This is a genomic window from Caballeronia temeraria, assembly GCF_001544795.2.
Classification (GTDB): Bacteria; Pseudomonadota; Gammaproteobacteria; order Burkholderiales; family Burkholderiaceae; genus Caballeronia; species Caballeronia temeraria.
The window spans coordinates 1-56,975 of record NZ_FCOI02000041.1 but is presented as its reverse complement, the minus strand read 5'-3'; the positions used below and the strand labels follow the sequence as shown (position 1 = coordinate 56,975).

Annotated in this window: 50 protein-coding genes and 1 tRNA gene; 35 read left to right on the top strand and 16 right to left on the bottom strand. The window is 63.3% G+C overall.

Annotated features, from left to right (window positions below; translation table 11 throughout):
* Positions 1-108 precede the first annotated feature (108 nt).
* On the bottom strand, positions 109-1,299 hold the full coding sequence (locus tag AWB76_RS34200) for a M20 aminoacylase family protein (protein WP_061164523.1): 1,191 nt from the start codon (positions 1,297-1,299) through the stop codon (positions 109-111).
* Positions 1,300-1,460: 161 nt separating this feature from the next.
* Between AWB76_RS34200 and AWB76_RS34195 the strand changes: the two genes are divergently transcribed.
* Together AWB76_RS34195 and AWB76_RS34190 are read left to right on the top strand one after the other, a co-directional pair.
* Positions 1,461-3,542, top strand: coding sequence for a molybdopterin-containing oxidoreductase family protein (locus AWB76_RS34195; protein WP_061164522.1), 2,082 nt, complete (start codon positions 1,461-1,463; stop codon positions 3,540-3,542).
* 128 nt (positions 3,543-3,670) lie between these two features.
* On the top strand, positions 3,671-5,344 hold the full coding sequence (locus AWB76_RS34190) for a long-chain fatty acid--CoA ligase (protein ID WP_061164521.1): 1,674 nt from the start codon (positions 3,671-3,673) through the stop codon (positions 5,342-5,344).
* A 142-nt stretch (positions 5,345-5,486) separates the two neighbouring features.
* On the opposite strand, the gene AWB76_RS34185 is transcribed toward AWB76_RS34190, so the two are convergent.
* Entirely contained in the window at positions 5,487-6,662 is a 1,176-nt protein-coding gene (locus tag AWB76_RS34185) for a porin (RefSeq protein ID WP_061164520.1), read from the bottom strand.
* Positions 6,663-7,177: 515 nt separating this feature from the next.
* Between AWB76_RS34185 and coq7 the strand changes: the two genes are divergently transcribed.
* From coq7 to lpxC, 18 genes are all read left to right on the top strand, one after another.
* Positions 7,178-7,834: a 2-polyprenyl-3-methyl-6-methoxy-1,4-benzoquinone monooxygenase gene (gene coq7, locus AWB76_RS34180; RefSeq protein ID WP_061164519.1), complete on the top strand. Its 657-nt coding sequence runs from the start codon at positions 7,178-7,180 to the stop codon at positions 7,832-7,834.
* 391 nt (positions 7,835-8,225) lie between these two features.
* A complete protein-coding gene (mraZ, locus tag AWB76_RS34175; RefSeq protein ID WP_008343002.1) occupies positions 8,226-8,654 on the top strand; it encodes a division/cell wall cluster transcriptional repressor MraZ in 429 nt (142 codons plus the stop codon).
* A gap of 28 nt (positions 8,655-8,682) precedes the next feature.
* Complete coding sequence (gene rsmH / locus AWB76_RS34170) at positions 8,683-9,624, top strand: 16S rRNA (cytosine(1402)-N(4))-methyltransferase RsmH (protein WP_096031390.1); 942 nt, start codon at positions 8,683-8,685, stop codon at positions 9,622-9,624.
* Positions 9,621-9,965 (top strand): cell division protein FtsL, encoded by a 345-nt coding sequence (ftsL, locus tag AWB76_RS34165; protein WP_061164517.1) that lies wholly within the window; start codon positions 9,621-9,623, stop codon positions 9,963-9,965. The genes rsmH and ftsL overlap by 4 nt, the downstream gene beginning before the upstream one ends.
* Entirely contained in the window at positions 9,962-11,818 is a 1,857-nt protein-coding gene (locus AWB76_RS34160) for a peptidoglycan D,D-transpeptidase FtsI family protein (RefSeq protein WP_061164516.1), read from the top strand. The genes ftsL and AWB76_RS34160 overlap by 4 nt, the downstream gene beginning before the upstream one ends.
* Complete coding sequence (locus tag AWB76_RS34155) at positions 11,815-13,359, top strand: UDP-N-acetylmuramoyl-L-alanyl-D-glutamate--2,6-diaminopimelate ligase (RefSeq protein ID WP_061164515.1); 1,545 nt, start codon at positions 11,815-11,817, stop codon at positions 13,357-13,359. Before AWB76_RS34160 ends, AWB76_RS34155 begins: the two co-directional genes overlap by 4 nt.
* Entirely contained in the window at positions 13,356-14,786 is a 1,431-nt protein-coding gene (locus AWB76_RS34150) for a UDP-N-acetylmuramoyl-tripeptide--D-alanyl-D-alanine ligase (protein WP_061164514.1), read from the top strand. Before AWB76_RS34155 ends, AWB76_RS34150 begins: the two co-directional genes overlap by 4 nt.
* Before the next feature lie 23 nt (positions 14,787-14,809).
* On the top strand, positions 14,810-15,979 hold the full coding sequence (gene mraY, locus AWB76_RS34145; RefSeq protein ID WP_061164513.1) for a phospho-N-acetylmuramoyl-pentapeptide-transferase: 1,170 nt from the start codon (positions 14,810-14,812) through the stop codon (positions 15,977-15,979).
* 30 nt (positions 15,980-16,009) lie between these two features.
* On the top strand, positions 16,010-17,521 hold the full coding sequence (gene murD, locus AWB76_RS34140) for a UDP-N-acetylmuramoyl-L-alanine--D-glutamate ligase (RefSeq protein ID WP_061164512.1): 1,512 nt from the start codon (positions 16,010-16,012) through the stop codon (positions 17,519-17,521).
* Positions 17,518-18,798 (top strand): putative lipid II flippase FtsW, encoded by a 1,281-nt coding sequence (gene ftsW, locus AWB76_RS34135; protein WP_061164511.1) that lies wholly within the window; start codon positions 17,518-17,520, stop codon positions 18,796-18,798. The genes murD and ftsW overlap by 4 nt, the downstream gene beginning before the upstream one ends.
* Positions 18,795-19,913 (top strand): undecaprenyldiphospho-muramoylpentapeptide beta-N-acetylglucosaminyltransferase, encoded by a 1,119-nt coding sequence (murG, locus tag AWB76_RS34130; RefSeq protein ID WP_061164510.1) that lies wholly within the window; start codon positions 18,795-18,797, stop codon positions 19,911-19,913. The genes ftsW and murG overlap by 4 nt, the downstream gene beginning before the upstream one ends.
* The gene (murC, locus tag AWB76_RS34125) at positions 19,914-21,308 is read left to right on the top strand and encodes a UDP-N-acetylmuramate--L-alanine ligase (protein WP_061164509.1); all 1,395 of its coding nucleotides are present in this window, start codon (positions 19,914-19,916) and stop codon (positions 21,306-21,308) included.
* A gap of 22 nt (positions 21,309-21,330) precedes the next feature.
* Positions 21,331-22,272, top strand: coding sequence for a D-alanine--D-alanine ligase (locus tag AWB76_RS34120; RefSeq protein WP_061164508.1), 942 nt, complete (start codon positions 21,331-21,333; stop codon positions 22,270-22,272).
* Between the two features lie 34 nt (positions 22,273-22,306).
* Positions 22,307-23,059 (top strand): cell division protein FtsQ/DivIB, encoded by a 753-nt coding sequence (locus tag AWB76_RS34115; protein WP_061164507.1) that lies wholly within the window; start codon positions 22,307-22,309, stop codon positions 23,057-23,059.
* A gap of 26 nt (positions 23,060-23,085) precedes the next feature.
* Positions 23,086-24,318 carry a cell division protein FtsA gene (gene ftsA / locus AWB76_RS34110; protein WP_008342980.1) on the top strand — a complete coding sequence of 411 codons (1,233 nt, stop codon included), beginning with the start codon at positions 23,086-23,088 and terminating at the stop codon, positions 24,316-24,318.
* 124 nt (positions 24,319-24,442) lie between these two features.
* Positions 24,443-25,651, top strand: coding sequence for a cell division protein FtsZ (gene ftsZ / locus AWB76_RS34105; RefSeq protein WP_061164506.1), 1,209 nt, complete (start codon positions 24,443-24,445; stop codon positions 25,649-25,651).
* 289 nt (positions 25,652-25,940) lie between these two features.
* Positions 25,941-26,444: a peroxiredoxin gene (locus AWB76_RS34100; RefSeq protein ID WP_061164505.1), complete on the top strand. Its 504-nt coding sequence runs from the start codon at positions 25,941-25,943 to the stop codon at positions 26,442-26,444.
* Positions 26,445-26,708: 264 nt separating this feature from the next.
* Complete coding sequence (lpxC, locus tag AWB76_RS34095) at positions 26,709-27,626, top strand: UDP-3-O-acyl-N-acetylglucosamine deacetylase (protein WP_061164504.1); 918 nt, start codon at positions 26,709-26,711, stop codon at positions 27,624-27,626.
* A gap of 47 nt (positions 27,627-27,673) precedes the next feature.
* On the opposite strand, the gene AWB76_RS34090 is transcribed toward lpxC, so the two are convergent.
* Positions 27,674-28,159, bottom strand: a complete 486-nt coding sequence (locus AWB76_RS34090; protein ID WP_061164503.1) for a DciA family protein — start codon at positions 28,157-28,159, stop codon at positions 27,674-27,676.
* A gap of 288 nt (positions 28,160-28,447) precedes the next feature.
* Between AWB76_RS34090 and secA the strand changes: the two genes are divergently transcribed.
* The 4 genes from secA to AWB76_RS34070 all read left to right on the top strand — a co-directional run bounded on the left by secA (position 28,448) and on the right by AWB76_RS34070 (position 33,944).
* Positions 28,448-31,261, top strand: a complete 2,814-nt coding sequence (gene secA / locus AWB76_RS34085) for a preprotein translocase subunit SecA (protein ID WP_061164502.1) — start codon at positions 28,448-28,450, stop codon at positions 31,259-31,261.
* Between the two features lie 159 nt (positions 31,262-31,420).
* On the top strand, positions 31,421-32,650 hold the full coding sequence (gene argJ / locus AWB76_RS34080) for a bifunctional glutamate N-acetyltransferase/amino-acid acetyltransferase ArgJ (protein ID WP_061164526.1): 1,230 nt from the start codon (positions 31,421-31,423) through the stop codon (positions 32,648-32,650).
* A gap of 2 nt (positions 32,651-32,652) precedes the next feature.
* Positions 32,653-33,516, top strand: coding sequence for an ATP-binding protein (locus tag AWB76_RS34075; RefSeq protein WP_061164501.1), 864 nt, complete (start codon positions 32,653-32,655; stop codon positions 33,514-33,516).
* The gene (locus AWB76_RS34070; RefSeq protein WP_061164500.1) at positions 33,513-33,944 is read left to right on the top strand and encodes an NUDIX domain-containing protein; all 432 of its coding nucleotides are present in this window, start codon (positions 33,513-33,515) and stop codon (positions 33,942-33,944) included. Before AWB76_RS34075 ends, AWB76_RS34070 begins: the two co-directional genes overlap by 4 nt.
* A gap of 13 nt (positions 33,945-33,957) precedes the next feature.
* On the opposite strand, the gene yacG is transcribed toward AWB76_RS34070, so the two are convergent.
* The 9 genes from yacG to AWB76_RS34025 form a co-directional block, all read right to left on the bottom strand.
* On the bottom strand, positions 33,958-34,149 hold the full coding sequence (gene yacG, locus AWB76_RS34065) for a DNA gyrase inhibitor YacG (protein WP_061164499.1): 192 nt from the start codon (positions 34,147-34,149) through the stop codon (positions 33,958-33,960).
* Positions 34,150-34,213: 64 nt separating this feature from the next.
* Positions 34,214-34,969, bottom strand: a complete 756-nt coding sequence (zapD, locus tag AWB76_RS34060; protein ID WP_061164498.1) for a cell division protein ZapD — start codon at positions 34,967-34,969, stop codon at positions 34,214-34,216.
* A gap of 170 nt (positions 34,970-35,139) precedes the next feature.
* Positions 35,140-35,745: a dephospho-CoA kinase gene (coaE, locus tag AWB76_RS34055; protein WP_061164497.1), complete on the bottom strand. Its 606-nt coding sequence runs from the start codon at positions 35,743-35,745 to the stop codon at positions 35,140-35,142.
* A 15-nt stretch (positions 35,746-35,760) separates the two neighbouring features.
* Positions 35,761-36,672: a prepilin peptidase gene (locus tag AWB76_RS34050; protein WP_061164496.1), complete on the bottom strand. Its 912-nt coding sequence runs from the start codon at positions 36,670-36,672 to the stop codon at positions 35,761-35,763.
* Positions 36,673-36,703: 31 nt separating this feature from the next.
* A complete protein-coding gene (locus tag AWB76_RS34045) occupies positions 36,704-37,909 on the bottom strand; it encodes a type II secretion system F family protein (protein ID WP_061164495.1) in 1,206 nt (401 codons plus the stop codon).
* Positions 37,906-39,072, bottom strand: a complete 1,167-nt coding sequence (locus AWB76_RS34040) for a GspE/PulE family protein (RefSeq protein WP_061164494.1) — start codon at positions 39,070-39,072, stop codon at positions 37,906-37,908. The genes AWB76_RS34045 and AWB76_RS34040 overlap by 4 nt, the downstream gene beginning before the upstream one ends.
* 74 nt (positions 39,073-39,146) lie before the next feature.
* A complete protein-coding gene (locus tag AWB76_RS34035) occupies positions 39,147-40,433 on the bottom strand; it encodes an HlyC/CorC family transporter (protein ID WP_061164493.1) in 1,287 nt (428 codons plus the stop codon).
* Between the two features lie 145 nt (positions 40,434-40,578).
* A tRNA-Pro gene (locus AWB76_RS34030) sits at positions 40,579-40,655 on the bottom strand.
* Between the two features lie 39 nt (positions 40,656-40,694).
* A complete protein-coding gene (locus AWB76_RS34025; protein WP_061164492.1) occupies positions 40,695-41,687 on the bottom strand; it encodes a polyprenyl synthetase family protein in 993 nt (330 codons plus the stop codon).
* Here AWB76_RS34025 and AWB76_RS41275 point away from each other — a divergent pair.
* The 5 genes from AWB76_RS41275 to proB all read left to right on the top strand — a co-directional run bounded on the left by AWB76_RS41275 (position 41,623) and on the right by proB (position 44,916).
* Positions 41,623-41,865 (top strand): hypothetical protein, encoded by a 243-nt coding sequence (locus tag AWB76_RS41275; protein ID WP_167357800.1) that lies wholly within the window; start codon positions 41,623-41,625, stop codon positions 41,863-41,865. The two genes, AWB76_RS34025 and AWB76_RS41275, sit on opposite strands and share 65 nt — an antisense overlap.
* A 78-nt stretch (positions 41,866-41,943) precedes the next feature.
* Positions 41,944-42,255 carry a 50S ribosomal protein L21 gene (gene rplU, locus AWB76_RS34020; RefSeq protein ID WP_014192315.1) on the top strand — a complete coding sequence of 104 codons (312 nt, stop codon included), beginning with the start codon at positions 41,944-41,946 and terminating at the stop codon, positions 42,253-42,255.
* A 25-nt stretch (positions 42,256-42,280) separates the two neighbouring features.
* A complete protein-coding gene (gene rpmA / locus AWB76_RS34015) occupies positions 42,281-42,541 on the top strand; it encodes a 50S ribosomal protein L27 (RefSeq protein WP_008342952.1) in 261 nt (86 codons plus the stop codon).
* 144 nt (positions 42,542-42,685) lie between these two features.
* A complete protein-coding gene (gene cgtA / locus AWB76_RS34010; protein ID WP_061164491.1) occupies positions 42,686-43,771 on the top strand; it encodes an Obg family GTPase CgtA in 1,086 nt (361 codons plus the stop codon).
* 26 nt (positions 43,772-43,797) lie between these two features.
* Positions 43,798-44,916, top strand: coding sequence for a glutamate 5-kinase (proB, locus tag AWB76_RS34005; RefSeq protein WP_061164490.1), 1,119 nt, complete (start codon positions 43,798-43,800; stop codon positions 44,914-44,916).
* 67 nt (positions 44,917-44,983) lie between these two features.
* Here proB and AWB76_RS34000 read toward each other — a convergent pair whose 3' ends face one another.
* Together AWB76_RS34000 and AWB76_RS33995 are read right to left on the bottom strand one after the other, a co-directional pair.
* Positions 44,984-45,547 carry a CNP1-like family protein gene (locus AWB76_RS34000; RefSeq protein WP_061164525.1) on the bottom strand — a complete coding sequence of 188 codons (564 nt, stop codon included), beginning with the start codon at positions 45,545-45,547 and terminating at the stop codon, positions 44,984-44,986.
* A 150-nt stretch (positions 45,548-45,697) separates the two neighbouring features.
* On the bottom strand, positions 45,698-46,342 hold the full coding sequence (locus AWB76_RS33995) for an RNA pyrophosphohydrolase (protein WP_061164489.1): 645 nt from the start codon (positions 46,340-46,342) through the stop codon (positions 45,698-45,700).
* A 246-nt stretch (positions 46,343-46,588) separates the two neighbouring features.
* On the opposite strand from AWB76_RS33995, the gene AWB76_RS33990 reads away from it, so the two are divergent.
* Together AWB76_RS33990 and AWB76_RS33985 are read left to right on the top strand one after the other, a co-directional pair.
* Positions 46,589-48,325 carry a proline--tRNA ligase gene (locus tag AWB76_RS33990; protein WP_061164488.1) on the top strand — a complete coding sequence of 579 codons (1,737 nt, stop codon included), beginning with the start codon at positions 46,589-46,591 and terminating at the stop codon, positions 48,323-48,325.
* A complete protein-coding gene (locus tag AWB76_RS33985) occupies positions 48,325-48,924 on the top strand; it encodes a MarC family protein (protein ID WP_061164487.1) in 600 nt (199 codons plus the stop codon). Before AWB76_RS33990 ends, AWB76_RS33985 begins: the two co-directional genes overlap by 1 nt.
* Before the next feature lie 46 nt (positions 48,925-48,970).
* On the opposite strand, the gene AWB76_RS33980 is transcribed toward AWB76_RS33985, so the two are convergent.
* Positions 48,971-49,522, bottom strand: coding sequence for a hypoxanthine-guanine phosphoribosyltransferase (locus AWB76_RS33980; protein ID WP_008342939.1), 552 nt, complete (start codon positions 49,520-49,522; stop codon positions 48,971-48,973).
* A gap of 123 nt (positions 49,523-49,645) precedes the next feature.
* Complete coding sequence (ffh, locus tag AWB76_RS33975; RefSeq protein ID WP_061164486.1) at positions 49,646-51,013, bottom strand: signal recognition particle protein; 1,368 nt, start codon at positions 51,011-51,013, stop codon at positions 49,646-49,648.
* Positions 51,014-51,121: 108 nt separating this feature from the next.
* Between ffh and AWB76_RS33970 the strand changes: the two genes are divergently transcribed.
* From AWB76_RS33970 to AWB76_RS33955, 4 genes are all read left to right on the top strand, one after another.
* Positions 51,122-52,030 carry a cytochrome C assembly family protein gene (locus AWB76_RS33970; protein ID WP_061164485.1) on the top strand — a complete coding sequence of 303 codons (909 nt, stop codon included), beginning with the start codon at positions 51,122-51,124 and terminating at the stop codon, positions 52,028-52,030.
* A gap of 28 nt (positions 52,031-52,058) precedes the next feature.
* Entirely contained in the window at positions 52,059-52,394 is a 336-nt protein-coding gene (locus AWB76_RS33965) for a PP0621 family protein (RefSeq protein ID WP_061164524.1), read from the top strand.
* Positions 52,391-52,993, top strand: a complete 603-nt coding sequence (ampD, locus tag AWB76_RS33960) for a 1,6-anhydro-N-acetylmuramyl-L-alanine amidase AmpD (protein ID WP_061164484.1) — start codon at positions 52,391-52,393, stop codon at positions 52,991-52,993. Before AWB76_RS33965 ends, ampD begins: the two co-directional genes overlap by 4 nt.
* A gap of 573 nt (positions 52,994-53,566) precedes the next feature.
* Positions 53,567-56,569 (top strand): ribonucleoside-diphosphate reductase subunit alpha, encoded by a 3,003-nt coding sequence (locus AWB76_RS33955; protein ID WP_061164483.1) that lies wholly within the window; start codon positions 53,567-53,569, stop codon positions 56,567-56,569.
* The last annotated feature ends 406 nt before the right edge of the window (positions 56,570-56,975 follow it).

Sequence of the window (56,975 nt, the reverse complement as noted above, 5' to 3'; positions counted from 1 at the left end):
AGTAGGTAATCGTCAGGCTCCTTATGCCGTACGACAAAAACCCCACCCCGCAAAGGTGGGGTTTTTGCGTTGGGGCGTGCGATTTATATCAACAAAATCCGTCTCACATCAACGCGCAAGAAATCTCTCCACCAAACGTACCCAATACGACGATCCAATCGACAGCAAATCGTCGTTGAAGTCATAACTGGCGTTATGCAGCATGCAGGGCCCTGCGCCATGTCCTTGCTCCCGATGTCCGCCATCGCCGTTGCCGAGAAACGCATAGCACCCCGGCTTCTCGAGCAGCATGAACGAAAAGTCCTCGGCGCCCATCGTCGGTTCGACGGCGCTATCGACCTTATCTTTACCTACGACCTCCGCCATCACTTCCGCGGCAAATCTTGCCTCTTCGGGTGAATTGATCGTCGGCGGGTAGTTTCTGTGAAAGTGCACCTCGACCTCGCAGTCATACGCGGCAGCGGTCGCTTCGACAATTTTGCGCATGCGTGTCTCGATCAAATCGAGCGTCTCGACGGTAAAGGTGCGCACGGTCCCGCCGAGCCAGGCCTGATCCGGAACAACGTTCGCAGCTTGACCCGCGTGTATCTGTGTAATGGAAAGCACCGCCGTATCAATTGGCTTCTTGCTACGCGTGATGATGCTCTGCAGTCCGTTCGCAATCTGCACAGCCGTAAAAACCGGATCGCGTCCATTATGCGGCAAGGCGGCATGCGAACCGGTTCCGCGGATCGTGATGCGAAACTCATTGCTCGAGGCCATAATCGGCCCTTCGATCACGCCGAAGTGTCCGGCGGGAATGCCCGGCCAATTGTGAATGCCGAAAACGGCATCGACTGGAAATTGCCTGAAAAGCCCATCCTCGATCATGGCCTTCGCGCCGGCGCCGCCTTCCTCGGCCGGCTGGAAGATGAAGACGATCGTTCCGTCGAACTTGCCGTACTTCGCCAAATACTTTGCGGCCCCGAGCAGCATCGCGGTATGCCCATCGTGGCCGCAGGCGTGCATCCGGCCGTCGTTGGTCGATCGATGTCCGAACGTGTTCAATTCCTGGATCGGAAGCGCGTCCATATCCGCGCGCAAGCCGATCGAACGGCCGCCACTGCCGCGCTTCAGCACGCCGACAACGCCCGTCTTGCCCAATCCCCGATGCACCTCGATTCCCCAACCTTCGAGGCTCTCGGCCACCAGTTTCGCCGTACCGACCTCCTCATAGCGCAATTCGGGATGGGCATGGATCGTTCGTCGCAGCGTTTTGATTTCGTCGTGTGATGCTTCGATTTCTGGGATCAGATTCATTTGAACTGCTCTCACGTTTGAATTCGGATAGCGCGTATTGACCGCGCCTGGTCGTTCCATTCTACGCCGCCACTATTTGCGCCATCGGACGGTCGATCGCATAGCGGCCGTAATAGAATCCCGTCATCTGCCGCTTTTTACTTCGATTTACGGACTTTTCGATGAACGCTCCAGCCGAGTTTGCCCGAGCCGTATGCCCGCACGATTGCCCCGATACATGCGCGATGCGCGTCACGGTCGAAGACGGCAAAGCGGTCAAAGTGAGCGGCGAACCCGACCATCCGCCGACGCAAGGCGTGTTATGCACGAAGGTCACGCGATACGCCGAGCGCACGCATCACAAGGATCGCTTGCAAACGCCGCTGCGCCGGGTCGGCAAAAAGGGCGAGGGCCGATTCGAGCCGATAAGCTGGGACGACGCGTTGCGACTCGCCGCCGAGCGCCTGCAGCCGATAGCGAAACGCGCGCCCGAAGCCATCGTTCCTTATAGCTACGCGGGCACGATGGGTCTCGTACAAGGCGAAAGCATCGCGGCACGCTTCTTCAACGTGCTCGGGGCGTCGCGGCTCGAACGCACGATTTGCGCCGCGGCAGGCGCGGCCGGCCTGCGCTACACGTACGGCGCGAGCCTTGGCATGCATGCGGAGTTTTACGAAGAGAGCGAGCTGATTTTGATCTGGGGCGCGAACCCAATCGCGTCGAGCCTGCACTTCTGGACGCGCGCTCAGGAAGCGAAGCGCCGTGGCGCGAAGCTGATTGCAATCGATCCCTACAAATCGCTCACGGCGGAAAAGTGCCATCAGCATATTGCGCTTCGGCCGGGCACCGATGCCGCGCTGGCGCTCGGCATGATCGGCGTGCTGATTCGCGAGAGTTTCGTCGATCATGAATACGTGCGTGCGCATACCGTGGGCTTCGACGAACTCGCGGCGCGCGCGGCGCAGTATCCGCCATCGCGTGTCGCGCAGATTTGCGGTATTGACGAGAACGTGGTCGTCGAGCTCGCGCGGGCTTTCGCATCGACGAAGAAGGCTGCGATTCGCCTCAACTATGGCATGCAGCGCGTGCGCGGCGGCGGCAATGCCGTTCGCGCGATCGCGTGCTTGCCGTCGCTGACGGGAGCGTGGCGCGAGCGCGCCGGAGGGCTGCTGCTTTCGTCGTCCGGCTGGGCGCCGACCAATGGCAGCGCGCTCGAACGCCCCGATCTGCTTCCCGGCTGGCCTTCGAATATTCCGCGCGCGGTGAACATGAACGCGATCGGCGACGCATTGCTCCATCCGGGCGACGAAACGTTCGGCCCGAAGATCGAAGCGCTCATCGTCTACAACTCGAACCCCGTCGCGGTTGCGCCTGACTCGGCGAAGGTCGAGGCGGGCTTCGCGCGTGAGGATCTGTTCACGATCGTGCTCGAACACTTCCAGACAGATACGGCGGACTACGCGGACCTCATCTTCCCCGCGACGACGCAACTCGAGCATCTCGATGTCCACAAGTCCTACGGGCACACGTACGTGATGGCGAACCTGCCGGCGATCGAACCCGTCGGCGAAGCGCGCCCGAATACCGAAATATTCCGCGGCCTCGCGCGCGCGATGGGTCTCACCGAGCCGGCGCTTTTCGAGACCGACGAGCAGATCGCATCGAAGGCGTTCCGCTGGGACGACCGCACACTCGACGGCCAGAGCTGGGAGACGTTGAAGGCTTCCGGCTGGCTGAAGCTCGACATCGCCGAGGCGCCGTTGGCCGAGGGCGCGTTCCGCACGCCTTCCGGCAAGTGCGAGTTCTACAGCGAGCGACTGAAAAGCGAGGGCCTCGACCCGTTGCCGGATTACCTTCCGCCTTACGAATCGGCGGATGGCTCGCCGGAACTCGCCGCACGCTATCCGCTCGCGATGATCTCGCCGCCCGCGCGCAATTTTCTGAACAGCAGCTTCGTGAACATCGAGAGCCTGCGCGCCGCAGAGCGCGAACCGCATCTGGACATTCATCCCGCCGACGCAGAAGCCCGCGCCATCACCGACGGTGCGCTGGTACGTATCTTCAACGATCGCGGTTCGATGCAGGCCCGCGCGCGCGTGACGGAGCGAGCGCGTGAGGGCGTCGTCGTCGGTTTGTCGATCTGGTGGAAGAAGTTGTCGCCCGATGGCCGCAACGCCAATGAGGTGACCAGTCAGGCGTTGACCGACCTCGGGGGCTCGGCGACGTTTTACGATTGCCTCGTGGAAGTGGAGCCGATGCATTGACGCGCCTGGAAAGGGCAGACTCGAATGGGACTGGTGGAAGGCGTCTAACCCGATTGCCGGACACCTTCCGAAAAGCTAGGATTTCGTTTCCGCACGATCATTCTAAAATCATATAAAGGAGACGCCGTATGGAGAAACCCTGGCTGAAGTCTTACCCGGCCGGCGTGCCAGCGGAAATCGATGCATCGGCGTATCGGTCCGTTTCCGAGTTGCTCGAGGACAGTTTCCGCGCGAATCGCGATCGCCGCGCGTTCGTGTGCATGGGCCAGTCGATCACGTACGCCGAACTCGATGCGATGTCGAGAAAGCTGGCCGCGTGGTTCCAGAAGCGCGGGATGAAACCCGGCGCGCGCGTCGCGTTGATGATGCCGAACGTCCTGCAATATCCCATCGCGATTGCGGCGGTATTGCGCGCGGGTTATATCGTCGTCAACGTCAATCCGCTCTATACGCCGCGCGAACTCGAACATCAGCTCAAGGACAGCGGCGCGGAAGCCATCGTCATTCTGGAGAACTTCGCCGTCACGCTGCAGGCTGTGGTGCGGAACACGGGGATCAAGCACGTGGTCGTCGCGGCGATGGGCGATCTCATGGGAATGAAAGGGCTCGTGGTCAACTTCGTCGTGCGCCGTGTGAAGAAGATGGTGCCCGAGTGGAACCTGCCCGGCAGCATCCGCTTCAACGATGCGCTCAGCGAAGGCGGCCGCGGCACGCTCCAGCCCGTCGCGCAAAGTCCCGACGACGTCGCGTTTCTGCAGTACACCGGCGGCACGACGGGCGTCGCGAAAGGCGCGACGCTCACGCACCGCAATGTGATCGCGAACACGCTGCAGTCGGAAGTCTGGCTTGATCCGGCCCGCAAGCGCCGCCCCGACATCGATCAATTCGTTTGCGTGGTCGCGTTGCCGCTGTATCACATCTTCGCGCTGACGGTCTGCGGCATGCTCACGATCCGCACCGGCGGCCTGGGCGTGCTGATACCGAATCCGCGCGATATCGCCGGAACGATCAAGGAACTGAAGGGCATTCCCATCAACACGTTCCCGGCGGTCAACACGCTCTATAACGCGCTGCTGAATCATCCCGATTTCGGCAAGCTCGATTTCTCGAAGCTCATCGCGGCGAACGGCGGCGGCATGGCCGTGCAGGAAGCCGTCGCGAAGCGCTGGTTCGCGGCGACGGGCGTGCCGATCGTCGAGGGCTACGGTTTGTCCGAGACTTCGCCGTGCGTCACCTGCAATCCGGTGACCGCGACCGAGTACACGGGCACGATCGGCTTGCCGCTGCCGTCGACGGAAATCTCCATCCGCGACGACGACAACAACGAAGTGCCGCTCGGCCAGCCCGGCGAGATCTGCATTCGCGGTCCGCAGGTGATGGCGGGCTACTGGAATCGTCCCGACGAAACGGCGAAGGTGATGACCCAGGACGGCTTTTTCCGTTCGGGCGATGTCGGCGTGCTGGACGAGCGCGGCTACGTGAAGATCGTCGATCGCAAGAAGGACATGATTCTCGTCTCCGGCTTCAATGTGTATCCGAATGAAATCGAGGATGTCGTCGCGATGTTGCCCGGCGTGTTCGAAGTGGCCGCGGTGGGCGTGAAGGATCAGGCTTCCGGCGAGGCGGTGAAGCTCTTCATCGTGCGCAAGGATCAGAGCCTGACGGAAGCCGATGTCGTCGCGTACTGCAAGGAGCGGCTCACCGGTTACAAGCGCCCGCGCATGATCGAATTCCGCAATGAGCTGCCGAAGAGCAACGTCGGCAAGATTTTGCGGCGCGAACTGCGCGACGGCCGCGCGTAGCGTTCGCATCGTCTGAAATACAAGAAAAGCCTTCGTGTCGTGAGACGCGAAGGCTTTTTTGTTGGCAGCACACGACACGAACGCGACGAAAAAAAGGCGCCCGAAGGCGCCTTTCAGTGTGTACTGCTTTGTTACGACCTTATTAGAACTTGTGACGGATACCGACGACAGCGGCAACCTGGTTCGACGTCGACGACGGCGACAGACCGTTGATGTTGGCAACAGCCGTGCGGTTCGTCGAGTCCGTGCCGCTTGCGTGCTGATAGATACCGTCGATGTACACGTCCGTGCGCTTCGACAGGAAGTAGTCCGCGCCGAGCATGCCTTGGTGGTACTTGGCATCGGTCAGGCCGTAACCCTTCGTGTAGTCATATGCCACGCCCAACAGCAGGGCCGGGGTCAGCTGATACTTGAAGTTGATTTCGGCGTTGTGGAACTTGCCCGATCCGCCCGTGTAGCCAGCCGGGTTCAGGCCAGCGCCCGACTCGTTGTTCACGTCCTTGAACTGCGTGTTGCTATACGTTGCGCCGACGGTCGCTGCGCCGAACGTGTAAGCACCGCCAGCCGTGATGACTTGCTGCGTCTTGGCCGATGCGAAGCCCGAGTACACGCGGCTCGACATGTTCGAAGCCGAAGGCGTCGTCGTCGCGGTGCGGCTCGTTGCGTTGTTGCCGAAGAACGAGTAGTTCGGGTCCTTGACGTTCAAGTAGCCCGCGCCCAACTGCAGGGGACCTTGCGAGTAGCCGAGGCCAACCGACCAGATCTGGTTGCGGTTGAACTGGCCAGCCTGGCCGCCGAGGCTGTACAGGCCGCCGAACGTGAAGCCGGCGTAGTTCGCGCTCGTGTACTTGACCGCGTTGTTCACGCGATTCGAGTTGTTCATGTTGTCGACGTCGCCCGGGTGCGCGCCGAAGTACGATGCCCACTGGCTACCGACTTCGAATGCGCCCGTGAAGTCAACCACGGAGTCGTACTGGCGACCCAGCGTGACCGTGCCGTATTGCGCCGTCGACAGACCGACGTAAGCCTGACGGCCGAACATGTCGCCGCCTTGGCCCAGCTGGCCGTTGAACACGTTGAAGCCGTTTTCCAACACGAAGATGGCCTTCAGACCGCCACCGAGGTCTTCCGTGCCGCGCAGGCCCCAACGGCTACCTTGCAGGTTGCCGCTGTTCATTGCGTACAGCTTTTGGCCGTTGCTGTTGTTGTTGTAGGCGAAGCCGGCGTCGATGATGCCGTACAGCGTCACACTGCTCTGCGCATGGGCGGCGCCAGCAAAAGCGCCGAGTGCGGCGAGAGCGAGAAGCGACTTTTTCATTGATTGAATCTCCAAGGAGTGTTTGCGACTTTTGGCAAGGTCACTGTTCTTAGCGCCAGTGTGTTGACGGTCCCTGCCTGCTTCTTGACGAAGGTGAGACGTAATGTAACAAAGAGACTTTGGCGGACAAAGGAAAAGGGGATGGTCCGCCGGACTCATGTGACGTTTACGCAACAGGCGCTAAAATGTTGGTTTTGCAGGATTTTTGCGACCCGTGTTTGCCCTAATTACCAAAACAGATGCTTCATAAAGGGCAATTTCGGTCCGACGAGGCGTTCGAAAGTGCATCGACGGGCCTCTCGCGTGCCCCGTTCGCGATGCGTTCCGACCGCACCGGCCGGCAAGTTCCGCGATGCGCTCCGGCCCGCCGAAGCCGCTCCTGCCAAGCCCGCGCGGCCTCGCCGCCAGTCGATGTGCGCTAGAATTCGCGTTTTCGCCGGGTGCTTGTCCGGCCATCGGTTTGCATACCAGACCTGCGTCGACGAGTTGCGGACCATGAACAGAGAGGTGACACCATGACGCTCGATGAAGTCATCAGCGAGTTCGATCGAGGCTTGCGCTCGATGGCCGGCGTGAGCCGCATGTCGCGTCCGATTCCCGAATCGACGCTATCGGGATCAGACGCCACCAGCGACGTCCTCCCGGAGGAATCGCAACTCACGGAGAAGGAGCGCGCGCATTCTGCCGGTCTGATGCGCGTAAATCATGTCGGTGAGGTCTGCGCGCAGGCGCTTTATCAGGCGCAGAAGCTCGCCACCAGCTCGCCCGAGCTCAAGGCGAATTTCGAGCAGGCGGCTCGCGAAGAGGAAGACCATCTCGCATGGACGTCGACGCGGCTCAAGGACCTGGAGTCGCGGCCGAGCCTGCTGAATCCGTTGTGGTATGCCGGCGCGCTCGCGATTGGCTTCGTCGCGGGGCGCTTCGGCGATCGCGCGAGTCTCGGGTTCATGGCGGAAACCGAGCGCCAGGTGGAACAGCATCTCGACGGCCACATGAAGACCTTGCCCGCGAACGATCACGCATCGCGCGCGATCGTCGAGCAGATGCGTCTCGATGAAAGCGCGCACGCCGCCGCCGCGATCGGTGCGGGCGGAAGCGAAGTGCCGTTTCCGGTGCGCGCGCTGATGCGTGCGGCGTCCAAAGTGATGACCCGCACGGCGTACTACATATAGTGTGCTGAACGCCTCGACCGGCCGATTACGCGTCGAGCGAGGCATTGGCCGCCGAAATCGAAAATCAGACCATGATTCGGCTGTAAGAACCGTTACATTTCCCTCATTTCGCCTGCTCATTTCACGTACTACCTTCACATCCCGCACTAGCTCTCTAATTCATAACGGTTTTCTCTTTCTCCGTCACTTCAAGCTCCTGCGCTAAGTCCTTGTTCTAGCGAATAAAAAGCACTCGAAAAAAAGGTACGCGTCTTGACCGAGGAAATGCGTTCCTCTAAAGTGGGAGACAGTGTGAGAAAGTGGTCTTTTGTGTGATTCAGAGCCCATTTTCAAGCAAAACTGGGGAGAGCCGGGTGTCGTGGTGGACGCCCGAGAACGGGGAGAAGGGCGAGTGTTCCAAGGGGCGTCGGCGCTGACGCTCGATGCGAAAGGGCGGATGTCCGTCCCGTCTCGCTATCGCGAAGCGCTGCAAGGGCAGGCAGAAGGCCGGGTGACGCTCACGAAGAGCCCGGATGGATGCCTGTTGCTCTTTCCTCGTCCGGAGTGGGAAGTCTTTCGCGCCAAGGTCGCCGCGCTTCCTATGGAAGCCATGTGGTGGCGGCGCATCTTTCTCGGTAATGCAATGGATGTCGAACTCGACGGCAACGGGCGCGTGCTGGTCTCGCCCGAGCTGCGCGCTGCCGCGTCGCTGGAAAAGGAAGTGACGCTGCTCGGCATGGGCGCGCACTTCGAGCTGTGGGATTCGCAGACCTACGCGGCGAAGGAAGCGGCGGCCATGGCGCAGGGCATGCCCGACGCGCTGAAGAACTTCACTTTCTGACGCGGCGCTCAACAACATGGCTCCTGCGATGGGAAATGAATTGCAGCATCGCACGGTGCTGCTCAACGAAGCGGTAGACGGACTGATCACGCGCGCGGACGGCATCTATATAGATGGCACGTTCGGACGCGGCGGTCACAGCCGGGCGATTTTGCAGCGACTGGGCGATGCGGGGCGATTGATCGCGTTTGACAAGGATCCTCTCGCAATCGCCACGGCGCAACAGATTCAGGACTCGCGCTTTTCGATCGTGCATGACAGCTTCGCAGCGTTGCGCGACGCGGCGAGCGAGCGCGGGGTCGGGCGGGTGTCGGGCGTGTTGCTGGACCTTGGCGTGTCGTCGCCGCAGGTGGACGACCCGGAGCGCGGCTTCAGCTTCCGCGCAGAAGGTCCGCTCGACATGAGGATGGATCCGACTCGGGGCGAGTCGGCGGCTGAGTGGCTCGCGCGCGCCACGGTGCAGGAAATTACGGAGGTCATCAGAGATTATGGGGAAGAACGGTTTGCTTTTCAGATTGCAAAGGCGCTTGTTGCTCGCCGGGCAGAGTCCGACCGTCTTGGGCCTCTCGACAGCACGCGCGAGCTTGCCGAAATCGTGGGTCACGTCGTCAAAACCCGTGAAAAGGGCAAGGACCCGGCAACTCGCACCTTTCAGGCTATACGGATTCACGTCAATCAAGAGCTTGCGGAGCTGCAGGTAGTACTCGAATCGGCACTGGCATTGTTGGAGCAAGGGGGGCGGCTGGTCGTGATCAGCTTTCATTCACTCGAAGACCGGATCGTCAAGCGGTTCATGCAGGCGCACGCAAGCGCGCCGGCGGTGGACCGTCGTTTGCCGATCCGTGCGGTCGATCTTCCCAGCCCGCCGCTGCGCGTGGTCGGCCGCGTGTTTCCGAGTGATGCCGAAGTCGCCGACAACCCGCGCGCGCGGTCCGCGGTGATGCGTATCGCGGAGCGGATCGCGCCATGAATCGCCTCAATATCTTCCTGCTCATCGTCGTGCTTGGCTGCGCGCTGTCGGTCGTCAGCTCCACCAATCAGCAGCGGGAGATTTTCATCGACTTGCAGCGGGCGCAATCGCAGGAGCGTCAGCTGCAACAGGATTACGCGCAGTTGCAGTACCAGCAGAGCGCGTTGTCCAAGACATCGCGCATCGAGCAGTTGGCCACCAACTCACTGAAAATGCAGCCCGTGACGACCGGCCGAACGCAATATCTCACCTACGACACGGCCGCCAACAAGGCCGCCGACGCACCGATGCCGCCGCCGCTGCCGGCATCGGCGCCGCCTGCACGCGGAGCCAAGCGATGAAAAAATCCGCGAAGCAGAAAGACGTCGCTCACACGCCGAACCCGCTGCTCGCCGTGCGCCTGCCGATGTGGCGCTCGAAGTTCGTCGTGTTCCTGCTTTTCATGGCGTTCGTCGCGCTCGCCGGGCGCGCCTTCTGGATTCAGGGTCCGGGCAACGCGTTCTTCAAGAAACAGGGCGAGAGCCGCTATCAGCGCACGCTCGAAATGCCCGCGACGCGCGGCCAGATTCGCGACCGCAACGGCCTCGTGCTCGCAACGAGCCTGCCGGTGAAGGCCATCTGGGCGATTCCCGAAGCCGTGCCGAACGATCTCGGCGCGGACAAGTTCGCGCAGTTGTCCAAACTGCTCGACATGCCGGAAAAAGAGCTGCGCGCGAAGCTCTCGATGGACAAGACCTTCGTCTACGTGAAGCGCCAGGTGCCGCTCGAAGTCGCGCAGAAAGTCGCCGCGCTCGACATTCCGGGCATCTATTCGCGCGGCGAATACAAGCGCTTCTATCCGGAAGGCGAAATCACGGCGCACCTGATCGGCTTTACTAATATTGAAGACAAGGGACAGGAAGGCGTCGAACTCGGCGACCAGAGCGTCCTCGCGGGCACGCCGGGCATGCGTCGCGTCATCAAGGACCGCATGGGCCATATTGTCGAGGACGTCGACGAGCAGGTCGTGCCGCACAACGGCGCCGACGTCGAGCTCTCGATCGACAGCAAGATTCAGTACATCGCGTACGCGAACCTGAAGGCCGCCGTCGAGAAGACGAAGGCGAAAGCCGGCGCGGCCATGGTCATCGACGTGAAGACGGGCGAAGTGCTCGCGCTCGTCAACTATCCCACGTACAACCCGAACGACCGTTCGCGGATGACCGGCGAGCAGCTGCGCAACCGTATCCTCACGGACACGTTCGAGCCGGGCTCGATCATGAAGCCGTTCACCGTTTCGCTCGCGCTCGATCTGCATCGCGTGACGCCGAATACGCTCGTCGAAACGGGCGGCGGCGTGTTTGTGCTCGACGGCGCGCGCATTACGGACGATTCCGGCTTCGGCACGCTCACCGTCGGCGGTGTGATTCAGAAGTCGAGCAATATCGGTGCGACCAAAATTGCGATGCAATTGCGTCCTGAAGAAATGTGGAACATGTACACGAGCATCGGTCTGGGACAGGCGCCGAAGGTTGGCTTCCCGGGCGCGGTGACCGGGCGGCTGCGGCCCTGGAAGAGCTGGCGGCGCATCGAGCAGGCGACCATGTCGTACGGCTACGGTCTGTCGGTCTCGCTGTTCCAGCTCGGACGCGCGTACACGGCGATCGCGAACGACGGCAAGATTCTGCCTGTCTCGATTTTCCGTACGGCGGGCGATCAGCCGCCGGTCGGTCAGCAAGTGTTTTCGCCGACCACGGCGCGTGAAGTGCGCGCGATGCTCGAAACCGTCGTGTCGAAGGGCGGCACGTCGCCGGATGCGGCGGTGGCGGGCTATCGCGTCGGCGGCAAGTCGGGCACGGCGTACAAGCACGGCGGCCACGGCTACGATCACTCGAAGTACCGTGCATCGTTCGTCGGCATGGCGCCGATGCCCAATCCGCGCATCGTCGTGGCGGTATCGGTCGATGAACCGACGGTCGGCAGCCACTTCGGCGGTCAGGTGTCGGGTCCGGTGTTCTCGGGCATCGTCGGCGATACCTTGCGCGCGCTCAATGTGCCGCCCGACATGCCGGTCAAGCAGATGGTCGTGACGGACGATTCGAACTCCGCCGCCCAACCCGCCGCGCAGCAGCCGGCGAACACGAACAGCGCGAACACCGCGAAAAAAGTCGCGGTGTCGAGCAATACGAAGACGCACCCGGGAGTCGTGCGATGAGCGCGCAAGCCCGACAGAGCAAGATGCAAAAGGACGTTTCACAAGCCGTTCAATGGCTGCGCGCCCACGTGCAGCCCGAGGCGCAACTACACGCCGACACGCGCTCGCTCAAAAGCGGCGACGTGTTTCTCGCCTATGCGGTCGACGGCGCGGACAACCGCCCGTATCTCGACGCCGCGCTCGCGGCGGGTGCGGGCGCGGCCCTGTACCAGCCGGAGAATTTCGCAGGCAAGCCGGATGCGTCGAAAACGCTCGCCGTGAAAGCGCTGAACGAGCTCGCGGGTCCGATCGCGTCCGCGTGGTACGGCGAGCCGACCGCGTCGATGCTCACTGTCGGCGTGACGGGCACGAACGGCAAGACCTCGTGCAGCCAGTGGATCGCGACGGCGCTGAGCGCGCTCGGCCGTCCGTGCGCGATCGTCGGCACGCTCGGCATCGGCATGCCGGGCAAGCTCGTGCACAGCGGCTTCACCACGCCCGACGCGCCGCAGTTGCAGCGCAGCCTCGCGCAACTCAAAGCGCAAGGCGCGGAAGGCGTCGCGATGGAAGTGTCGTCGCACGCGCTGCATCAGGGGCGCGTGAATGGCGTCGATTTCGACATCGCCATCTTCACGAATCTCACGCAGGATCATCTCGATTATCACGGCACGTTCGACGCCTACGAGGCGGCGAAGGCGCGTCTCTTCGCGTGGCCGTCGCTGAAGACGGCGATCGTCAATCGCGATGACGCGGCCGGTCAGCGTCTGATCGAATCGCTGCGCGGCAAGGTGCGCACGATTGCATACGGCGTCGACATGCCCGCCGATGCCGTGCCCAGCGCCGACGCGATGCTGCTCGCGAGTCAAGTGCGCGCGACGGCGACCGGCACCGCGTTTCATTTGTCGTCGGACTGGGGCGAAGCCGATGTCGAAGTCGGCACGCTCGGCACGTTCAACGTGAGCAATCTGCTTTCCGTGCTCGGCGTGCTGCTCGAAGTCGGCGTGCCGTTCGACGCCGCCATCGCGCGCATTCAGAAACTCGAATCGGTCAACGGCCGCATGGAGCGACTCGGCGGACGTCTTCAGAGCGACGAACCGCTCGTCGTGATCGATTACGCGCACACGCCCGACGCACTCGACAAGACGCTTGCCGCGCTGCGCCCGATCGCGCAGGCGCGCGGCGGCGAGCTCGTCTGCATGTTCGGCTGCGGCGGCGACCGCGATGCGACGAAGCGTCCGCTGATGGGCGAAATCGCCGAACGTCTCGCGGATCAGGTCGTCATCACGAGCGACAACCCGCGCAGCGAAGATCCCAATTCGATCATCGATCAGATCGCGACGGGCATGAAGCACGCCGCGAATGCGCGCCGCGTCGAAGACCGCGCGAGCGCAATCCTGCAGGCGATCCGCTCGGCGGCGCGCGAAGATGTCGTCGTACTCGCCGGAAAAGGACACGAAGCCACGCAGGAAATCATGGGCAAGAAACGCGCTTTCTCGGATCAGGATCACGCGCGCCTCGCGCTTGCCGCACGCGCCACGCAACAGCGCGGAGGTGGCGAATGACGATGTTCACGCTGGCTCAAGCCGCCGCGACGATTCCCGGCGCCGCCATCAAGGGCGAAGCGGATATCGGCATCGAACGCGTCGTCACGGACAGCCGTGGCGTGCAGGCCGGTGACCTGTTCGTCGCGGTGAAGGGCGATCGCTTCGATGCGCATGATTTCCTGGATCAGGTTGCGAAGAGCGGCGCGGCTGCGGCGCTCGTGTCACGCGACCCGAGCAACTCCGATGCCTGGCCCCTTCCTGTCATCAAGGTAAAGGACACGCGCGCGGCGCTCGGTGCGCTGGCGCACGGCTGGCGCAAGCGCTTCACGATGCCGCTCGTCGCGGTCACGGGCAGCAACGGAAAGACCACTGTCAAGGAAATGATCGCGTCGATCTTCGCGGCTGCGGTCGGCGAAGAAGCGCGTCTCGCGACGGCCGGCAACTTCAATAACGACATCGGTTTGCCGCTCACGCTGTTCCGTCTGAACGCGTCGCACAAGCTCGCGGTCGTCGAACTCGGCATGAATCATCCGGGCGAAACCGAAGTGCTCGGCAAGATCGCCGCGCCCGATGTTGCCGTTGTCAACAACGCGCAGCGCGAGCATCAGGAATTCATGGCGACGGTCGAAGCGGTCGCGCTCGAACACGCATCGGTCATTCATGCGCTCGGCGAGACCGGCACCGCCGTGTTTCCCGCCGACGACCAATACGCCGTCTTCTGGCGCACCGCCGCGACGGACAACGCGATCATCGACTTCGCGCTGACCGGCGATGCATCGAAGGCCGCCGTCACCGGCACGCTCGAAGGGACGACGGTACGCATGCGCACGCCGCAAGGCGCGCTCGATATCGCGCTGAACGTGCTCGGCGAACACAACGCGCGCAACGCGTTGGCGGCGACTTCGGCGGCGCTCGCCGCAGGCGTTTCGCTCGATGCGATCAAACGCGGCCTCGAAGCGTTCCAGCCTGTAAAGGGCCGCTTGCAGGTGAAGCGCGCGATCCTCGGCGCGCTCGCCGGCGCAACCGTCATCGACGACACGTACAACTCGAATCCCGATTCGATGCGCGCCGCGATCGACGTGCTCGCATCGCAGGCATCGCCGCGCGTGCTCGTGATGGGCGACATGGGCGAAGTCGGCGAGGAAGGTCCGGCGTTTCATCGCGAAGTCGGCGCGTATGCGGCCGAGCGCGGCATCGATGCGCTGTTCGCGCTCGGCGCTGCCAGTGCCGATTCCGTGAACGCATTCAACGCGGCAGCATCGAAGCAATCCGCGCAGCATTTCGCCGACGTAAGCACGATGCTCGGCGCACTCGAACACGCAGGCTACGGCAGCAAGGCTACGTATCTCGCAAAAGGCTCGCGCTTCATGAAGATGGAGCGTGTGGTGGACGCCTTGACGAGTCCACAACAACCCGCGGCGGGCAATACGCCCGCTGCTCATTGATTCACTGAAAGAGAAGGACCAGCATGCTACTCGCACTCGCGCAATGGCTTCAGAATGACGCCAGCTTTATGCGCGTGTTCACCTATATTACGTTCCGCGCCGTGGGTGCCACGGCGACGGCGCTTTTGATCGGCCTCGTCTGCGGCCCGTGGGTCATCCGCAAGCTGACCGCGCTCAAGGTCGGTCAGGCCGTGCGCAAGGACGGTCCGCAGACGCACCTCGTCAAGTCCGGCACGCCGACGATGGGCGGCGTGCTGATCCTGATCGGCATCGCCATTTCCACGTTGCTGTGGGCTGATCTCACGAACCGCTTCGTGTGGATCGTGATGCTCGTCACGTTCGGTTATGGCGTGATCGGCTGGGTGGACGACTATCGCAAGGTCGTGCACAAGGATCCGCGCGGCATGTCGTCGCGCGAAAAGTATTTCTGGCAATCGGTGATCGGCCTGTTCGCGGCGGTATATCTCGCGTTTTCCGTGTCCGAAGCGAACAACGCGCGCGTGTTCGATCTCTTCATGGCATGGGTTCGCAGCGGCCTCTCGATGGGCCTTCCCGCGCGCGCCGACCTGATGCTGCCGTTCCTCAAGTCGATCACGTATCCGCTCGGCGTGTGGGGCTTCATCGCGATGACGTACTTCGTGATCGTCGGGTCGAGCAACGCGGTGAACCTCACCGACGGCCTCGACGGTCTCGTCATCATGCCCGTCGTGCTCGTGGGCGCGTCGCTCGGCGCGTTCGCCTACGTGATGGGTTCGTCGGTCTATTCGAAGTACTTGCTGTTCCCGCACATTCCCGGCGCGGGCGAACTGCTGATTTTCTGTTCCGCCATGGGCGGCGCGGGCCTCGCGTTCCTCTGGTACAACACGCACCCCGCGCAGGTCTTCATGGGCGATGTCGGCGCGCTCGCGCTCGGCGGCGCGCTCGGCACGATCGCGGTCATCGTCCGTCAGGAAGTCGTGCTGTTCATCATGGGCGGCGTGTTCGTCGCGGAAACGCTCTCCGTGATGCTGCAGGTCTTCTGGTTCAAGTTCACCAAGCGCCGTTACGGCGAGGGTCGACGTTTCTTCAAGATGGCGCCGCTGCATCACCACTACGAGTTGTCCGGCTGGACCGAGACGCAAGTGGTGGTGCGCTTCTGGATCATCACGTTGATGTTGTGCCTGTTCGGTCTGTCGACGTTGAAATTGCGTTGATTCATTCAAGTTTCAGTAAAAGGTAAAGCGATGTTTGGCGAGAAGTTTGTCGGTCGGCAAAGTCCGATGGTGCTCGTGCTGGGACTGGGTGAATCCGGTCTCGCGATGGCGCGCTGGTGCGCCAGGCACGGTTGCCGCCTGCGGATTGCCGACACGCGGGAAACGCCGCCGAATCTCTCCGAGCTCGCGATCCACAAGATCGACGCGGATTTCGTCGGCGGCGCATTCACGCCCGCTCTGCTCGATGGCGGCATCGAACTCGTCGCGATCAGCCCGGGACTTTCGCCGCTCGCGGACGACCTTGCGCCGCTGATCGCCGCGGCGAACGAACGCGGCATTCCCGTCTGGGGCGAACTCGAACTCTTCGCGCAGGCGCTCGCCGGGCTCGGCGCGAACGGTTACGCGCCGAAGGTCATCGCGATCACCGGCACGAACGGCAAGACCACGACGACCGCGCTCACCGGCCTCCTGTGCGAGCGCGCGGGCAAGTCGGTCGCGGTCGCGGGCAACATCAGCCCGGCAATGCTCGACAAGCTCACCGACGCCATCGACCAGACCGCGCTGCCGGATGTCTGGGTGCTCGAACTGTCGAGCTTCCAGCTCGAGACCGCGCACACCTTTACGCCGGACGCCGCCGCGGTGCTGAACATCACGCAGGATCATCTCGACTGGCACGGCGGTCTCGACGCCTACGCCGCCGCGAAGGGCCGCATCTTCGGTCCGACCACGACGCGCGTGCTGAACCGCGACGACAACCGCGTGATGAAGCTCGCGGCGAACGTCGCGCAACATCGCGTCGTGACGTTCGGCCTGAACGAACCGCTGACGGTCGGCGACTACGGTTTGCTGCGCGACAACGGCATGTTGTGGCTGGTTGCCGGCGTCGATCAGGACGCATCCACGGAGCCGGTGACCTCGCGTCGCCGCAAGAAGGACGAAGCCGAGCCGAACCTCGTTTCCAAGCGCCTCATGCCCGTCGATGCGCTGCGCATTCGCGGCCTGCACAACGCGGCGAACGCGCTCGCCGCGCTGGCTTTGGCACGCGCGATCGATCTGCCGCTCGCGGCGCTGCTGCATGGCCTGCGCGAATATCGCGGCGAGCCGCATCGCGTCGAAGTGATCGCGCAGATCGACGGCGTCGATTATGTCGATGACAGCAAGGGCACGAATGTCGGCGCAACGGTCGCCGCGCTCGACGGCCTTGCGCAACGCGTCGTGCTGATCGCTGGCGGCGACGGCAAGGGCCAGGATTTTTCGCCGCTCGAAGCGCCGGTCGCACGCTGGGCGCGCGCGGTCATGCTGATCGGCCGCGACGCGCAACGCATCCGCGAAACGCTGGCATCGACGGGCGTCGCGCTCGAAGACCACGCGACGCTCGAAGCCGCGACGAACGCTGCCGCGCGTATCGCGGAAGCCGGCGACGCCGTGCTGCTTTCGCCCGCCTGCGCGAGCCTCGACATGTTCAAGAACTACGCACATCGCGCCGACGTGTTTCGCGGTGCGGTCGAAGAAATCGCCGCCGCGCGAGGAGTCATGCTATGAGCTGGTCGGAACGCTTCGGATCGAAACTCACCGGACAGCGCAACGCCATGCCGGGCGACTCGCTCGCGGGTCGCTCGAATTCCGGCACGCGCGGCAGCGGCATTTCGAGCGCGGTCAACGGCGTGCGTCCCGCGCGCTCGCGGATGCTCGACTACGACTATTCGCTGTTGTGGGTGATGATCTCGCTGCTCGGCCTCGGCATCGTGATGGTGTACTCGGCGTCGATCGCCATGCCCGATTCGCCCAAGTACGCGAGCTACCGCGACTATCACTTCCTCGTGCGTCACCTGATCTCGGTCGCGACGGCGCTCGTCGGCGCAACCATCGCGTTCAAGATTCCGATCAAGATCTGGGAGAAGTACGCGCCGAAGCTCTTTCTCATCGCGCTGGTGATGCTGATCATCGTGCTGATTCCGCACGTCGGCAAAGGCGTAAACGGCGCGCGCCGCTGGATTCCGCTCGGCATCACGAACATGCAGCCGTCGGAAATCATGAAGCTCGCGGTGACCATCTACGCCGCGAACTACACCGTGCGCAAGCAGGAATTCATGCACAGCTTCGGTAAAGGCTTTTTGCCGATGGCCGTCGCGGTCGGCTTCGTCGGCGCGCTGCTGCTGCTCGAACCGGACATGGGCGCGTTCATGGTGATCGCCGCGATCGCGATGGGCGTGCTGTTCCTCGGCGGCGTCAACGGCAAGCTGTTCGGCGGCCTCGTGCTGACGGCAGTCGGCACATTCACGATGCTCGTGTGGTTGTCGCCGTGGCGTCGCGAGCGGATCTTCGCTTACCTCGATCCGTGGGATGACCGTTACGCGCAGGGCAAGGCGTATCAGTTGACGCACTCGCTGATCGCGTTCGGGCGCGGCGAATGGTTCGGCGTGGGCCTGGGCGGCAGCGTCGAGAAGCTCAACTATCTGCCGGAAGCGCATACCGACTTCATTCTCGCGGTGATCGGCGAGGAGCTCGGTTTCGTCGGCGTGATCTGCGTGATTCTGCTGTTCTACTGGATCGTGCGCCGCGCGTTCGAGATCGGCCGTCAGGCGCTCGCGCTCGATCGCACGTTCGCCGGTCTGATGGCGAAGGGCGTCGGCATCTGGTTCGGCGCGCAGACCTTCATCAACATGGGCGTGAACCTCGGTCTTCTGCCGACCAAGGGTCTCACGCTGCCGCTCGTGTCGTACGGCGGCTCGGGCATTCTGCTGAACTGCGTCGCGCTGGCGGTGTTGCTGCGCGTGGATTATGAAAATCGTGTCTTGATGCGCGGAGGCAAGGTATGACCGCGCAACGCGACCGCACCTTGATGGTGATGGCGGGCGGCACCGGGGGCCACGTGTTCCCGGGGCTCGCGGTCGCGCACTGGATGCAGGCGCATGGCTGGCGCGTGGTGTGGCTCGGCAACGCGAGCGGCATGGAAGCGACGCTCGTGCCGAAGCACGGCATTCCGATGGAATACGTGCGCTTCGGCGGCGTGCGCGGCAAGGGCATCAAGACCAAGCTGATGCTGCCGGTGAATCTGCTGCGCGCGTGTTCGCAAAGCCTCGCCGCGTTGCGTCGCGTGAAGCCGGACGTCGTGCTCGGCATGGGCGGCTACATCACGTTTCCGGCGGGCGTCATGACGAAGCTCGCGGGCTGCCCGCTCGTGCTGCACGAACAGAATTCGATCGCGGGACTCGCGAACAAGGTGCTCGCGCATCTCGCGAAGCGCGTGCTCGTCGCGTTCCCCAATGCTCTGCCGAATGCCGAATGGACCGGTAATCCGATCCGTGCGGAACTAACGAGCGCATTGCCACCCAAAGAACGCTACGCCGCGCGTTCGGGACGCCTGAACGTGCTCGTCGTCGGAGGCAGTCTCGGTGCCGCCGCGCTCAACGAAACCGTGCCCAAAGCGCTCGCGATGCTCGCACCGGACGAGCGTCCGCGCATCGTGCATCAGGCGGGCGCGAAGCACATCGAAGCACTGGAAGCGAACTACGCGGCCGCGGGCCTCTCTCGTGGAGACGACCTGCGGCTCGTGCCGTTCATCGAGGACATGGCGGGCGCATATGCATCGGCGGATCTCGTCATCTGCCGGTCGGGCGCAATGACAGTCTCCGAGATCGCCGCGGTCGGCGTGGCGGCGCTCTTCGTGCCGTTCCCGTTCGCCGTCGACGATCACCAGACGACCAACGGCGCGTTCCTCGCGAAGAACGGCGCCGCTGAACTGATACAACAACGCGATTTGTCGGCGCAGAAACTCGCCGACTGGTTACGCGCACAGACGCGCGCATCGCTCGCTGAAATGGCCGAGCGCTCGCGCGCGCTGGCGAAACCGGACGCGACCGAACGGGTCGCGAGTGTTTGCGCCGACGTAGCCGGCGCGCGTTTCGACGCGCAAGCTCGGGAGGCACATTAAATGAAACATATCGTCAAACATATTCACTTCGTCGGGATCGGCGGCGCGGGCATGAGCGGCATCGCCGAAGTGCTGCTGAATCTCGGCTATCACGTGAGCGGCTCGGACCTCTCGAACGGCGCGGTCACGGAGCGTCTGCGTGCGCTCGGCGCGCGCGTCGAGATCGGCCATCACGAGCAGAACATCGAAGGCGCGAATGCGGTCGTCGTGTCGACGGCCGTGCGCCCCGACAATCCCGAAGTGCTCGCCGCGCGCCATCGTCGCGTGCCTATCGTGCCGCGCGCCGTCATGCTCGCGGAACTCATGCGCCTGAAGCAGGGCATCGCGATCGCCGGCACGCACGGCAAGACCACGACGACTTCGCTCGTCGCGAGCGTGCTTGCGGCGGGCGGGCTCGATCCGACTTTCGTGATCGGCGGGCGCCTGAACAGCGCGGGTGCGAACGCGCGTCTGGGCACGGGCGACTTCATCGTCGCGGAAGCCGATGAATCCGACGCGTCGTTCCTCAATCTCTTCCCGGTGATCGAAGTCATCACGAACATCGACGCCGATCACATGGACACCTACGGCCACGACTTCGCGCGGCTCAAGCAGGCGTTCATCGAGTTCACGCATCGCTTGCCGTTCTACGGCATCGCCGTGCTGTGCGTCGACGATCCGAACGTGCGCGAAATCCTGCCGTTCGTGTCGAAGCCGATCATCCGCTACGGTCTCGGCGCCGAAGCGCAGGTGCGCGCGGTGAACGTCGAGGCGAGAAACGGCCGCATGCATTTCACGACGCTGCGCGAAGACGCGCCGTCGCTCGACATCGTGCTGAACCTGCCGGGCACGCACAACGTACAGAATGCGCTCGCGGCCATTGCAATCGCGACTGAACTTGAAGTCGCCGATGCCGATATCCAGCGTGCGCTCGCCGAATTCAACGGCGTGGGCCGGCGCTTCCAGCGTTACGGCGAAGTGAACACGAACAACGGCGAAGGCGCGTACACGCTGATCGACGACTACGGGCATCACCCGGTCGAAATGGCCGCGACGATCGCGGCGGCGCGCGGTGCATTCCCCGACCGGCGTCTCGTGCTCGCGTTCCAGCCGCATCGCTACACGCGCACGCGCGATTGCTTCGAGGACTTCGTGAAAGTGCTGTCGACGGTCGATGCCCTCGTGCTCACCGATGTCTACGCAGCCGGCGAAGCGCCCATCGTGGCCGCCGACGGCCGCGCGCTGGCACGGGCGATTCGCGTCGCGGGCAAGGTCGAGCCGGTATTCGTGGAGACGATCGACGAAGTGCCCGACGCGGTGACGACCATCGCGCGCAACGGCGACGTGGTGATCGCAATGGGCGCGGGTTCCATCGGCGGCGTATGCGGGAAGCTGGCTAAACCCCAGCCTCAGTAAGAGCAAGAACATGAGTAATCAAGTGAATCAAATCGATCCGAAAGTCTTCGGCAAAGTCGCGGTCCTGCTCGGTGGAAATTCCGCCGAGCGCGAGGTGTCGCTCAATTCCGGGCGCCTCGTGCTCGAAGGTCTGCGCGACGCAGGCATCGACGCGCATGCGTTCGATCCGGCGCGGCATCCGCTTTCGGATCTGAAGGCGCAAGGCTTCGTGCGCGCGTTCATCGCGCTGCATGGCGGCTACGGCGAAAACGGGCAGTTGCAAGGCGCGCTGGATTTTTACGGCATCCGTTACACGGGCAGCGGCGTGCTCGGCTCGGCGCTCGGCATGGACAAGCTGCGCACGAAGCTCGTGTGGCAGCAGACCGGCATTCCTACGCCGCCGTTCGAAACGGTCTTTCGCGGGGAAGACTACGCGGCGCGCGCGCAGGAGATCATCGCGAAGCTCGGGCTGCCGCTCTTCGTGAAGCCGGCGAGCGAAGGATCGAGCGTTGCCGTCATCAAGGTGAAGAGTGCGGAAGCGCTCGTGCCCGCGCTCGTGGAAGCGGTGAATTACGACAAGATCGTGATCGTCGAGAAGAGTATCGAGGGCGGCGGCGAGTTCACGTGCTGCATCGCGGGCGATCTCGATCTTCCGGTCATCAAGATCGTGCCGGCGGGCGAGTTTTACGACTATCACGCGAAGTACGTCGCCGACGACACGCAGTATCTGATTCCGTGTGGCCTGACCGAAGCCGAAGAAACGCGCATGAAGCAGCTCACCAAGCGCGCCTTCGAGATTCTCGGCTGCACCGACTGGGGCCGCGCGGATTTCATGCTCGACTCGGACGGCAACCCGTACTTCCTCGAAGTGAATACGGCGCCCGGCATGACGGATCACTCGCTGCCACCGAAAGCGGCGCGCGCGGTCGGCATCAGCTACAAGGATCTCGTCGTGAAGGTGCTGTCGCTCACGCTGAAGAATTAGGTCGATCACACTCAGGACACGAACAAGCGAAACCATGTGGAACAACGTTCGCCATCTCAACCTCGCCGCCAATGCGCTGCACGTCGTGCTCGTGCTGCTGCTTCTGGGCGCCGCGGGGTACTGGGCGATCCAGCGTCCCGAGTTTCGCCTGCGCGAAATTCAGGTCGACGGAGACACGGCGCACATCAGCACGCCGGTCGTGCGGGCGAGCGTGGTCGGTCACCTGAAGGGCAACTACTTCACGGTGGATCTGGATGCCGCGCGCGCCGCGTTCGAACAGGTGCCGTGGGTCCGTCACGCGAGCGTGCGGCGCGTATGGCCGAACGCGCTCGCGGTGACGCTGGAGGAATACAAGCCGCTCGGCACGTGGGGCAACGATCAGCTGGTGAGCGTCGACGGCGATCTCTTCACCGCGAACCAGGGCGAGCTCGACGACGACCTTCCCGCGTTCGATGGGCCCGAGGGCACGGCAAAGGAAGTGGTCGCGCGGTATCACGATTTCGAGAAGTGGTTCGCGCCGCTCGACGCGAAGCCGGAGGAAGTGACCTTGTCGCCGCGTTTCGCGTGGACGGTCAAGCTTTCGAACGGCACGCAGATCGAGCTGGGCCGCGAGCGTAACCAGGACACGCTGAACGACCGTTGCAAGCGTTTCGTCGCATCGTGGCCGTCCGTCACGGGGCGCTGGGGGAAGGACATCGAATATGCGGATTTGCGGTACCCGAACGGCTTTGCCATACGAGCCGCGAACATGCGCTTCATAAACGACACCGACAAGGCCAAGAAGTAAGCAGACATCACAGGCATGAGCACGCTATGAGCAAAGACTACAAAGACCTGCTGGTTTCCCTCGACATCGGAACGTCGAAGGTGGTCGCGATCGTCGCCGAACTGAAGGGCGAAGGCCACTACGAGGTGATCGGACTCGGTCAGAGCGACTCGAAGGGGTTGAAGAAGGGCGTCGTGGTCAATATCGAGGCCACGGTGCAATCCATCCAGCGCGCGCTCGAAGAAGCCGAACTGATGGCGGATTGCAAGATCACAAACGTATTCACCGGAATCGCGGGCAGCCATATCCGCAGTTTCAATTCGAGCGGCATGGTCGCGATCAAGGACAAGGAAGTCACGCAGGCGGATGTCGCGCGCGTGATCGAAACGGCCAAGGCGATCAACATCCCGACCGATCAGCAGGTGCTGCACATCCTGACGCAGGAATTCATCATCGACGGGCAAGAGGATGTGCGCGAGCCGATCGGCATGAGCGGCATTCGCCTCGAAGTGAAGGTGCACATCGTGACGGGCGCGGTGAGCGCGGCACAGAACATCGTGAAGTGCGTGCGCCGCTGCGGGCTCGAAGTGAACGACCTCATTTTGCAACCGCTCGCTTCGTCGCTGGCGGTGCTGACCGAGGACGAGAAGGAGCTGGGCGTGGTGCTCGTCGATATCGGCGGCGGCACGACGGACATCGCCATCTTCAGCGAAGGCGCGATCCGTCATACAGCCGTGATTCCGATCGCAGGCGATCAGATCACGAGCGACGTCGCGATGGCGCTGCGCACGCCCACTCCGGACGCGGAAGACATCAAGGTGAGCTACGGCATCGCGAAGCAGGCGCTCGCCGATCCGGACGAGATGATCGAAGTGCCGGGCCTGGGCGAGCGCGGTCCGCGCACCCTGTCGCGTCAGGCGCTCGCGGCGGTGGTCGAGCCGCGCGTCGAAGAGCTGTTCTCGCTGGTGCAGCAGGTCGTGCGCGAGTCGGGTTACGAAGAGCTGCTGTCGAGCGGCGTCGTTTTGACCGGCGGCGCGGCGATGATGCCCGGCATGGTCGAGCTCGGCGAAGACATCTTCCTGAAGCCGGTGCGCATCGGCGTGCCGGAGTATGCGGGCGGTCTCGCGGACGTGGTGCGCAATCCGCGCTACTCGACCGCAATGGGCCTGCTCGCCGAAGGCCGCTCGCAACGCATGCGCGGACGCAAGGTCGCGGTGCAGAACGGTTCGATGGGACAAGTGTTCTCGCGGATGAAGGACTGGTTCCTCGGGAATTTCTAAGCAATACGCAGCACGCAACAAGCAACAAAAAGAATCACGCGCCGGTACAGGCGGCTGGCGCGCGACAAGGGGTTGCCCGATCTCTCGTCGAATAACGCCGATCTTCATTCTTGACGGAGGCAACATGGATTTCGAAATGCTGGAAACGGAAACCAACGGAACGATCATCAAGGTCGTGGGCGTTGGTGGTGCTGGCGGCAACGCTGTTCAGCACATGATCAACCGCGGCGTGCAGGGCGTCGACTTCATCGTGATGAACACCGACGCGCAAGCGCTCGCTCGTTCGCGCGCACCTGCGGTTCTGCAACTGGGCATGACCGGTCTCGGCGCAGGCGCGAAGCCGGAGAAGGGCAAGGAAGCCGCGGAAGACGCACGTGAGCGTATCGCCGACGCACTGCGCGGCGCGCACATGGTGTTCATCACCGCCGGCATGGGCGGCGGCACGGGCACGGGCGCAGCACCGGTGGTCGCGCAGATCGCCAAGGAAATGGGCATTCTGACGGTTGGCGTCGTGAGCAAGCCGTTCGAGTTCGAAGGCGGCCGCCGCATGCGCGTCGCGGAAGCGGGCTCGCAGCAACTGGAGGATCACGTCGACTCGCTGATCGTCGTGCTGAACGACAAGCTGTTCGAGGTGATGGGCGACGACGCCGAGATGGACAAGTGCTTCCAGTGCGCGGACGACGTGCTGAACAACGCAGTGGCCGGTATCGCGGAAATCATCAACGTCGATGGCCTCGTGAACGTCGACTTCGAAGACGTGAAGACCGTGATGGGCGAGCAGGGCAAGGCGATGATGGGCACGGCAACGGTTGCCGGCGTCGATCGCGCGCGTCTCGCTGCCGAGCAGGCTGTCGCAAGCCCGCTGCTGGAAGGCGTGGATCTGTCGGGTGCGCGTGGCGTGCTGGTGAACATCACGTCGAGCCGTTCGCTGCGTCTGTCGGAAACGCGTGAAGTGATGAACACCATCAAGTCCTACGCGGCTGACGATGCAACCGTGATCTTCGGCGCGGTGTACGACGACGCAATGGGCGACGCCCTGCGCGTGACGGTGGTGGCAACGGGTCTGGGCCGCGCGGCGAAGAAGCAGCAGCAAGCGCCGATGACGCTCCTGCGCACGGGCACCGACAACCAGCCGATCTCGCACGGCCATCAGCCTTCGCACAACACGTACGGCACGCAGCACGGCCAGCCGACGACGGACTACGGTCAGCTCGACACGCCGGCAGTGTGGCGTTCCACGCGTGAAACGGCGGCATCGCACGTGCAGGCGTTGCAGGAAAAGGGCGTCGATACGTACGACATTCCGGCGTTCCTGCGCAAGCAGGCAGACTGACGCGAAGCGCACGTTCTTTGCTGCTGAGTAATCTTTGACGATGCAGCACACCGCGTGCACGCGCTGAACGTCTGGCGCGGATGATGCAGGCTTCGCGTGGGGCGACTGTCCAAGGCCGCGTCCTGATGCAAAATGGACGCCGGGCCGTGGCCAGCCGACCCCCACGAATTTGCCCCTGACGTCGAGGCAGGCAGATTGAAGCCGGGATCGCTGCAAAGACTTTTGGCGCGGTTGCGGGACGATGCAATCGCAAGGATGTCCGCGAGCACTGACGAGGGAAGGACCGAGCATGATCAAAGTGGGTGATACGTTGCCTGACGTGCGTCTCTTCGAGTTCATCGATGAGGCCACCGAAGGCTGCGCCGTGGGACCGAATGCGTTCCAGGCGCGCGAGCGGTGCGCCGGCAAGCGCGTGGTGATCTTCGGATTGCCGGGCGCGTTTACGCCGACGTGCTCCGCCAGACACGTGCCGGGCTATGTCGAGAAGGCGGCGGACTTGTCCGCGGCTGGCATCGACGAAGTCTGGTGCGTTTCCGTCAACGACGCGTTCGTCATGAGCGCGTGGGGACGCGATCTTCAAACCGCGGGCAAGGTGAAGATGATCGCGGACGGCAGTGCGCGTTTCGCTCAGTCACTCGGACTGGATCAGGATTTGTCCGAGCGTGGCATGGGAATCCGTTCCCAGCGCTACGCGATGGTGGTCGACGACGGCGTAGTCAAGACGCTGAATGTCGAAGCGCCCGGCAAGTTCGAAGTCAGCGACGCTCAAAACATCCTGGCGACGTTGCGCTGAGTGCAGCGGCCGTCGCGTTGCCCGCGCGCAACGCTGAACGCGCCCTCGCACTGAGCCGCAATTTGGGGCCGATGACCGGAAATGCCTCCATTCCGGGCATCGGCCCGTTCTACTTCACAATTTCGCTGCCGTGGCGTAACACAGGGAAACAGTTGATACCAGCTGGATCAGGACGGCGTGCGACAGATGGAGTATAATTCGGCCTATTAGAATTTAACGCACGATTGATTTCCTTTATAGGGAACATAAATCGGAAAGAACATCATGTTGAAGCAGCGAACAATCAAGACCGTCGTCAAAACCGTGGGGATCGGGCTCCACTCCGGTCGCAAGGTCGACCTGACTCTGCGACCCGCGCCCATCGGCACGGGCATCGTGTTTTCGCGTATCGACCTGCCCGAGCCGGTCGACATTCCCGCGTCCGCGATGTCTATCGGCGACACGCGTCTTGCATCCGTGTTGCAGAAGGATGGCGCGCGCGTCTCGACCATCGAGCACTTGATGTCGGCGTGTGCGGGCCTTGGCATCGACAATCTGTTTGTCGACGTGACCGCCGAGGAAATCCCGATCATGGACGGCAGCGCGGCATCGTTCGTGTTTCTGATTCAATCGGCGGGTATCGAAGAGCAGAACGCGCCGAAGCAGTTCATCAAGGTGACGAAGCCCGTCGAAGTGCGCGACGGCGACAAGTTCGCGCGTCTCGAGCCGTACTTCGGTTTCAAGTTGAGCTTCACCATCGATTTCCGCCATCCGGCCGTCGACAAAACCGGTCAGGCGCTGGAAGTGGATTTCGCGACCACGTCGTATGTGCGTGACATTGCCCGCGCCCGCACGTTCGGCTTCGCGCACGAAGTTGAGATGATGCGCGAACTGGGTCTCGCGCGCGGCGGCAGCATGGACAACGCGATCGTGCTCGACGAATACCGCATCCTCAACAATGACGGCCTGCGTTACGACGACGAGTTCGTGAAGCACAAGATGCTCGACGCGATCGGTGACCTGTACGTGGCCGGTCATCCGTTGCTGGCTTCGTACAAGGCGTATAAGGGCGGCCACGCCATGAACAACATGCTGCTGCGCGAACTGCTTGCGAACGAAGACGCTTATGAAATCGTCACGTTCGACGATACGCAAAAAGCGCCGCGCGGCTTCGGTTTCGACACGCAGACGGCGTTTGCCTGAACACGAACGTCAACGAAGCAAGATAAAAATGAGCGGCCCTGCGCCGCTCATTTTTTTTGTCCGCGCGCCTGATGTCGCGCGGCCATGCGCGCGAGCGCTTCCTGCAAAGGCGACGGCTCGAGCGATTCGGCCAGATCGTGCAGCGCCGACGCGCCCGCCGCCGACATGCGCGCCTGTTTCGGCGGCGCGGATTCTTTCATCGGCTGCGGGCGAACGCGAATTTTGAGTGCGTTGACGGCCCAGCCGCGTTGTTGCAGATCCGCAAGCAGGCGCGGCTCGATATGCCGCAGCCGCGCCGCCAGCGCGTTATGCGCGGCGAAGAGCGCGAGCACGCCGTCCTTGATGAAGCCCGGCTCGACATTCGACGCCAGATAATCCGGCAGAAGCGAGCTCAGGTCGCGTTGCAGCGCCGCCACTTGCTCGACGCCGGCGCGCAGTGCGCGGAACGCATCGGTGCGATCCAGCACGTCCGCGACGGCTTGCGGGCGGCGCGGGTCGAAACCCGATCTTGAATTTGTAGAAAAGCGGCTCATTTTTGCTTAGGCGGATGCCCGACGGAACTGTTCGATTGTACGCGAGGCAGGCCGTCGTTCCCGCGGGACGGCCTTTACGGAAGCTGCCTGCACGCAAGCTTTCAACCGGTTGACTGTCGCGTTCCGTCTACGCACGCGTGGGCACACGGACGCAAGGTCTGCCAGACTCGCGTGCTAAAATTCCCGATTCGAATTTCACCTAATGGACTTAAGTCGCCGAGGTTCTCCGAGCCCGGACGCAGCTTGGTGCTTGCGCCCGTCCGAAGCCGCGACGCAGACACTGATCCGATGACGACCGGTTTCCTTCAGAAGATTTTTGGCAGCCGCAATCAGCGGCTGGTCAAGCAGTATCAAAAGACCGTTGCGGCGATCAATGCCCTCGAGCCGACCGTCGAGAAGTATTCGGACGATCAGCTGCGCGCCAAGACCGATGAGTTCCGTCAGCGCGTCGCGGGTGGCGAATCGCTCGACGTGATCCTGCCCGAGGCGTTCGCCGTTTGTCGTGAGGCGAGCAAGCGCGTCCTGAAGATGCGCCACTTCGACGTCCAGCTCATCGGCGGCATGGTCCTGCACTACGGCAAGATCGCCGAAATGCGCACCGGCGAGGGCAAGACGCTCGTCGCGACGCTCGCGGCGTATCTGAACGCGCTCTCGGGCCGCGGCGTGCACGTCGTGACGGTCAACGACTACCTCGCCCAGCGCGACGCCGAATGGATGGCGCGCCTCTACAACTTCCTCGGTCTCTCGTGCGGCGTGAATCTGTCGCAGATGGAGCACTCGCAGAAGCAGGAAGCGTACGGCGCGGACATCACCTACGGCACGAACAACGAGTTCGGCTTCGACTATCTGCGCGACAACATGGTCTACGAGACCGAAGCGCGCGTGCAGCGGCCGCTCAATTTCGCGATCGTCGACGAAGTGGACTCGATCCTCATCGACGAAGCGCGTACGCCGCTCATCATCTCCGGTCAGGCTGAAGATCACACCGACCTCTACGTGCGCATGAACGCGCTGCCGCCGCTGCTCGAACAGCAGATCGGCGAAGAGAAGGCGGACGGCACGGGCGTCGAAAAGCCGGGCGACTACACGCTCGACGAGAAAGCGCGCCAGGTGTTCCTGACGGAATCGGGCCACGAGAAGGCCGAGCGTCTGCTCGCCGAGTGGGGCCTGATCGGCGAGGGCGAAAGCCTTTACGCGCCGCAGAACATCACGCTGATGCACCACATCTATGCCGCGTTGCGCGCGCATACGCTCTTCCTGCGCGATCAGCACTACGTGGTGCAGAACGGCGAAGTCGTGATCGTCGACGAATTCACGGGCCGCATGATGACCGGCCGCCGCTGGTCGGACGGTCTGCATCAGGCCGTCGAAGCGAAGGAACACGTCCAGATTCAGGCGGAGAACCAGACGCTCGCGTCCATCACGCTGCAGAACTATTTCCGCATGTACGCGAAGCTGTCCGGCATGACCGGCACGGCGGACACCGAAGCCTACGAGTTCAACGAAATCTACGGCCTCGAAACGGTCGTGATTCCGACCAACCGTCCGCCGAAGCGCGTCGACAAGCAGGATCAGATCTACAAGACGTCGAAGGAGCGCTACGACGCGGTGATTCGCGACATCCGCGAGTGCGTCGAACGCGGCCAGCCGACGCTTGTCGGCACCACGTCGATCGAAGCGTCCGAATTGCTGTCCGGCCTGCTCGGACAAGCGGGCGTGAAACATGAAGTGCTCAACGCGAAGCAGCACGCGCGCGAAGCGGCGATCGTCGCGGAAGCGGGCCGCCCGGGCGCGGTCACCATCGCGACGAACATGGCCGGTCGCGGCACGGACATCGTGCTCGGCGGCAACGTCGAGAAACAGGCGTCGTTCATCGAAGCGGATTTGTCGATTCCCGAGGAAGAGAAAGCCGCGCGCATCCAGAAGCTGCACGACGAATGGCAGGCGCTGCACGATCACGTGAAGGCCGCGGGCGGTCTGCACATCATCGGCACCGAGCGTCACGAGTCGCGCCGTATCGACAACCAGTTGCGCGGCCGCGCGGGCCGTCAGGGCGATCCGGGTTCGTCGCGCTTCTATCTGTCGCTGGACGATCCGCTTCTGCGCATTTTCGCGGGCGACCGCGTGCGCGCGATCATGGATCGCCTGAAGATGCCGGAAGGCGAGCCGATCGAAGCGGGCATGGTCACGCGTTCGATCGAAGGCGCGCAGCGCAAGGTCGAAGCGCGCAACTTCGATATCCGCAAGCAACTGCTCGAATACGACGACGTCTCGAACGATCAGCGCAAGGTGATCTACCAGCAGCGCAACGAACTGCTCGAAGCGAACGACGTGCAGGAAACCATCGCCGCAATGCGCCAGAGCGTGATCGGCGACGTGGTGCGCACGTTCGTCCCGGCGGGCAGTATCGAAGAACAGTGGGAAGCGCCGGAGCTGGAAGAAGTGCTGCGCAACGACTGGTCGCTCGATCTCGCGGTCCAAGAGATGATCAACGAGTCGAATTCGATCGACGCCGAAGAGATCTGCGAAGCCGTCCTCGCCGCTGCCGACGAAGCGTACGAAGCGAAGGTCGCGATGGTTGGCCGCGAATCGTTCAGCGCGTTCGAGCGCTCGATCATGCTGCAGACGCTCGACAGCCGCTGGCGCGAGCATCTCGCCGCGCTCGATCACTTGCGTCAGGGCATCCATCTGCGCGGCTATGCGCAGAAGAACCCGAAGCAGGAATACAAGCGCGAGGCATTCGAGTTGTTCGCCGCGATGCTCGATGCCGTGAAGCAGGAAGTCACGCGCGTCGTGATGAACGTGCAGATCCAGTCGCCGGAGCAGCTCGAGCAAGCCGCCGAGCAGTACGAAGAGAAGGGCAGCCATCTGGAGAACGTGTCGTTCACGCACGCGGACTTCAACGCGCCGGCCGCGGAGCCGACGCCCGCCGCGGCAGCAGCGAGCGCCACCGCGCAGATGGTCAGTCAGGCGATGGCCGCCGGCGACGACGTCAGCGTGGCGACGCATCCCTCGGACGACGTGCCGAAGGTCGGCCGCAACGATCCGTGCCCGTGCGGCAGCGGCAAGAAGTACAAGAACTGTCACGGCAAGCTGGTGTAATCGGCCGGTGACTTTATGAACAAGCGACGCAGCGATGCGTCGTTTGTCTTTGCAGCATCCATCATTCACGGCGCCGGTTCAATTCCGCTGGCCGGCGTCAGTCTTCCATCATGTGCCGGTTCCGTGAGCCGGCACGCGCCACTTCAGCGAGACGCGAACATGGCCGTCAATTTCCCCTCGATCGATCCCGCAGCGCTTCATCCCGTTGCCGGCGTCACGCTCGGTTACGCCGAGGCGAACATCCGCAAGCCCAATCGCAAGGACGTGCTCGTCATTCGCGTCGATGAAGGCGCGAGCGTCGCGGGCGTGTTCACGCAGAACCGCTTCTGCGCGGCGCCAGTGACGGTCTGCCGCGAGCATCTCGCAGCGGGCAAAGGGATTCGTGCGCTCGTCGTGAACACGGGCAACGCGAACGCGGGCACCGGCGAGCCGGGCATGGCGCACGCGCGCGAAACCTGCGCGGAACTCGCGCGTCTCGCCGGCCTCGACGCGCAGCAAATCCTGCCGTTCTCGACCGGCGTGATTCTGGAGCCGCTGCCGATCGATCGTCTGAAGGCCGGTTTGCCCGCCGCGCTCGCCAATCAGAAGACCGCGCACTGGTTCGACGCCGCGCAAGCCATCATGACGACCGACACGCTGCCGAAAGCGGCATCGCGTCAGGTGACGATCGACGGTCATGTCGTCACGCTGTCGGGCATCAGCAAGGGCGCGGGCATGATCAAGCCGAACATGGCGACGATGCTCGGCTTCCTCGCCTTCGATGCGAACGTCGCGCAGCCGGTGCTCGACCAGCTCGTGAAGCACGTCGCGGATCGCTCGTTCAACTGCATCACGATCGACGGCGATACGTCGACCAACGATTCGTTCATCCTGATTGCATCGGGCAAGTCGTCGCTGCCCGCGATCACGTCGACGGATTCGCCCGCCTACGCCGCACTGCGCGACGCGGTGACCGAAGTCGCGCAGGAACTCGCGCAACTCATCGTGCGCGACGGCGAAGGCGCGACCAAGTTCATGACGATCACGGTGGAAGGCGGCAAGGACGCAGCGGAATGCCGCCAGATCGCGTATGCGATCGGCCATTCGCCGCTCGTGAAGACCGCGTTCTACGCGTCCGATCCGAATTTGGGCCGCATTCTCGCAGCGATCGGTTATGCGGGCGTGACGGATCTCGATGTCGGCAAGATCGATCTCTATCTCGATGACGTGCTGGTCGCGAAAGCGGGCGGACGCAATCCCGAGTACAAGGAAGAAGACGGCCAGCGCGTGATGAAGAAGAGCGAAATTCTGATTCGCGTGGTGCTTGGACGCGGCAACGCGCAAGCGACCGTCTGGACCTGCGACCTTTCGCACGATTACGTGAGCATCAACGCCGACTATCGCTCGTGAGCATGGACAAACTCGAACAATTCCTCACGCGCGCCGAAGCGGTTCTGGCGCGCATCGAAGGCATGTTGCCGCCCGCTGCGCCGGATATCGACTGGGCATCGGCGGTGGCGTTTCGCTGGCGCAAGCGTCAGGGGCGCGGCTTCCTGCAACCGGTGCCAGCGATCTCGCCAATCTCGCTCGATGACCTTCAGAACATCGATCGTCAGAAAGGCCTGATTCAGCAGAACACGCAGCAGTTCGTGAACAAGCTGCCGGCGAACAACGTGCTGCTGACGGGCGCGCGCGGCACGGGCAAGTCGTCGCTGATCAAGGCGTGCCTGAACGCGTATTCGAAGGACGGCCTGCGGCTCATCGAAGTCGACAAGGACGATCTGCACGATCTCGGCGATATCGTCGATCTGATCTCGACGCGGCCCGAGCGCTTCATCGTCTTCTGCGACGATCTTTCCTTCGAGGAAGGCGAGTCGGGCTACAAGGCGCTGAAGGTTGCGCTCGATGGCTCGGTCGCGGCGCAATCGGACAATGTGCTGATTTATGCGACATCGAACCGCCGTCATCTGTTGCCCGAATACATGAGCGACAACGAGACGTACAAGCACACGTCCGATGGCGAGATTCACCCCGGCGAAGTGGTCGAGGAAAAGATTTCACTGTCCGAGCGTTTCGGTCTGTGGGTCAGCTTCTATCCGTTCAAGCAGGACGATTATCTGTCGATCGTCTCGCACTGGTTGAAGCACGTCGGCTGCAATGACGCCGATGTCGAATGCGCACGCGGCGATGCGCTCGTCTGGGCGCTCGAACGCGGCTCGCGCTCGGGGCGCGTCGCGTGGCAATTCGCACGCGACTGGTCGGGACGCAAGCAATGAGCGATTCGCAGACGGATATCGCGCCCGATGGCCGCAAGGTGACGGAAGTGGCCGTCGGCGTGATGGTGCAGCGCGACGGACGCTATCTGCTTGCGCAGCGGCCCGCGGGCAAACCGTACGAAGGCTACTGGGAGTTTCCGGGCGGCAAGCTCGAGCCAGGCGAGAGCGTCGAGGCGGCGCTTTCGCGCGAATTGCACGAGGAACTGGGCATCGACGTCGCCGCGTGTCAGCTCTGGCGCACGCTCGAGCATGATTATCCGCACGCCTACGTGCGTCTCTTTTTCTGCAAGGTGACGGAGTGGACGGGCGCGCCGCTCGGGCGCGAAGGTCAGGCGATCAGCTGGCAGACGCTTCCCGTCGATGTCGCGCCGCTTCTGCCTGCTGCCATTCCGATCCTCGAATGGCTCGAAGAGGAAGAGCGCGAATAACGGCGCTCGAAGCTTAGTTGAGGCCGCCGTGATTGTCTTCGTCCGGCGGCGTTTCCTGCGAATTTCCCGCGATCTTGTACTTTTCGGCCGCCCACGCGCCGAGATCGATCTGCTTGCAGCGCTCCGAGCAGAAAGGGCGAAAGCGGTTTTCGGGAACCCAGCGGACATCCTTGCCGCAGGTCGGGCATTTGACGACAGTGGTCATGACGATTACGAATCGAGTCGGTTACGGACGTTATTTGACCATATGAGGCCAAACCGCTCCCGATTCAAAGGCTGCAAAGCGTCAGATGAAAGGGCACGTCGACATCGACGGCGCGCGGTTTCAGATCGCCGTCCTGCACGGTGAAGCGCACCCACAGCATGTACTTGTTGGCGCTCGCCTCCGGAATCACGCGCGTGTCCGGTGAAACGCGGACCTGCATCAGCTGATACGTGCGGCCGGACAACATCTGCTGATAGCTGCCCTGCATCGCCATGACTTTCGACGCCTGGCCGGATTCGCGTGCGAGCCGCAACACGATGGCCGCCGCGTCGCGCAATGCGAGCATCGGCATGACCCACTTCGCGATGTCCTGACGGCGCTCCTCGACCGGCAACTGCTGCCACGCGTAATACGACGGCAGATCGAATTTGCACGTGCCGCCGGGAATGATCGTGCGGCTGCGGATGCTTGCGAGCCACTCGTTGTCGGCGAGATGCTGACCGGTCTTGCCGTGCATGTCGGTGAGGCCGGTCAGTGTCTGCTCGATTTCGCCGAGCACGGCTTCGAGCGCTTCCTGTTCGATACCCGGATTGCCGCGAAACGGCGCGAGCGTCTGTCGCTGCCGTTCCAGTTCCTTCATGAGGTCGGCCTTGAGGTCCGTGCGGCCCGCGACTTCGGCGATCTCGAAGAGCGTCGTGAGCGCGACGTGATGTTCTCGCGCGTCTTCCTGAGTCAGAAAGAACGTGAAGCGCTCGAACAGGTCTTCGAGGCGCAGCAGCGTCCGGATTCGCTCGTTGAAGGGATACTCGTAAAGGATCAAGCGCGCTCGCCTCAGCGTGGGTCGGTTGCTTCCATGAGCGGAAGTGAGCACATTCTAATGCCGCATCTTCACCCTAGCAAATCGGGGCATATTCACGCGTCAAACTGCTTGTTTCAGCGCAAATCCGGGAACTTTTCGACGATTTGTCGAACTCAGGCGATCGCGTCGCTTCATGCGGATGCGAGCGTCAGATAACGGGCGTGCAGCGCGTCGACCTGCTGCGCGAGCATGTCGAGCGTAGCGGCTTCGTCATTGACGACGATGTCGTCGGCGGCGGCCAGACGCGCCTCGCGGGACGCCTGCTTCGCGATGATCGCGAGCACCTGTTCGCGCGTGAAGCCGTTGCGCCGCATGACCCGCGCGATCTGCGTGTCGACGGGACAATCCACCACCAGCACGCGCGACACGCGGCTCGCCCATTCGCCCGACTCGACCAGCAGCGGCACGACCACGATGTGATACGCGCCCTGCGCCGCGTGCCGCTGCCGTTCCGTCTCGGCGCGAATCAGCGGATGCACGATGCCTTCGAGACGCGCTTTCGCGGTGTCGTCGGCGAAGACGAGCGCGCGCATCTTCGCGCGGTCGAGCGCGCCGTCCGCCGCGATGAAATCGTCGCCGAACTCGCTCGCGATGAGCGGCATGGCGACGCCGCCCGGCGCCGTGATCCGGTGCGCGATCAGATCCGTGTCGATCAGCGGCACGCCGCGCGCGGCGAAGAGATCGGCGACCGTGCTCTTGCCGCTGCCGATGCCGCCGGTGAGACCAATGCTGAACATCCGTTGCTCCTTCGATCATCCCAACAATGCATAGAGCGGCGTTCCGGCGAAGAGCGTGATCGCGCCGCCCGCCGCCAGAAACGGCCCGAACGGCAACGGCTCTTCGAAACGCATGCGCTTGCGCCAGGTCGCGACGATGCCGAACGCGGCGCCCGCGACGGCCGCAATGAGAATGACCTGCGCGAGCGCGGACCAGCCGAGCCACGCGCCGATCGCGGCGAGCAGCTTGAAGTCGCCGTATCCCATGCCTTCGACGCCGCGCACGAGCTTGAAGAGCCAGTACACGCACCACAGAAAGAGATAGCCCGCGATCGCGCCGGTGACGGCGTCGTGCAGCGTCGCGAATCCGCCATCGCCGAAATTGACAATGAGTCCCGCCCAGAGCAGGGGCAGCGTCAGCACATCGGGAAGATAGCGCGTGTCGTAGTCGATGAGGCCGGCCGTCAGCAAAGTCGCGCACAGACCGAACGCGGCCAGCGCGGGCCACGCGGGACCGAACGCATAGAGCGAGAGCGCCGCGAGCGCGCCCGTTGCGAGTTCGGTTAGCGGATAACGCGGGCTCACGCGCGCGCCGCATGCGGAACACCGTCCGCGCAAGGCCAGATAGCTGATGACCGGAATGTTCTCCCACGCGCGCAGCACGTGCTTGCAATGCGGACACGCACTGCGCGGCACGGCGAGATTGAAGCGCTCGGGATACGAATCCGCGGCGGCGTCGGCTGCTTCGGGGATGGCCGCGTCGACTTCCGCGCGCCACGCGCGTTCGAGCATCACCGGCAGACGATGCACGACGACCGTGAGAAAACTGCCGATCACCAGGCCGAACACGACGGCGAACCCGTACTGCACGGCGACGGGAAGCGCCGCGAACGCCGCCAGATAGCGGCTCGCGAAGTGCGCGGTGGACGGATCGAACGAAGGCTGCATGATGGACGAACGGTTGCTTTGGCCCGCGATGCTACACCACGTTGCCGAGCTGAATGATAGGAAGATACATCGCGATGACGAGCCCGCCCACGAGCGCGCCCAGCACCGTGATGACGATCGGCTCGCAGAGACTCGCGAACCCGCCGATGCGTTCGTCCACCTGCCGGTCGGCGAGCGTGGCGAGATCCAGCAGCATCGCATCGAGCGAGCCCGATTCTTCGGCGACCGCGATCGGCTGCACCACGTCCAGCGGAAAGCATCCGGCGGCGCGCATCGCGGCGGCAAGGCGTTCGCCGTTGCGCAGCCGCACGGCGATGTCGACGGTGGCGTCGTCGAACACGCGGTTTCCCGTGGCGTGCGTGAGCGAATCGAAAGCGTCCGACAGCGGCGTGCCCGCCGAAAGCAGCGTGCCGAGCGCGCGGCTCCATCGTGCGACGGCCAGCGAACGCAGCAGCTTGCCCGCGAGCGGAAGGCGCAGCGCGGCGCGATCGGCGGCGGCGCGGGCATCGGGCGAACGTTTCAGCCAGTTCCACGCGACGACCGTCGCGCAAGCGAGCGCAATCGCGAACGGTACGCCGATATTCGCGACGCCATCCGACAGCGCGAGCACGAAGCGCGTCGGCGCGGGCAGCGCGGCGCCGAAGCCATCGAAGATCGTCTTGAAGGTCGGCACCACGCCGATCAGCAAGCCGGCCGTGATCGCGAGCGAAAGCAGCAGCACCATGACCGGATAGGTGAGGGCGGCGCGCAATCTCGCTCGTTGGGCGGCGGCGCGCTCGCGGTCGTCGGCGAGACGGGCGAGCACCGTCGGCAACGCGCCTGCGACTTCTCCGACCGAAACGAGCTGACAATACAACGCACCGAATGCGGCCGGATGCCGCGCGAGCGCGCCTGAAAACGGCACGCCGCGCGTGATGTCGCGAGCCAGCGCACGCACGACGCGCGGCAGTCCGCTGCCGGTCGCGCTGCCGGCCAGCAATTCGAGCGCACCGGCGAGCGGCAGGCCCGCGCGCAGCAGCCCTGCGAGCTGACGCGTGAAGATGGTGACGTCGGCGGTCTTCGTTTTGGGCGGCGGCGCGGCACCGAGCATATCGAGCGTCGTCACGATCACGCCTTCCCGTCGCAGAGAAGCACGGGCGGCGAGCGCGTCGGTGGCGACGATCTTTCCCTGCTTCGACCGGCCTTCGCCGTCCATGCCGCGCCACGCGAAACGCAATTCGAGTGCGTCGTTCATCATTCGACCTCCGTCGCTTCGGCCGCTTCGGCGACGCTCGTCACGCCGTCGCGCACGCGCGCGAAAGCCGCGTCGCGCAATGCGGGCATGCCTTGCCCCTGGGCGGCGCGCGAGATCGCATGCGTCGCCGCGCGCGACACGATCAGCTCGCGCATGTCATCCGATACCGGCATCACCTGATGCACGCCGACGCGCCCCCGATAGCCGATGCCATGACACGCCGGACAGCCGCGCGGCTCGAACGGATGAAAGCCGTCCGCGAGCGGCAGCGCCGACGGCGCGCGGCAGAACTCGCACAGCTTGCGCACGAGCCGTTGCGCGGTGACGAGCTTGAGCGCGGACGCGAGGTTGTAAGGCGCCACGCCGATATCGATGAGACGCGCGATTGCGGCAGGCGCATCGTTCGTGTGCAAGGTGGAGAGCACGAGATGTCCCGTCTGCGCGGCCTTCACGGCGACGTCGGCGGTTTCGGCGTCGCGAATCTCGCCGACCATGATGACGTCCGGATCCTGACGCATGAATGCGCGCAGCGCCACGGCGAACGTCAGCCCGGCCTTCTCGCGCACGCTCACCTGATTGATGCCCGCGAGCTGGATTTCGACGGGATCTTCGACCGAGCACACGTTGCGCGCTTCGGCGTTGAGCATTTGCAGGAAACAGTAGAGCGACAAGGTCTTGCCGCTGCCGGTCGGGCCGGTCACGAGGACGAGACCGTGCGGCGCGCGAATCGCGGATTCGACCGCGCGGCCCTGAGCGTCGTCGAGGCCGAGCACGGCGAGCGACAAATCGGGCGGCAGCGCTTCGAGCCGCCGCAGCACGAGCTTTTCGCCGAAGAGCGTCGGCAACGAATTCACGCGATAGTCGCCGATCCGCCCGCCCGGAAGATTCAGCCGCAGCCGGCCGTCCTGCGGCACGCGCCGCTCGGCGATATCCATGCGCGCCAGCACCTTGATGCGCGTGACGAACGCATCGCGCAGGTGCGGCGGCGGGCGCTTCAGCACGTGCAACGCGCCATCGACGCGCAGCCGGATGCGCCACTCATGCTCGGAGGGCTCGACGTGAATGTCGGATGCGCCGCGCTCGGCGGCTTCGCGCAAGGTATCGGTCAGCAGCGAGACGGCGGGCGTCTCGTGATCGGATGCGGTGTCGCGGGGACGGGAAATCATGGGCGTCGGGCGGTCGGAGTCGAGATGATCCGATCATCCCGCTCGCGGCGCCCGGCGCACAGTCGTCCGAATGGCTAACGCGCGTGTTTTGCGGTTTCGAGCGGACGGAAGATCTTGACGGTGCGGATCGCCTGATCGTCGCTGCGCATGACTTCGAAGGTCACGCCCGCGATCTGCACCGAGACGTCGCCGTCCGGAATATCTTCGAGCGTTTCGAGAATCAGGCCGTTGAGCGTTTTCGGGCCGTCCGTCGGCAGCGACAGATGCAGCCAGCGGTTCAGTTCACGCAGCGGCATGCTGCCCGCCACGATGCACTCGCCGTTCTCGTCCCAGCCGCCGCGCGAGCCGGCCCCGCGCGGAATCGTCGTCGTGAACTCGCCGATCAGTTCTTCGATGATGTCCTCCGGCGTGACGAGTCCCTGCAATTCGCCGTACTCGTCGACGACGATCGCAATGCGGTGGCCGCTTTCCTGAAAGAACTGCAACTGCTGGAAAACAGGCGTGCCGGCGGGTACGAAATAAGGCTCGGTGAGCAGTTGGCGCAGCGTGTCGCGCTCGAGTTCCTGGTTATGCAGCGCCGAGAGCGTCTTGCGCACGTGCAGCACGCCGAGCACGCGATCGATGTCGCCCTGAAACACGACGAGCTTATTGTGATAGCACGTCTCGAGCTGATGCAGGATCTGGTCGAAGGGCGCGTCGAAATCGAGCGCTTCGATGCGCCGGCGCGGAATCATCACGTCGTCGACGGTGATGTTTTCCAGATCGAACAGATTGAGCAGGATGCTGCGGTGCTTGGTCGGCATGAAGCTGCCGGTTTCCAGCACGATGGTGCGCAGTTCTTCGGGCGAAATCCGCTGATCGCGCTTGGTTCGGGTGTTGATGTGCAGCGCGGCGAGAATCGCGTTGGCGAACAGATTGACGAACCAGATGAGCGGCCGCGCGATGCGCATGAGCGGCGCGAGCACGAGGCTCGCCGGCAGCGCCACTTTCTCGGGATACGTCGCGCCGACGATCTTCGGCGCGATTTCCGCGAACACGATGATCAGAAACGCGATGACGCCCGTTGTGACCGACAGGACGAGATTGTTATGGCCGAACGTGCGCAGCGCGATCGATGTCGTCAGCACCGGGATGATCGTGTTGATCAGGTTGTTGCCAATCAGGATGACGGAGAGAAGCTGATCGGTTTTCGCGAGCAGCGCTTGCGTCGTGCGGGCGCGTAGCGATCCCTGGCTCGCCAGATATTTCAGCCGATGGCGATTGAGCGCCATCATCGACGTTTCGGAGATCGAGAAGAAACCGGAAAGGAAGAGAAGCAGAAAAATGGCGCAAATTTGCGCCCATAAGGGAAGGTTGTCCACGCGGTGATCGAGTAGGGGCGGAGATGGGAGGCAATATAGCAGACGGGCCGGCAAAGCCCGCCCTCGGCCGTTCGGCCAGCGTACGCGGTTTTGTTGCCGGAAATAAAAAAACCCGCATGGCGGACCATGCGGGTTTTTGCAATTCTGGTCGGGGTGAGAGGATTCGAACCTCCGGCCTCTACGTCCCGAACGTAGCGCTCTACCAGGCTAAGCTACACCCCGAATTGACCAACTTGGACTCTTACGCTGCTTCAGTCTCGTTCAAGACTGCCGTGACGTCGAGTAAGAACATAATTCTAGCAGGCTCTCTTTGTAGATGGAAGAGGGAAATGAAGAAATCGCATTTGCCGCTGCCTGAGCTTCCTTGCGCGCGCACTCCAGCGTGTGATCGAGCGCGCCCGAAGTGGTGATCGCGCGGAAGATCGTGTCGAAACGATCCGTGCCGCCCTGTTCGATCACTTCGCGCGCGAGCGCCGCCTGTTCCGGCGTGCCGTGCTCCATCAGATAGATGAGCGGCAACGTGGGCTTGCCTTCGCGCAGGTCGTCGCCGGCGTTCTTGCCCATCGATTCCGGCGTGCCGGTGTAGTCGAGCCAGTCGTCCATGATCTGGAACGCCGTGCCGATGCGCCGGCCGAACTCCGCCGCCGCCGCTTCGGTGCGCGCATCCGCGCCCGAAAGCACCGCGCCGAGCTGCGCCGCTGCTTCGAACAGCTTCGCCGTCTTGTAGCGGATCACCTGCATATAGCGGGCTTCGTCCACGTCCGGGTCGTGCATGTTGAGCAACTGCAGGACTTCGCCTTCGGAGATGATGTTGGTCGCGACCGACAAAATCTCCATCACGCGCATCTTGCCGACGCTCACCATCATCTCGAACGAGCGCGAGTAGAGGAAGTCGCCGACCAGCACGCTCGCCGCGTTGCCGAAGAGCGCATTGGCGGTCTTACGGCCGCGGCGCAGATCGGATTCGTCGACGACGTCGTCGTGCAGCAGCGTTGCCGTGTGGATGAACTCCACCACGGCCGCGAGTTCATGGCGATGTCCGGTCGTGTCGCCCAGCGCGCCGGAGACGAGCAGCAGCAGCGCCGGACGCAGCCGCTTGCCGCCCGCGCCGATGATGTACTCCGAGATCTGGTTGATCAGCATCACTTCTGATGCCAGGCGCTGCCGGATGACGCGATTGACCTGCTGCATGTCCTCGGCGATCGGGGCGAGCAGCGCGGCGGCGTTTGGGGAGGAAGTGGCGGTGGACGACATGATCGGCAAAAAAGGTAATCCGGCGGATTATAAGGCGAATCCGACAGACGCCGGTGCTCGGGTGTTTCGATTCGTGCGACGTCGGCGAAATTCAGCCACGATTCGCTTCGTTTTCGCCGAGGTTCGGGGCGGGATCGCGTGCGGCGCCGTCCGTGCGCGCATCGTCACGGCGCTTTGACGTCGCGCGTAACTCTATGTATAATCGCGTGTTTTCCCCGCGTGGTGCGTGGAAAAAGAATTTTGAGTGAGGTTCTCAATGTACGCGGTCATAAAAACCGGCGGCAAGCAGTACAAAGTTGCCGTTGGCGAAAAACTTAAAGTAGAACAGATACCGGCAGACATTGACGCTGAAATCACGCTCGACCAGGTTCTCGCAGTGGGCGAAGGCGAATCGATTAAGTTCGGTACGCCGCTGGTCAGTGGGGCTTCCGTCAAGGCTACCGTCGTGTCCCAAGGTCGTCACAAGAAAGTGACCATCTTCAAGATGCGTCGCCGGAAGCACTACCAAAAGCACGCTGGCCATCGCCAGAACTACACCGAACTGCGCATCGACGCGATCAACGCGTAAGCGCATCGGTTAAGGAGCTAAGCAAATGGCACACAAAAAAGCAGGCGGGTCTTCCCGCAACGGCCGCGACTCCGAGAGCAAACGCCTCGGCGTGAAGGTGTACGGCGGCCAGGCAATCAACGCAGGCGGCATCATCGTTCGTCAGCGCGGCACGCGTATGCATCCGGGTGAGAATGTCGGCATCGGCAAGGATCACACCCTGTTCGCGCTGGCCGACGGTCACGTCAAGTTCGTGACCAAGGGCGCTGCGAAGAAGCACACGGTCGTCGTCGTCCCGGCAGCGTAAATTTTACGCACGGGCTTCAGGACCGAAAAAAGGCCCCGCGAAGTTCGCGGGGCCTTTTCATTTGGTGCGGTCGAAAATTGGTTATGAGTGACCGCATTAGCCGGTCACGGCAAAATAGAGCGAATACACGGGACGGAGCAACGCATGAAGTTCATTGACGAAGCGAGGATTGAAGTCATCGCCGGCGACGGAGGAGATGGCAGCGCGTCGATGCGCCGCGAAAAGTTCGTCCCGTTCGGCGGACCGGACGGCGGCGACGGCGGGCGCGGCGGCAGCGTCTACGCGGTCGGCGACCGCAACATCAACACGCTGATCGACTACCGGTTCTCCAAGAAGCATCAGGCGCGCAATGGCGAAAACGGCCGCGGCGCGGATTGCTACGGCAAGGGCGGCGACGACATCACGTTGCGCATGCCGGTCGGCACGATCATTTCGGATCAGGAAACGGGCGAGATCATCGCCGACCTGACCGAGCACAATCAGCAAGTCCTGATCGCGCAGGGCGGTGCGGGCGGCCTCGGCAACCTGCATTTCAAGTCGAGCACGAACCGCGCGCCGCGTCAGAAAACCGACGGCAAGCCGGGCGAGCGCCGCATGCTCAGGCTCGAACTGAAAGTGCTCGCGGACGTCGGCCTGCTCGGTATGCCGAACGCGGGCAAGTCCACGTTCATTTCGTCGGTGTCGAATGCGCGGCCGAAGATCGCGGATTATCCGTTCACGACGCTGGCGCCGAATCTCGGCGTGGTGCGCGTCGGGCCGAGCAAGAGCTTCGTGATCGCGGACATTCCGGGTCTCATCGAAGGCGCGGCGGAAGGCGCGGGGCTTGGGCATCGGTTCCTGCGTCACTTGCAGCGCACGGGTGTGCTGCTGCATCTCGTCGACATGGCGCCGTTCGATGAAAATGTCGATCCGGTCGCGGAAGCGAAAGCTATCGTCAACGAATTGCGCAAGTACGACGAGTCGCTGTACGAGAAGCCGCGCTGGCTCGTGCTGAACAAGCTCGACATGGTGCCGGAAGACGAACGCGAAGCGCGCATCGCCGATTTCGTCGAGCGTTTCGAGTGGGACGGTCCCGTCTACGAGATTTCGGCGCTGACGGGCCAGGGCTGCGAAGCGCTCACGTACGCGATCTACGACTACATCTCGCAGCATTCGGACGCGTCGCGCGCGGCGGAAGCGGAAGATCTCGCCGCCGACGTGCGTTTCCGCGACGGCGAAGCGAAGGAATAAAAGCAACCACGAGGAGAAAGCGCACGATGCGTTCGGTCATCGCCGCTGCGAAGCGAATCGTAGTGAAAGTAGGGTCCAGCCTCGTCACCAACGACGGGCGCGGACTCGACCATGCGGCCATCTCGCGCTGGGCGTCGCAGATCGCGGCGCTGCGCGAGCAGGGCAAGGAAGTCGTGCTCGTGAGCTCGGGCGCGATCGCGGAAGGCATTCACCGGCTCGGCTGGACGAAGCGGCCGCGTGAGATCGACGAATTGCAGGCTGCGGCCGCAGTCGGCCAGATGGGTCTCGCGCAGGTCTACGAAAGCAGCTTCGGCGCGCACGGCATCCGCACCGCGCAGATTCTGCTCACGCACGCCGACCTCGCCGATCGCGAGCGCTATCTGAACGCGCGCTCGACGCTGCTCACGCTGCTGCGCCTGGGCGCGGTGCCGATCATCAACGAGAACGACACAGTCATCACCGACGAAATCAAGTTCGGCGACAACGACACGCTCGGCGCGCTCGTCGCGAATCTGATTGAAGGCGATGCGCTCGTCATCCTCACCGATCAGCGCGGCCTCTTTACCGCCGATCCGCGCAAGGACCCGAACGCGACGCTCGTCGAGCAGGCCGATGCCGGCACGCCCGAACTTGAGCAGATGGCAGGCGGCGCGGGTTCGAGCCTCGGCCGCGGCGGCATGCTGACCAAGATTCTCGCGGCGAAGCGCGCGGCGCACAGCGGCGCGAACACGGTGATCGCGAGCGGGCGCGAAGCCGATGTGCTCACGCGCCTCGCATCGGGCGAACTGATCGGCACGCAGCTCATCGCGCGCACGGCACGCATGGCGGCGCGCAAGCAGTGGATGGCGGATCACTTGCAGGTCCGCGGGCATGTCGTCATCGACAAGGGCGCGGTCAACAAGCTCACCGCCGACGGCAAGAGCCTTCTGCCGATCGGCGTGATCGACGTGAAGGGCGCGTTCGATCGCGGCGAAGTGATCGCGTGCGTCGACGATCAGGGGCAGGAAGTCGCGCGCGGCATCACGAACTACAGCAGTTCGGAGGCGCGGCTGATTCATCGGCGGCCGAGCGGCGAGATCGAATCGGTGCTCGGTTACATGCTGGAGCCGGAGTTGATCCATCGCGACAATCTGGTGCTCGTCTGAGCCGAAACGCAAAAGCAAACGCCCTTCATTCGAAGGGCGTTCTCACTTTGAAGCGCGGCGCAATCAATCAGCGCAGATTGATCGAGCTTTGCGTGCGCTTGTATTCCATGTTGTTGACGATCTGCTTCGCGGTACCTACAACCAGCTTGCTCGTGCAGAAGTAATCCTGATACAGCGCCGCCTGATACGCGTTCAGCTCGCCGTTCTCGATGCGCTTGAAGTCGAACGCGGAACCCTGATCCCAGCCGTTCTGATCGTCGTTGATGCTCGCGTAGCGGCGCCATTCGTAGGTGTCGCAACGAATGCCTTCATAGTTGACGTTGCGCGCACCCGCCGGACTCGTCGCGACGATCACATAACGCACGACGCCATCGTTGCCGACGGTGAGCGACGTCTTGTCGACGGCGAACGTGAGCGGCGTGTTCTGCGACACGTTGAACGCGATCAGATTCGACGCCTGCGGCAGTGGCGGCATCGTGTCGATCTTGTCCTCGGCCCAGGTCGTCTTGCGGTCGAGCAGATAGGTGAACACGCCGTCGTCCTGAGTGGACGGGGTCTTGTTGCTGGAGCAGCCGGCGAGCACGGCAAGCGCTGCCGCGGATGCCGCGATTACCGCGAGTGAGGCATTCACTTTCAATTGGGTCTTCCCGGAAACATGCGCGCGGAACGCAAAGCGCCCGCCCGGCGGAACAAAGCGCGATGGCACGGCGAGAAGTTCGCCGTGCCATCGATCGCAATCGAATTGAGTGTCAACGTAGTCGAAGGGCTGCGGTGCTCAGTCTCACGATGAGCGGTGCACGATCACATGCACTTCTTCGGTGACCGTGCATTCTGCCTGAACTGCCGCGCCGGATGCAGTAACGGCAGGCGCTTCGATGGTCATCGTCTGGACGACGCGTGGATAGCGCGGCCCGTGATGCGCGGCTCGCTCGCCGCGTTCACCGCGGGAGTTGGTACGCCGCAGGAAGCGGGACAGCTCGGTGAGAGCCATTTGATAAACGTCGCGCTTGAACTCGATGACCGCATCCAGCGGTACCCAATACTCGTTCCAGCGCCAGGCATCGAATTCCGGATGGTCCGTCGCGCGCAGGCAGATGTCGCAATCGCGGCCCACCATGCGCAGCAGAAACCAGATCTGTTTCTGACCGCGATAATGTCCGCGCACCTCGCGCTTGATGAACTTGTCCGGCACCTCATAACGCAGCCAGTCGCGCGTGCGACCGACAACTTTCACATGCTCCGGTAACAGGCCGGTTTCTTCGTGTAACTCCCGATACATCGCTTGCACAGGGGTCTCACCGTATTTGATGCCCCCTTGCGGAAACTGCCAGGAATGTTCACGCAGCCGCTTGCCCCAAAACACTTCGTTGCGCGCGTTCAAGAGGATGATGCCGACGTTCGGGCGAAAGCCTTCACGATCCAGCATACAGCCACCTTCAAATCCTTTAAAATTGCTTTGATTATAAACAGTTAACGGACCCCGCGCACCGGGCCGAACCCGAATTCGGGGCGCGTTTCCCGGGCAGGGTGCAAGACGCTTTGCCAGCGTTCCCGGAAGACGGCAAAATCTTCTTCTTTGCAAAGCCGTCGGCCGTTTCCGTCGTTCACCCTCGTTTCGCCTGCTCTGGCGCCACACTGGCTCCGAAGCGTGCGCCGCATTTGGAAAATTTGAATGAAAGCATCCCGTTTCTTCATCGGCACCCTGAAAGAAGCTCCCGCCGACGCCGAGATCGTCAGTCACAAGCTGATGATGCGTGCCGGCATGATCCGCCGCGTCGCGGGCGGCATCTACGATTACATGCCGATCGGCTTGCGCTCGGTGCGCAAGGTCGAAGCCATCGTGCGTGAAGAGATGAATCGCGCGGGCGCGCTCGAATTGCTGATGCCCGCCGTGCAGCCCGCCGAACTGTGGCAGGAGTCGGGCCGCTGGGAGCAATACGGCCCCGAACTGCTGCGCTTCAAGGATCGCCACGAGCGCGATTTCGTGATGGGCCCGACGCACGAGGAAGTCGTTACCGACATCGCGCGTCGCGAGATCAAGAGCTATCGCCAGTTGCCGGTGAACTTCTATCAGATTCAAACGAAGTTCCGCGACGAAATCCGTCCGCGCTTCGGCGTGATGCGCGGCCGCGAGTTCATCATGAAGGACGCGTACTCGTTCGACAAAGATTTCGACGGCCTCGCCGAGTCGTATCGCAAGATGTACGAAGCCTATGTGCGCATCTTCACGCGCATCGGTCTGGAGTTCCGCGCGGTCGCGGCGGACAACGGTTCGATCGGCGGCAGCGGCTCGCATGAATTCCACGTGATCGCCGACACGGGCGAGGACGACATCGCGTATTGCCCGAGCTCGGAGTTCGCGGCGAACGTCGAAGCCGCCGATGCGCTGCCGCTCATCGCGCAACGCGCCGCGCCGGCCGAGGAGCTGAAAAAGACGCCGACGCCCGGCGCCGCGAAGTGCGAGGCGGTTGCGCAACTGCTGAACATTCCGCTCGAAAAGACCATCAAGTCGATCGTTCTGGCCACCGAGAACGAAGGCGCCGAGCCGACCATCTGGTTGCTGATGCTGCGCGGCGATCACTCGCTCAACGACATCAAGACCGGCAAGCTGCCGGGCCTCAAGGGTTACCGTTTCGCGACGGAAGCGGAGATCATCGAATGGTTCGGCACGCCGCCGGGCTATCTCGGACCGCTGAACACGAAGAAGCCGGTGCGCGTGATCGCGGATCGCACGGTCGCGAACATGAGCGACTTCGTCGTCGGCACGAACGAGGTGGACTACCACACGACCGGCGTGAACTGGGGCCGCGATCTGCCCGAGCCGGAAGTGGCGGACATCCGCAATGTCGTCGCGGGCGACCCGTCGCCGGACGGCCGTGGCACGCTGGAAATCTGCCGTGGTATCGAAGTGGGCCACGTGTTCCAGCTCGGCACCAAGTATTCCGATTCAATGGGCGCAACTTTCCTCGACGAAAACGGCAAGCCCGCGCCGATGCAGATGGGCTGCTACGGCATCGGCGTGACGCGCGTGCTGGGCGCGGCGATCGAACAGAACTTCGATGACCGCGGCATCATCTGGCCGGAAGCCATCGCGCCGTTCGAAGTCGTGATTTGCCCGATGGGCTACGACCGCAGCGACGCCGTGCGCGAGCAGGCCGACAAGCTGTACGCCACGTTGCAGCAGGCGGGCATCGACGTGATTCTCGACGATCGCGGCGAGCGTCCCGGCGTGATGTTCGCGGACTGGGAGCTGATCGGCGTGCCGCATCGCATCGTGATCGGCGATCGCGGGTTGAAGGAAGGCAAGCTGGAATATCAGGGCCGCCGCGACGCCGAAGCCACGCTGCTGCCGGTCGATGAAGCGGCGGATGTCGTCGTCGGCAAAGTGCGGGCCGCGCTCGGGAAGTAATGCAGTACAACTTCCTGTCTGCGACGATCCTGCTGCTGCTGATCACCGATCCGCTCGGCAACATCCCAATCTTCATCAACGCGCTGCGTAGCGTCGCCAAGGAACGGCGGCGCGTCGTGGTGCTGCGCGAAGTGGCGATCGCGTTCGTCATCCTGCTGGTGTTCATGATGGCGGGCGACCGCTTCCTGCGCGCGATGAATCTCACGGATGTCTCGTTGCGCATCGCGGGCGGCATCGTGCTGTTTCTGATCGCGCTGCGCATGATCTTTCCGCATCCGGACGGCGCCATGGGCGGCGATTCGCGCGGCGGCGAACCGCTGATCGTGCCGCTTGCGATTCCGGCGCTGGCGGGGCCATCGGCGCTGGCCACGGTGATGCTGCTGACGTCGCAAGCGCCCGGCAAGATGTTCGAATGGATCGGCGCGCTCACGGTGACGATGATCGTGTGCGCGATCGTGCTGATCCTCGCCGAGAAGATTCAGCAGTGGCTCGGCGAGCGCGTGGTGACGGCGTTCGAGCGTTTGATGGGACTCGTGCTGGTCGCGATTTCCGTCGAGATGATGCTGACGGGCATACGCACTTTCGTGCATCAGCTATGAAAAAAGCGGCCTCGCGGGCCGCTTTTCTTTTGGCAGGGGCGTTCGATCACGCCCCTTCAGTCAACGCCCGAATCGTCGGCAAATTGCGCCAGTAGCCCTTCGCGTCCATCCCGCAGCCGAACACGTAGCGATCCGGCACCTCGAATCCGCAAAAATCCGGACGCAGCGGTTTCGCTTTCGGGATGATCTTCTCGCACAGCACCGCGGAGAGAAACGTCTTCGCGCCCATCGCCATGATGCGGTCGCGGATCGCGGCCATGGTCTCGCCTTCGTCGAGGATGTCGTCGAGCACGAGCACCACGCGATCCTTCACCGATTCCGCCGGCGCCACGCGCCATTGCATCTCGCTGCCGCCCTTGATGGCGTTGCGATAGCGCGTCAGGTGGATGTAATCGAACTCGAGCGGGAAGTCGAGATGCGGCAGCAGCATGCCGGTGAACACGGCCGCGCCCCCCATGACCGAGAGGACGAGCGGGAAGTCGTCTTTCGTCGCCGCCTTGATGGCCGTGGCCATCTTGCCGATCGATGCGTTGACTTCGTCAGCCGTCACGATCTCTTCGGAGTGGCTGAAAATATGGAGGGCTTCTTCGCGATTCATAAGGGGAAGCGGGAAAGGCTGACTTCTCAGTGTGGAAAAAAACGGCGGCGTGCGCCATATGATAAACCCGCGTGTCTTGCGAGTCGGACGCCCGAAGAGCACGCGGGTTCAATAAAAGTGCGATCAGCGCATGCCGGGCAGCATGCCCTTCATGCCGCGCATCATTTTTTGCAGGTTGCCGCCTTTCAGCTTCTTCATCATGCCGCGCATCTGCTCGTACTGATTCAGCATGCGGTTCACCTCCTGCACGTGAACGCCCGCGCCCGCCGCGATGCGACGCTTGCGCGCGGCCTTGATGAGTTCGGGCTTCGCGCGTTCCTGCCGTGTCATCGAGTTGATGATGCCTTCCATGCGGCGCATCTGCTTTTCGGCGTTGTTCATGTCCGCGCCTTGCGCGGCCTGCTGAAACTGCGCGGGCAGCTTGTCCATGAGCGACGAGAGGCCGCCCATCTTCTTCATCTGCGAAAGCTGCGCCTTGAAGTCGTTCAGGTCGAAGTCGCCGCCTTTCTTGACCTTGTCGGCGAGCTTCTGCGCGGCTTGCGTGTCGACGCCGCGCTGCGCTTCCTCGACGAGCGCGAGAATGTCGCCCATGCCGAGAATCCGGTTCGCCATGCGATCCGGATGGAACACTTCGAGACCGTCGAGCTTTTCCGCAACGCCGACGAACTTGATCGGCTTGCCGGTGACGTGGCGCACGGAGAGCGCCGCACCGCCGCGCGAATCGCCGTCGAGCTTGGTGAGCACCACGCCGGTGAGCGGAAGCGCGTCGTTGAACGCCTTCGCGGTGTTGACCGCGTCCTGACCCAGCATGGCGTCGACGACGAAGAGCGTTTCAGCGGGCTTGAGCAGCGCGTGCAACTCGCTGATCTCGTTCATCATGGCTTCGTCGATACCGAGACGGCCGGCCGTATCGACGATCACGACGTCGTGATAGTGACGCTTCGCCCAGTCGATCGCCGCGCGCGCGATATCCGCGGGTTTCTGATCCGGCTCCGACGGGAAGAAGTCCGCGCCGACCTGCTCGGTCACCGTCTGCAACTGACGGATAGCGGCGGGGCGATACACGTCGACGGACACGGTGAGCACCTTCTTCTTGCTCTTCTCGCGCAGGAGCTTGGCGAGCTTACCCGTCGTCGTGGTTTTACCCGCGCCCTGCAGACCGGCCATCAGGATCACGGCGGGCGGCGCGACGGCGAGATTCAGCTCGGCGGCCTTGCCTTCGTAATCGCCGCCGATCACGGCGGTCAGTTCCTTCTGGACGACGCCGACGAGCGCCTGACCCGGTGACAGGCTCGACAACACTTCCTCGCCGAGCGCCTTCTCCTTCACCTTGGCGATGAACTCGCGCACGACCGGCAGCGCCACGTCGGCTTCGAGCAGCGCGAGACGCACTTCCCGCAACATCTCTTGCGTGTTGGCCTCGGTGAGCCGAGCCTCGCCGCGGAGCGTCTTGACGACGCGCGCCATCCGTTGTGTCAGGTTATCGAGCATAGGAAAGGTAGTGAATGCGGCCCTTTTTCAGCGCAAAACGATGTGCCGCCCCGCGCTGCCGCAAGGGAGAAAACGTCGTGATTCAAGGGCCTAGTGTAAACTTCGAACATGGATATTGTACTGTATGCCCTCACTGCGCTTCTCTACGGCGGACTCGCCGTAGCGGGCTGGCGCGCGCATCGCCACACGGCGGTGGAACCGGCGCTGGCCGGTGTGCCTTCGGGCATCGCGCCGCCGCCGGCGTCCAGAAAGTCGACGGGCATGGGCGGACTGGGCCGCGCTCTATTATTAGTGGCGCTGCTCGTGCACGGCGTGCTGCTGCACACGACTATCTTTCCCCAGAACGCGATGATTTTCGGCTTCGCGTTTGCGCTTTCCGCGATGTTCTGGCTCGGCGCGGGCATCTACTGGATCGAAAGCTTCTTCTTTCCGCTCGACGGCCTGCGCCTGCTCGTCCTGCCGCTCGCGTGCATCGCGTCGCTGCTGCCGCTCGTCTTCGGCGGCGTGCGCGTGCTGTCGTACTCCGCCGCGCCGATGTTCAAGCTGCACTTCCTGATCGCCAACATCGCGTACGGGCTTTTCGCGATCGCCGCGCTGCACGCCGTACTCATGCTGATGCTCGAACGCCGCCTGCAACGCATGCGCGGCATGGCCACGCGTCATACCGGCAACGGCTGGCTTGCGAGCTGGCTCGACACGCTGCCGCCGCTTCTGACCCTCGAAAAGCTGCTGTTCCGTCTGATCGCGGCAGGCTTCGTGCTCCTCACGCTCACGCTCGTGTCGGGCATCGCGTTCAACGAGCAACTGGTCGATCGCGCGCTGCGCTTCGATCACAAGACCGTGTTCGCCTTCGTCTCCTGGCTGATGTTCGGCGCGCTGCTCACCGCGCGTCGCATCTCCGGATGGCGAGGGCGCGCGGCGTTGCGCTGGGTGCTGGCGTCGTTCGCCGCGCTGTTGCTCGCGTATGTCGGCAGCCGCTTCGTGTTCGAAGTGTTGCTGCATCGCGCGGTCGTCTGAGCGCCTGAATGTATCGGCATTGAAATCGATGCGAAATTTTTTCTTTCTGATCGTCCTCTTCTTTCTGTGCCAGTGGCTTCTGAAGAAACTGCGCCGCGCGAACGAGCGCGCGCAGCAGGGCGAGGCGCAACCCGGCGGCGCGACCGCGGGCGGAGCGCAGCGCGCCCGCAATGGCAACGGCAACGGCAACGGCAACGGCGCCGCCACGAGCGCGCCGCAACTCGCCGATCCGCTCATCCGCTGCGCGCAATGCGGCGTGCACACGCCGCGCAGCGAATCGATCGTCGTCGCGGGCGAGCGCTTCTGCTGCGCCGATCACGCGCGTCACTTCGCGGCTCGTCCGACCGGCCGCGACGCACGATGAACACGCACGTCACCAGGCGAGCCGACCCGCACATCGACGCGCAAGGCTGGCTCTCGAACGCGACGCGCCTGCCGTCGCCGAACTTCGAGGCGCGTCCAGGCGACGCGGCGCCAACGCTCATCGTCGTGCACAACATCAGTCTGCCGCCCGACGATTTCACGACGAACGCCATCGCCGATTTCTTCCTCAACACGCTCGATCACGACGCGCATCCGTATTTCGATCAACTGCGCGGCATGCGCGTGTCGGCGCACTTCGTGATTCGTCGCGATGGCGCCGTCCAGCAGTTCGTTTCCTGCGATGAACGCGCGTGGCACGCGGGCGTTTCGTCGTTCTGCGGACGCGAGCGCTGCAACGATTTCTCGATCGGCATCGAGCTCGAAGGCAGCGATCGCGTGCCGTTCGAGGACGCGCAATACGACGCGCTCGCCGCGCTCGTGCGCATGATCGTGAAGCGTTATCCGATCGACGCGCTCGCCGGTCACTCCGACATCGCGCCCGGCCGCAAGACCGATCCCGGCCCGCACTTCGACTGGCTGCGCCTGCGTCACGACAGCGCGCTGCCGCCATCGTTCTTCCCGTTTCAGTCCAACATCTGAGCATTGCGTAAGGTCTTTCTCGTTGCGGCGCAGCAGCGTCACGCGCGAGGCCTTGCCGCGCTTTGCAGTAGCAAAAGTCAACCCCGCAACGGCGTCCATCGGGCAAATAAACCTTTTTGAGACTGCGAGGTTGTCCACTATACTTGGTGCCGAAAGACGGACTTTGCACTACATCTTGTGTTGTTGTGGCGGCGCCGCTCCACCGAGCAGGCGCCGCCCGCTTTCCGGCGTAGAAGAAGTTTGGCTGGCCCGGGGCGATGCGCGAGACGGTTTCTCTTTGCGAGGAGAGAGGCGTCGGGCACATCGAGCGCCAGCAAGCAGCACCGTGAAGAAGGCATGCAAGTGAGCGCGAGTTGCGTCGACCGATACCGCGCGCCAACGCGGGCACCGCATGAGACGCCAAGAACAATGCGGGCCGTAAGCGCCGCAATTCGTGTTTTCAGCCTGCTGTATTCACAGCCCGGCTTTACCGCCAAAACCCCGCGCGCGCTCCATGACGTTCTCGTGACACGCGCGGCATAAGTGATAAATCCGCGGACCATCCGCACCAATCGAACACCAGGAGTTTTGCACATGCAAACCACCGACAACGCCACGACTTCATTCGAAGGCGCATCCGCACAGCCGATGAGCGGTGCGCAGAACGTGGGCGCTCAGGCGCTCGCGCCGAACACGACGTTTGCCGACTACAAGGTCATCCGTCGCAACGGAAGCGTGGTGTCGTTCGAGCCGACGAAAATCGCGATCGCGGTGACGAAGGCGTTCATCGCAGTGAACGGCGGGCAGGGCGCGGCTTCGGCGCGTGTGCGCGAGCAGGTCGAGCAACTGACGCAAGCCGTCGTGCGCGCGCTCGTGCGCAGCCGTCCGCATGGCGGCACGTTCCATATCGAAGACATTCAGGATCAGGTCGAGCTCGCGCTGATGCGCGGCGGCGAGCATAACGTCGCGCGTGCGTACGTGCTGTATCGCGAGAAGCGCACGCAGCAGCGCACGCAGGAGCGCTCGGCCACGCAGAACGCGCAGGCGCACGAAGGCGCGATTAACGTGACGGACAACGGCGTCACGCGTCCGCTCGACATGGACGCGCTGAAGGCGCTGATCGTCTCGGCATGCGCGAATCTGGGCGATGCGGTGTCCGCCGAGCCGATCGTCGCGGAAACGGTGAAGAATCTGTACGACGGCGTGCCGATGTCGCAGGTCTACGACTCCGCCATCCTCGCCGCGCGCACGATGATCGAGAAAGACCCGGCGTACAGCCAGGTCACCGCGCGGATCCTGCTGCACACGATCCGCCGCGAAATTCTCGAAGACGAAGTGACGCAAGCCGAAATGGGCGAGCGCTACGCCGAATACTTCCCGCAGTTCATCAAGCGCGGCGTCGAAGCCGGCCTGCTCGATGACAAGCTGCAACAGTTCGACCTCAAGCGTCTGGGCGCTGCGCTCGATCAGAACCGCGATCTGCAATTTGGCTATCTTGGTCTGCAGACGCTGTACGACCGCTACTTCCTGCACGTCGAGGGCACGCGCATCGAGTTGCCGCAGGCATTCTTCATGCGTGTCGCGATGGGTCTGTCGCTCAACGAAATCGACCGCGAAGCGCGCGCCATCGAGTTCTACAACGTGCTGTCGTCGTTCGACTTCATGTCGTCGACGCCCACGCTCTTCAACTCGGGCACGCATCGCTCGCAATTGTCGTCGTGCTATCTGACGACGGTCGCCGACGATCTCGACGGCATCTACGAAGCGCTCAAGGAAAACGCGCTGCTCTCGAAGTTCGCGGGCGGCCTCGGCAACGACTGGACGCGCGTGCGTGCGCTCGGCTCGCACATCAAGGGCACGAACGGCAAGTCGCAAGGCGTGGTGCCGTTCCTGAAGGTCGTGAACGACACGGCTGTCGCGGTCAATCAGGGCGGCAAGCGCAAGGGCGCGGTGTGCGCGTACCTGGAATCGTGGCACCTCGACATCGAGGAATTCCTCGAGCTGCGCAAGAACACGGGCGATGACCGTCGCCGCACGCACGACATGAACACGGCGAACTGGATTCCCGATCTGTTCATGAAGCGCGTCGTCGAAGGCGGCGACTGGACGCTGTTCTCGCCGTCGACCTGCCCGGACCTGCACGATCTGTTCGGCGCGGACTTCGAAAAGGCCTACGTGGCTTACGAAGAGAAAGCCGCGCGTGGCGAGATCAAGCTGTTCAAGAAGCTGCCGGCGGCGCAACTGTGGCGCAAGATGCTCGGCATGCTGTTCGAAACGGGCCATCCGTGGATCACGTTCAAGGACCCGTGCAATGTGCGCTCGCCGCAGCAGCACGTGGGCGTGGTGCACTCGTCGAACCTGTGCACGGAAATCACGCTGAACACGAGCGAGACGGAAATCGCCGTCTGCAACCTCGGCTCGGTGAACCTCGTCGCGCACATGGTGAAGCAGGCCGACGGCTCGTACGCGCTGGATCACGACAAGCTCAAGCGCACGATCAGCGTCGCGATGCGCATGCTCGACAACGTCATCGACATCAACTACTACGCGGTGCCGAAGGCGCGTAACTCGAACCTGAAGCATCGTCCGGTGGGCATGGGCATCATGGGCTTCCAGGACTGCCTGCATCTGCTGCGCACGCCGTATGCGTCGGGCGAGGCGGTCGAGTTCGCGGATCGTTCGATGGAAGCCGTCTGCTACTACGCGTACTACGCGTCGACGGAACTCGCGGAAGAGCGCGGCCGTTACGCGACGTATCGCGGCTCGCTGTGGGATCGCGGCATTCTTCCGCAGGATTCGCTGAAGCTTCTGGCCGAGGCGCGCGGCGGTTATGTCGAAGTGGACACGTCGGAGAGCATGGACTGGGCGCAACTGCGTTCGCGCATCTCGACGTACGGCATGCGCAATTCGAACTGCGTGGCGATTGCGCCGACGGCGACGATCTCGAACATCATCGGCGTGTCGGCGTGTATCGAGCCGACGTTCCAGAACTTGTATGTGAAGTCGAATCTGTCGGGCGAATTCACGGTCGTCAACGACTACCTCGTGCGTGATCTGAAGGCGCGCGGGCTGTGGGACGAAGTGATGGTGTCGGATCTGAAGTACTTCGACGGCACGCTCTCGCGCATCGACCGCATTCCGGCCGATCTCCGCGCGATCTACGCGACGGCGTTCGAAGTCGATCCGAAGTGGCTCGTGGAAGCGGCGTCGCGCCGTCAGAAGTGGATCGATCAGGCGCAGTCGCTGAACATCTACATGGCGGGCGCGTCGGGCAAGAAGCTCGATGAGGTCTACAAGCTCGCGTGGATTCGCGGCCTCAAGACGACCTACTACCTCCGTACGATGGCGGCGACGCACGTCGAGAAGTCGACGGTTGCGCACGGTGCGCTGAATGCGGTGCCTTCTTCTTCCGGTGACGGCGGAGCGGGTGCGGCTGGCGGGTTTGGCGGCGGTGCTGCTTCGACGTCGGGCAATGGCGGGTTCAATGCCGCTGCTGCGACTTCGGTGGAGGCTGCCGCCGCGCCGGAAGCCGATGGCCCCGTGTGCATGATGCGTCCGGGTGATCCGGGGTTCGACGAGTGCGAAGCCTGTCAGTAAGTTTGGGCTGAGAGTCGGTCCGTGCGGACCGGTGCTGGTGCTTTCTTCTTCTTCGGGAAAGTGGTCGGTGCCGGTCCGTTTTTTGTTTTTGTTTTTGCTTTCGCTTTCGCTTTCGTGGAATCCTGAGTTCTTTGCGGTCTATTAGCACTGCCCCTGTGCGGGGCGGCAGTCACTTTCTTTGCTGCTGCAAAGAAAGTAACCAAAGAAAGCAGCTTTTCAGGCCCGCGGTCACACGTAGTTTGAGTAGTTCTCTCGTCCTCGGCGGCCCTCGCCTAAAGAGTGCCCTCGAAGGACCCACCGGGCTTGGCTCGCGCGCGGTCTGACAAGCTAGTCGTTTTAAGGCGCTGGACCAGCACGAAAGGGTTCCGGCACAGCGCTGCGCGCTGCCGCAGGGTATGCAAGGGAA

What these genes read in the sequence shown, in the direction of transcription:
- AWB76_RS34200 (WP_061164523.1), bottom strand. Translation starts at nt 1,299, where the DNA reads ATGAATCTGATCCCAGAAATCGAAGCATCACACGACGAAATCAAAACG.
- AWB76_RS34195 (WP_061164522.1), top strand. Translation starts at nt 1,461, where the DNA reads ATGAACGCTCCAGCCGAGTTTGCCCGAGCCGTATGCCCGCACGATTGC.
- AWB76_RS34190 (WP_061164521.1), top strand. Translation starts at nt 3,671, where the DNA reads ATGGAGAAACCCTGGCTGAAGTCTTACCCGGCCGGCGTGCCAGCGGAA.
- AWB76_RS34185 (WP_061164520.1), bottom strand. Translation starts at nt 6,662, where the DNA reads ATGAAAAAGTCGCTTCTCGCTCTCGCCGCACTCGGCGCTTTTGCTGGC.
- coq7 (WP_061164519.1), top strand. Translation starts at nt 7,178, where the DNA reads ATGACGCTCGATGAAGTCATCAGCGAGTTCGATCGAGGCTTGCGCTCG.
- rsmH (WP_096031390.1), top strand. Translation starts at nt 8,683, where the DNA reads ATGGGAAATGAATTGCAGCATCGCACGGTGCTGCTCAACGAAGCGGTA.
- ftsL (WP_061164517.1), top strand. Translation starts at nt 9,621, where the DNA reads ATGAATCGCCTCAATATCTTCCTGCTCATCGTCGTGCTTGGCTGCGCG.
- AWB76_RS34160 (WP_061164516.1), top strand. Translation starts at nt 9,962, where the DNA reads ATGAAAAAATCCGCGAAGCAGAAAGACGTCGCTCACACGCCGAACCCG.
- AWB76_RS34155 (WP_061164515.1), top strand. Translation starts at nt 11,815, where the DNA reads ATGAGCGCGCAAGCCCGACAGAGCAAGATGCAAAAGGACGTTTCACAA.
- AWB76_RS34150 (WP_061164514.1), top strand. Translation starts at nt 13,356, where the DNA reads ATGACGATGTTCACGCTGGCTCAAGCCGCCGCGACGATTCCCGGCGCC.
- mraY (WP_061164513.1), top strand. Translation starts at nt 14,810, where the DNA reads ATGCTACTCGCACTCGCGCAATGGCTTCAGAATGACGCCAGCTTTATG.
- murD (WP_061164512.1), top strand. Translation starts at nt 16,010, where the DNA reads ATGTTTGGCGAGAAGTTTGTCGGTCGGCAAAGTCCGATGGTGCTCGTG.
- ftsW (WP_061164511.1), top strand. Translation starts at nt 17,518, where the DNA reads ATGAGCTGGTCGGAACGCTTCGGATCGAAACTCACCGGACAGCGCAAC.
- murG (WP_061164510.1), top strand. Translation starts at nt 18,795, where the DNA reads ATGACCGCGCAACGCGACCGCACCTTGATGGTGATGGCGGGCGGCACC.
- murC (WP_061164509.1), top strand. Translation starts at nt 19,914, where the DNA reads ATGAAACATATCGTCAAACATATTCACTTCGTCGGGATCGGCGGCGCG.
- AWB76_RS34115 (WP_061164507.1), top strand. Translation starts at nt 22,307, where the DNA reads ATGTGGAACAACGTTCGCCATCTCAACCTCGCCGCCAATGCGCTGCAC.
- ftsA (WP_008342980.1), top strand. Translation starts at nt 23,086, where the DNA reads ATGAGCAAAGACTACAAAGACCTGCTGGTTTCCCTCGACATCGGAACG.
- ftsZ (WP_061164506.1), top strand. Translation starts at nt 24,443, where the DNA reads ATGGATTTCGAAATGCTGGAAACGGAAACCAACGGAACGATCATCAAG.
- AWB76_RS34100 (WP_061164505.1), top strand. Translation starts at nt 25,941, where the DNA reads ATGATCAAAGTGGGTGATACGTTGCCTGACGTGCGTCTCTTCGAGTTC.
- lpxC (WP_061164504.1), top strand. Translation starts at nt 26,709, where the DNA reads ATGTTGAAGCAGCGAACAATCAAGACCGTCGTCAAAACCGTGGGGATC.
- AWB76_RS34090 (WP_061164503.1), bottom strand. Translation starts at nt 28,159, where the DNA reads ATGAGCCGCTTTTCTACAAATTCAAGATCGGGTTTCGACCCGCGCCGC.
- secA (WP_061164502.1), top strand. Translation starts at nt 28,448, where the DNA reads ATGACGACCGGTTTCCTTCAGAAGATTTTTGGCAGCCGCAATCAGCGG.
- argJ (WP_061164526.1), top strand. Translation starts at nt 31,421, where the DNA reads ATGGCCGTCAATTTCCCCTCGATCGATCCCGCAGCGCTTCATCCCGTT.
- AWB76_RS34075 (WP_061164501.1), top strand. Translation starts at nt 32,653, where the DNA reads ATGGACAAACTCGAACAATTCCTCACGCGCGCCGAAGCGGTTCTGGCG.
- AWB76_RS34070 (WP_061164500.1), top strand. Translation starts at nt 33,513, where the DNA reads ATGAGCGATTCGCAGACGGATATCGCGCCCGATGGCCGCAAGGTGACG.
- yacG (WP_061164499.1), bottom strand. Translation starts at nt 34,149, where the DNA reads ATGACCACTGTCGTCAAATGCCCGACCTGCGGCAAGGATGTCCGCTGG.
- coaE (WP_061164497.1), bottom strand. Translation starts at nt 35,745, where the DNA reads ATGTTCAGCATTGGTCTCACCGGCGGCATCGGCAGCGGCAAGAGCACG.
- AWB76_RS34050 (WP_061164496.1), bottom strand. Translation starts at nt 36,672, where the DNA reads ATGCAGCCTTCGTTCGATCCGTCCACCGCGCACTTCGCGAGCCGCTAT.
- AWB76_RS34045 (WP_061164495.1), bottom strand. Translation starts at nt 37,909, where the DNA reads ATGATGAACGACGCACTCGAATTGCGTTTCGCGTGGCGCGGCATGGAC.
- AWB76_RS34040 (WP_061164494.1), bottom strand. Translation starts at nt 39,072, where the DNA reads ATGATTTCCCGTCCCCGCGACACCGCATCCGATCACGAGACGCCCGCC.
- AWB76_RS41275 (WP_167357800.1), top strand. Translation starts at nt 41,623, where the DNA reads ATGTCCTCGGCGATCGGGGCGAGCAGCGCGGCGGCGTTTGGGGAGGAA.
- AWB76_RS34025 (WP_061164492.1), bottom strand. Translation starts at nt 41,687, where the DNA reads ATGTCGTCCACCGCCACTTCCTCCCCAAACGCCGCCGCGCTGCTCGCC.
- rplU (WP_014192315.1), top strand. Translation starts at nt 41,944, where the DNA reads ATGTACGCGGTCATAAAAACCGGCGGCAAGCAGTACAAAGTTGCCGTT.
- rpmA (WP_008342952.1), top strand. Translation starts at nt 42,281, where the DNA reads ATGGCACACAAAAAAGCAGGCGGGTCTTCCCGCAACGGCCGCGACTCC.
- cgtA (WP_061164491.1), top strand. Translation starts at nt 42,686, where the DNA reads ATGAAGTTCATTGACGAAGCGAGGATTGAAGTCATCGCCGGCGACGGA.
- proB (WP_061164490.1), top strand. Translation starts at nt 43,798, where the DNA reads ATGCGTTCGGTCATCGCCGCTGCGAAGCGAATCGTAGTGAAAGTAGGG.
- AWB76_RS33995 (WP_061164489.1), bottom strand. Translation starts at nt 46,342, where the DNA reads ATGCTGGATCGTGAAGGCTTTCGCCCGAACGTCGGCATCATCCTCTTG.
- AWB76_RS33990 (WP_061164488.1), top strand. Translation starts at nt 46,589, where the DNA reads ATGAAAGCATCCCGTTTCTTCATCGGCACCCTGAAAGAAGCTCCCGCC.
- AWB76_RS33985 (WP_061164487.1), top strand. Translation starts at nt 48,325, where the DNA reads ATGCAGTACAACTTCCTGTCTGCGACGATCCTGCTGCTGCTGATCACC.
- AWB76_RS33980 (WP_008342939.1), bottom strand. Translation starts at nt 49,522, where the DNA reads ATGAATCGCGAAGAAGCCCTCCATATTTTCAGCCACTCCGAAGAGATC.
- ffh (WP_061164486.1), bottom strand. Translation starts at nt 51,013, where the DNA reads ATGCTCGATAACCTGACACAACGGATGGCGCGCGTCGTCAAGACGCTC.
- AWB76_RS33970 (WP_061164485.1), top strand. Translation starts at nt 51,122, where the DNA reads ATGGATATTGTACTGTATGCCCTCACTGCGCTTCTCTACGGCGGACTC.
- AWB76_RS33965 (WP_061164524.1), top strand. Translation starts at nt 52,059, where the DNA reads ATGCGAAATTTTTTCTTTCTGATCGTCCTCTTCTTTCTGTGCCAGTGG.
- ampD (WP_061164484.1), top strand. Translation starts at nt 52,391, where the DNA reads ATGAACACGCACGTCACCAGGCGAGCCGACCCGCACATCGACGCGCAA.
- AWB76_RS33955 (WP_061164483.1), top strand. Translation starts at nt 53,567, where the DNA reads ATGCAAACCACCGACAACGCCACGACTTCATTCGAAGGCGCATCCGCA.